The sequence below is a fragment of the Streptomyces sp. NPDC093600 genome (assembly GCF_044764755.1).
Taxonomy (GTDB): domain Bacteria; phylum Actinomycetota; class Actinomycetes; order Streptomycetales; family Streptomycetaceae; genus Streptomyces.
Map to the genome: position 1 here is coordinate 1 of NZ_JBIWIU010000017.1, position 55573 is coordinate 55573.

Annotated in this window: 63 protein-coding genes and 1 pseudogene (1 of these 64 cut by a window edge); 34 read left to right on the top strand and 30 right to left on the bottom strand. The window is 70.4% G+C overall.

Features of this window, described 5'->3' with window-relative positions:
- The 3 genes from ACIRB4_RS29295 to ACIRB4_RS29305 form a co-directional block, all read right to left on the bottom strand.
- Nucleotides 1–1249, bottom strand: a 1249-nt coding sequence (locus ACIRB4_RS29295) for an AAA family ATPase (protein WP_403295369.1), incomplete at its 3' end; no start/stop codon positions are given.
- Nucleotides 1246–2415: an exonuclease SbcCD subunit D gene (locus tag ACIRB4_RS29300; protein ID WP_403295370.1), complete on the bottom strand. Its 1170-nt coding sequence runs from the start codon at nt 2413–2415 to the stop codon at nt 1246–1248. The genes ACIRB4_RS29300 and ACIRB4_RS29295, both read right to left, overlap by 4 nt.
- A 297-nt stretch (nt 2416–2712) precedes the next feature.
- Nucleotides 2713–3339, bottom strand: a complete 627-nt coding sequence (locus ACIRB4_RS29305; RefSeq protein ID WP_403295372.1) for a YigZ family protein — start codon at nt 3337–3339, stop codon at nt 2713–2715.
- A gap of 122 nt (nt 3340–3461) precedes the next feature.
- Between ACIRB4_RS29305 and ACIRB4_RS29310 the strand changes: the two genes are divergently transcribed.
- Entirely contained in the window at nt 3462–3884 is a 423-nt protein-coding gene (locus ACIRB4_RS29310) for a CoA-binding protein (RefSeq protein WP_403295374.1), read from the top strand.
- Here ACIRB4_RS29310 and ACIRB4_RS29315 read toward each other — a convergent pair.
- Together ACIRB4_RS29315 and ACIRB4_RS29320 are read right to left on the bottom strand one after the other, a co-directional pair.
- Nucleotides 3877–4440: a YbaK/EbsC family protein gene (locus ACIRB4_RS29315; protein ID WP_403295375.1), complete on the bottom strand. Its 564-nt coding sequence runs from the start codon at nt 4438–4440 to the stop codon at nt 3877–3879. The two genes, ACIRB4_RS29310 and ACIRB4_RS29315, sit on opposite strands and share 8 nt — an antisense overlap.
- Before the next feature lie 44 nt (nt 4441–4484).
- Nucleotides 4485–5057: a helix-turn-helix domain-containing protein gene (locus tag ACIRB4_RS29320; protein ID WP_403295377.1), complete on the bottom strand. Its 573-nt coding sequence runs from the start codon at nt 5055–5057 to the stop codon at nt 4485–4487.
- Between the two features lie 117 nt (nt 5058–5174).
- Between ACIRB4_RS29320 and ACIRB4_RS29325 the strand changes: the two genes are divergently transcribed.
- Nucleotides 5175–6044 (top strand): EamA family transporter, encoded by an 870-nt coding sequence (locus ACIRB4_RS29325; protein WP_403295378.1) that lies wholly within the window; start codon nt 5175–5177, stop codon nt 6042–6044.
- A 78-nt stretch (nt 6045–6122) separates the two neighbouring features.
- On the opposite strand, the gene ACIRB4_RS29330 is transcribed toward ACIRB4_RS29325, so the two are convergent.
- A complete protein-coding gene (locus ACIRB4_RS29330) occupies nt 6123–6902 on the bottom strand; it encodes an acyltransferase (protein ID WP_403295380.1) in 780 nt (259 codons plus the stop codon).
- 189 nt (nt 6903–7091) lie between these two features.
- On the opposite strand from ACIRB4_RS29330, the gene ACIRB4_RS29335 reads away from it, so the two are divergent.
- Complete coding sequence (locus ACIRB4_RS29335; RefSeq protein WP_403295381.1) at nt 7092–7643, top strand: gamma carbonic anhydrase family protein; 552 nt, start codon at nt 7092–7094, stop codon at nt 7641–7643.
- Between the two features lie 142 nt (nt 7644–7785).
- On the opposite strand, the gene ACIRB4_RS29340 is transcribed toward ACIRB4_RS29335, so the two are convergent.
- Nucleotides 7786–8460, bottom strand: a complete 675-nt coding sequence (locus ACIRB4_RS29340; RefSeq protein ID WP_403295382.1) for a DedA family protein — start codon at nt 8458–8460, stop codon at nt 7786–7788.
- A gap of 169 nt (nt 8461–8629) precedes the next feature.
- Nucleotides 8630–9067, bottom strand: coding sequence for a DUF4442 domain-containing protein (locus ACIRB4_RS29345; RefSeq protein WP_403295534.1), 438 nt, complete (start codon nt 9065–9067; stop codon nt 8630–8632).
- Nucleotides 9068–9188: 121 nt separating this feature from the next.
- On the opposite strand from ACIRB4_RS29345, the gene ACIRB4_RS29350 reads away from it, so the two are divergent.
- Complete coding sequence (locus ACIRB4_RS29350) at nt 9189–10337, top strand: hypothetical protein (RefSeq protein WP_403295384.1); 1149 nt, start codon at nt 9189–9191, stop codon at nt 10335–10337.
- Between the two features lie 72 nt (nt 10338–10409).
- Entirely contained in the window at nt 10410–11774 is a 1365-nt protein-coding gene (locus ACIRB4_RS29355; RefSeq protein ID WP_403295385.1) for an MFS transporter, read from the top strand.
- 46 nt (nt 11775–11820) lie between these two features.
- On the opposite strand, the gene ACIRB4_RS29360 is transcribed toward ACIRB4_RS29355, so the two are convergent.
- The 3 genes from ACIRB4_RS29360 to ACIRB4_RS29370 form a co-directional block, all read right to left on the bottom strand.
- A complete protein-coding gene (locus tag ACIRB4_RS29360; RefSeq protein WP_403295386.1) occupies nt 11821–12666 on the bottom strand; it encodes a spermidine synthase in 846 nt (281 codons plus the stop codon).
- Between the two features lie 129 nt (nt 12667–12795).
- Nucleotides 12796–13965 (bottom strand): elongation factor Tu, encoded by a 1170-nt coding sequence (gene tuf / locus ACIRB4_RS29365; RefSeq protein ID WP_403295387.1) that lies wholly within the window; start codon nt 13963–13965, stop codon nt 12796–12798.
- A 318-nt stretch (nt 13966–14283) separates the two neighbouring features.
- Nucleotides 14284–14991, bottom strand: coding sequence for a DNA alkylation repair protein (locus ACIRB4_RS29370; RefSeq protein ID WP_403295388.1), 708 nt, complete (start codon nt 14989–14991; stop codon nt 14284–14286).
- A 68-nt stretch (nt 14992–15059) separates the two neighbouring features.
- Between ACIRB4_RS29370 and ACIRB4_RS29375 the strand changes: the two genes are divergently transcribed.
- The 5 genes from ACIRB4_RS29375 (at nt 15060) to lnt (ending at nt 19453) form a co-directional block, all read left to right on the top strand.
- Nucleotides 15060–15830, top strand: coding sequence for a TVP38/TMEM64 family protein (locus ACIRB4_RS29375; RefSeq protein WP_403295389.1), 771 nt, complete (start codon nt 15060–15062; stop codon nt 15828–15830).
- A 227-nt stretch (nt 15831–16057) separates the two neighbouring features.
- On the top strand, nt 16058–16930 hold the full coding sequence (locus ACIRB4_RS29380; RefSeq protein WP_403295390.1) for an undecaprenyl-diphosphate phosphatase: 873 nt from the start codon (nt 16058–16060) through the stop codon (nt 16928–16930).
- Nucleotides 16931–17023: 93 nt separating this feature from the next.
- Nucleotides 17024–17239, top strand: a complete 216-nt coding sequence (locus ACIRB4_RS29385) for a hypothetical protein (protein ID WP_403295392.1) — start codon at nt 17024–17026, stop codon at nt 17237–17239.
- A gap of 58 nt (nt 17240–17297) precedes the next feature.
- Entirely contained in the window at nt 17298–17735 is a 438-nt protein-coding gene (locus ACIRB4_RS29390; protein WP_403295394.1) for a nuclear transport factor 2 family protein, read from the top strand.
- 56 nt (nt 17736–17791) lie between these two features.
- Entirely contained in the window at nt 17792–19453 is a 1662-nt protein-coding gene (lnt, locus tag ACIRB4_RS29395) for an apolipoprotein N-acyltransferase (protein WP_403295396.1), read from the top strand.
- Here lnt and ACIRB4_RS29400 read toward each other — a convergent pair.
- Nucleotides 19377–20282, bottom strand: a complete 906-nt coding sequence (locus tag ACIRB4_RS29400) for a Gfo/Idh/MocA family protein (RefSeq protein ID WP_403295398.1) — start codon at nt 20280–20282, stop codon at nt 19377–19379. The genes lnt and ACIRB4_RS29400 overlap by 77 nt on opposite strands.
- Before the next feature lie 248 nt (nt 20283–20530).
- Here ACIRB4_RS29400 and ACIRB4_RS29405 point away from each other — a divergent pair, with 248 nt between their 5' ends.
- A complete protein-coding gene (locus tag ACIRB4_RS29405) occupies nt 20531–21022 on the top strand; it encodes a DinB family protein (RefSeq protein ID WP_403295536.1) in 492 nt (163 codons plus the stop codon).
- A 96-nt stretch (nt 21023–21118) separates the two neighbouring features.
- Complete coding sequence (locus ACIRB4_RS29410; protein ID WP_403295400.1) at nt 21119–21568, top strand: hypothetical protein; 450 nt, start codon at nt 21119–21121, stop codon at nt 21566–21568.
- A gap of 53 nt (nt 21569–21621) precedes the next feature.
- Here ACIRB4_RS29410 and ACIRB4_RS29415 read toward each other — a convergent pair whose 3' ends face one another.
- From ACIRB4_RS29415 to ACIRB4_RS29465, 11 genes and pseudogenes are all read right to left on the bottom strand, one after another.
- Complete coding sequence (locus tag ACIRB4_RS29415) at nt 21622–22095, bottom strand: hypothetical protein (protein ID WP_403295402.1); 474 nt, start codon at nt 22093–22095, stop codon at nt 21622–21624.
- A 105-nt stretch (nt 22096–22200) separates the two neighbouring features.
- The gene (ung, locus tag ACIRB4_RS29420; RefSeq protein ID WP_403295403.1) at nt 22201–22884 is read right to left on the bottom strand and encodes a uracil-DNA glycosylase; all 684 of its coding nucleotides are present in this window, start codon (nt 22882–22884) and stop codon (nt 22201–22203) included.
- 108 nt (nt 22885–22992) lie between these two features.
- A complete protein-coding gene (locus ACIRB4_RS29425) occupies nt 22993–24570 on the bottom strand; it encodes an ABC transporter substrate-binding protein (RefSeq protein WP_403295404.1) in 1578 nt (525 codons plus the stop codon).
- A 148-nt stretch (nt 24571–24718) separates the two neighbouring features.
- Nucleotides 24719–25486 (bottom strand): SDR family oxidoreductase, encoded by a 768-nt coding sequence (locus tag ACIRB4_RS29430; protein WP_403295406.1) that lies wholly within the window; start codon nt 25484–25486, stop codon nt 24719–24721.
- Nucleotides 25487–25527: 41 nt separating this feature from the next.
- Entirely contained in the window at nt 25528–26289 is a 762-nt protein-coding gene (gene fabG, locus ACIRB4_RS29435; RefSeq protein ID WP_403295408.1) for a 3-oxoacyl-ACP reductase FabG, read from the bottom strand.
- Between the two features lie 169 nt (nt 26290–26458).
- On the bottom strand, nt 26459–26842 hold the full coding sequence (locus tag ACIRB4_RS29440; protein ID WP_403295410.1) for a DUF3037 domain-containing protein: 384 nt from the start codon (nt 26840–26842) through the stop codon (nt 26459–26461).
- A complete protein-coding gene (locus tag ACIRB4_RS29445; protein ID WP_403295411.1) occupies nt 26839–27684 on the bottom strand; it encodes a HipA family kinase in 846 nt (281 codons plus the stop codon). The genes ACIRB4_RS29440 and ACIRB4_RS29445 overlap by 4 nt, the downstream gene beginning before the upstream one ends.
- Before the next feature lie 110 nt (nt 27685–27794).
- Complete coding sequence (locus ACIRB4_RS29450; RefSeq protein WP_403295412.1) at nt 27795–29030, bottom strand: tyrosine-type recombinase/integrase; 1236 nt, start codon at nt 29028–29030, stop codon at nt 27795–27797.
- 49 nt (nt 29031–29079) lie between these two features.
- Nucleotides 29080–29391 carry a helix-turn-helix transcriptional regulator gene (locus ACIRB4_RS29455; RefSeq protein ID WP_403295414.1) on the bottom strand — a complete coding sequence of 104 codons (312 nt, stop codon included), beginning with the start codon at nt 29389–29391 and terminating at the stop codon, nt 29080–29082.
- Nucleotides 29392–29834: 443 nt separating this feature from the next.
- Nucleotides 29835–30606: pseudogene (locus tag ACIRB4_RS29460) on the bottom strand (transposase).
- Nucleotides 30607–30657: 51 nt separating this feature from the next.
- Nucleotides 30658–31377: a hypothetical protein gene (locus ACIRB4_RS29465; protein WP_403295416.1), complete on the bottom strand. Its 720-nt coding sequence runs from the start codon at nt 31375–31377 to the stop codon at nt 30658–30660.
- Nucleotides 31378–31503: 126 nt separating this feature from the next.
- Here ACIRB4_RS29465 and ACIRB4_RS29470 point away from each other — a divergent pair.
- The 9 genes from ACIRB4_RS29470 to ACIRB4_RS29510 all read left to right on the top strand — a co-directional run bounded on the left by ACIRB4_RS29470 (nt 31504) and on the right by ACIRB4_RS29510 (nt 40542).
- A protein-coding gene (locus ACIRB4_RS29470; RefSeq protein WP_403295418.1) for an IS5 family transposase occupies nt 31504–32300 on the top strand; the annotation gives its coding sequence in 2 pieces (ribosomal slippage) (nt 31504–31837 and nt 31837–32300; 798 coding nt in all).
- 132 nt (nt 32301–32432) lie between these two features.
- Entirely contained in the window at nt 32433–33263 is an 831-nt protein-coding gene (locus ACIRB4_RS29475) for a nucleotidyltransferase domain-containing protein (RefSeq protein ID WP_403295420.1), read from the top strand.
- A gap of 407 nt (nt 33264–33670) precedes the next feature.
- Nucleotides 33671–35416 (top strand): ATP-binding cassette domain-containing protein, encoded by a 1746-nt coding sequence (locus tag ACIRB4_RS29480; protein ID WP_403295538.1) that lies wholly within the window; start codon nt 33671–33673, stop codon nt 35414–35416.
- Between the two features lie 142 nt (nt 35417–35558).
- On the top strand, nt 35559–36443 hold the full coding sequence (locus tag ACIRB4_RS29485) for a phosphotransferase enzyme family protein (RefSeq protein ID WP_403295421.1): 885 nt from the start codon (nt 35559–35561) through the stop codon (nt 36441–36443).
- On the top strand, nt 36440–36916 hold the full coding sequence (locus ACIRB4_RS29490) for an NUDIX domain-containing protein (protein ID WP_403295422.1): 477 nt from the start codon (nt 36440–36442) through the stop codon (nt 36914–36916). The genes ACIRB4_RS29485 and ACIRB4_RS29490 overlap by 4 nt, the downstream gene beginning before the upstream one ends.
- Nucleotides 36913–37584 carry an MFS transporter gene (locus ACIRB4_RS29495; protein WP_403295423.1) on the top strand — a complete coding sequence of 224 codons (672 nt, stop codon included), beginning with the start codon at nt 36913–36915 and terminating at the stop codon, nt 37582–37584. The genes ACIRB4_RS29490 and ACIRB4_RS29495 overlap by 4 nt, the downstream gene beginning before the upstream one ends.
- Nucleotides 37585–38360: 776 nt before the next feature.
- Complete coding sequence (locus ACIRB4_RS29500; protein WP_403295425.1) at nt 38361–38846, top strand: hypothetical protein; 486 nt, start codon at nt 38361–38363, stop codon at nt 38844–38846.
- Nucleotides 38843–39643, top strand: coding sequence for a hypothetical protein (locus tag ACIRB4_RS29505; protein WP_403295426.1), 801 nt, complete (start codon nt 38843–38845; stop codon nt 39641–39643). The genes ACIRB4_RS29500 and ACIRB4_RS29505 overlap by 4 nt, the downstream gene beginning before the upstream one ends.
- Complete coding sequence (locus tag ACIRB4_RS29510; RefSeq protein WP_403295428.1) at nt 39568–40542, top strand: hypothetical protein; 975 nt, start codon at nt 39568–39570, stop codon at nt 40540–40542. Before ACIRB4_RS29505 ends, ACIRB4_RS29510 begins: the two co-directional genes overlap by 76 nt.
- A 25-nt stretch (nt 40543–40567) precedes the next feature.
- Here the strand turns inward: ACIRB4_RS29510 and ACIRB4_RS29515 are convergent, their stop codons facing one another.
- Nucleotides 40568–41320 carry a hypothetical protein gene (locus ACIRB4_RS29515; protein WP_403295429.1) on the bottom strand — a complete coding sequence of 251 codons (753 nt, stop codon included), beginning with the start codon at nt 41318–41320 and terminating at the stop codon, nt 40568–40570.
- Between the two features lie 463 nt (nt 41321–41783).
- On the opposite strand from ACIRB4_RS29515, the gene ACIRB4_RS29520 reads away from it, so the two are divergent.
- Nucleotides 41784–42320 carry a hypothetical protein gene (locus ACIRB4_RS29520; protein WP_403295431.1) on the top strand — a complete coding sequence of 179 codons (537 nt, stop codon included), beginning with the start codon at nt 41784–41786 and terminating at the stop codon, nt 42318–42320.
- A gap of 1 nt (nt 42321) precedes the next feature.
- Nucleotides 42322–42819, top strand: coding sequence for a hypothetical protein (locus ACIRB4_RS29525; RefSeq protein ID WP_403295432.1), 498 nt, complete (start codon nt 42322–42324; stop codon nt 42817–42819).
- A gap of 33 nt (nt 42820–42852) precedes the next feature.
- Here the strand turns inward: ACIRB4_RS29525 and ACIRB4_RS29530 are convergent, their stop codons facing one another.
- The 3 genes from ACIRB4_RS29530 to ACIRB4_RS29540 are packed head-to-tail and all read right to left on the bottom strand — an operon-like array spanning nt 42853 to nt 44783.
- Nucleotides 42853–43119 carry a hypothetical protein gene (locus tag ACIRB4_RS29530; RefSeq protein WP_403295434.1) on the bottom strand — a complete coding sequence of 89 codons (267 nt, stop codon included), beginning with the start codon at nt 43117–43119 and terminating at the stop codon, nt 42853–42855.
- A gap of 42 nt (nt 43120–43161) precedes the next feature.
- A complete protein-coding gene (locus tag ACIRB4_RS29535; protein WP_403295436.1) occupies nt 43162–43815 on the bottom strand; it encodes a response regulator in 654 nt (217 codons plus the stop codon).
- Nucleotides 43812–44783: a histidine kinase gene (locus ACIRB4_RS29540; RefSeq protein WP_403295437.1), complete on the bottom strand. Its 972-nt coding sequence runs from the start codon at nt 44781–44783 to the stop codon at nt 43812–43814. Before ACIRB4_RS29540 ends, ACIRB4_RS29535 begins: the two co-directional genes overlap by 4 nt.
- A 277-nt stretch (nt 44784–45060) precedes the next feature.
- Here ACIRB4_RS29540 and ACIRB4_RS29545 point away from each other — a divergent pair, with 277 nt between their 5' ends.
- Genes ACIRB4_RS29545 through ACIRB4_RS29555 form a run of 3 tightly spaced genes read left to right on the top strand, consistent with a single transcriptional unit; the run spans nt 45061 to nt 47035 of the window.
- On the top strand, nt 45061–45531 hold the full coding sequence (locus ACIRB4_RS29545) for a cation:proton antiporter regulatory subunit (protein ID WP_387898273.1): 471 nt from the start codon (nt 45061–45063) through the stop codon (nt 45529–45531).
- A gap of 5 nt (nt 45532–45536) precedes the next feature.
- Nucleotides 45537–46781, top strand: coding sequence for a cation:proton antiporter (locus ACIRB4_RS29550; protein WP_403295438.1), 1245 nt, complete (start codon nt 45537–45539; stop codon nt 46779–46781).
- The gene (locus ACIRB4_RS29555; protein WP_403295439.1) at nt 46778–47035 is read left to right on the top strand and encodes a hypothetical protein; all 258 of its coding nucleotides are present in this window, start codon (nt 46778–46780) and stop codon (nt 47033–47035) included. The genes ACIRB4_RS29550 and ACIRB4_RS29555 overlap by 4 nt, the downstream gene beginning before the upstream one ends.
- Here the strand turns inward: ACIRB4_RS29555 and ACIRB4_RS29560 are convergent, their stop codons facing one another.
- From ACIRB4_RS29560 to ACIRB4_RS29570, 3 genes are read right to left on the bottom strand one after another with little or no spacing between them, the layout of a single operon-like run.
- Complete coding sequence (locus ACIRB4_RS29560; RefSeq protein WP_403295440.1) at nt 47036–48562, bottom strand: potassium/proton antiporter; 1527 nt, start codon at nt 48560–48562, stop codon at nt 47036–47038.
- A gap of 31 nt (nt 48563–48593) precedes the next feature.
- Nucleotides 48594–48875 carry a DUF3040 domain-containing protein gene (locus tag ACIRB4_RS29565; RefSeq protein WP_403295442.1) on the bottom strand — a complete coding sequence of 94 codons (282 nt, stop codon included), beginning with the start codon at nt 48873–48875 and terminating at the stop codon, nt 48594–48596.
- Between the two features lie 31 nt (nt 48876–48906).
- Nucleotides 48907–50205 carry an SLC13 family permease gene (locus ACIRB4_RS29570; RefSeq protein WP_403295444.1) on the bottom strand — a complete coding sequence of 433 codons (1299 nt, stop codon included), beginning with the start codon at nt 50203–50205 and terminating at the stop codon, nt 48907–48909.
- A 541-nt stretch (nt 50206–50746) separates the two neighbouring features.
- On the opposite strand from ACIRB4_RS29570, the gene ACIRB4_RS29575 reads away from it, so the two are divergent.
- From ACIRB4_RS29575 to ACIRB4_RS29610, 8 genes are all read left to right on the top strand, one after another.
- On the top strand, nt 50747–51298 hold the full coding sequence (locus tag ACIRB4_RS29575; protein ID WP_403295446.1) for a CBS domain-containing protein: 552 nt from the start codon (nt 50747–50749) through the stop codon (nt 51296–51298).
- A gap of 562 nt (nt 51299–51860) precedes the next feature.
- The gene (locus tag ACIRB4_RS29580) at nt 51861–52073 is read left to right on the top strand and encodes a hypothetical protein (protein WP_403295448.1); all 213 of its coding nucleotides are present in this window, start codon (nt 51861–51863) and stop codon (nt 52071–52073) included.
- On the top strand, nt 52073–52747 hold the full coding sequence (locus ACIRB4_RS29585; RefSeq protein WP_403295450.1) for a restriction endonuclease: 675 nt from the start codon (nt 52073–52075) through the stop codon (nt 52745–52747). The genes ACIRB4_RS29580 and ACIRB4_RS29585 overlap by 1 nt, the downstream gene beginning before the upstream one ends.
- Before the next feature lie 40 nt (nt 52748–52787).
- Nucleotides 52788–53510, top strand: a complete 723-nt coding sequence (locus tag ACIRB4_RS29590; RefSeq protein WP_403295452.1) for a restriction endonuclease — start codon at nt 52788–52790, stop codon at nt 53508–53510.
- 421 nt (nt 53511–53931) lie between these two features.
- The gene (locus tag ACIRB4_RS29595; protein ID WP_403295454.1) at nt 53932–54408 is read left to right on the top strand and encodes a hypothetical protein; all 477 of its coding nucleotides are present in this window, start codon (nt 53932–53934) and stop codon (nt 54406–54408) included.
- Nucleotides 54405–54992: a class I SAM-dependent methyltransferase gene (locus tag ACIRB4_RS29600; RefSeq protein WP_403295456.1), complete on the top strand. Its 588-nt coding sequence runs from the start codon at nt 54405–54407 to the stop codon at nt 54990–54992. The genes ACIRB4_RS29595 and ACIRB4_RS29600 overlap by 4 nt, the downstream gene beginning before the upstream one ends.
- A gap of 31 nt (nt 54993–55023) precedes the next feature.
- Nucleotides 55024–55374, top strand: a complete 351-nt coding sequence (locus ACIRB4_RS29605) for a class I SAM-dependent methyltransferase (RefSeq protein WP_403295458.1) — start codon at nt 55024–55026, stop codon at nt 55372–55374.
- Between the two features lie 17 nt (nt 55375–55391).
- Nucleotides 55392–55573: the beginning of an NUDIX hydrolase gene (locus ACIRB4_RS29610; RefSeq protein ID WP_403295459.1), read on the top strand. 610 nt of this gene lie beyond the right edge of the window; 182 of the gene's 792 nt are visible here — the first part of the coding sequence; it begins with the start codon at nt 55392–55394; the stop codon falls past the right edge of the window.

Genomic DNA, 55573 nt, shown 5'->3' on the forward strand with positions numbered 1-55573 from the left:
CCAGCCAGCCGGCCGCGTCCTGGAGGATCTCCTCGTCCGCGCGGGCCTGCCGTTCCAGTACGTCGCGTTCTCTGGCGATCTCGGCGGCGCGCCGCGCGGCGCGGCGCGCGGGTTCGAGGCCGCCGAGCTCTTCACGCAGCCGCCGCTCCAGCGCGGAGAGCTGTTCCGCGCCCGCGTCGGCCAGGTCGGCCGGGAGCAGACCGCGCGACCGCTCGCGTGCCGTGCTCGCCGAGCCGTGCTCGCGCTCGGCGTCGGCACGCAGGTTCAGAGCGGGCGCCACGAGGGCGGCCTTGCGCGCGCGTTCGAGCGTGGCCTCCCAGCGGTCCCGCTCGGGCCTGCTCGCCTCCAGCTCCTCGTGCCGGCGCCGGGCCTCGGCGTACCGCTCCTGACGGGTGGCGAGTTCCCGTGCGGCGTCGAGCGCTCGGCGGGCGGCGGCCTGCCGCTCCTCCGCCGCGGACACCGCCACGCGCGCGATGTCGAGATGTTCGCGCGCGTCCGAGCGCGCCTCGGCCGCCCGGGTCTGGACGGCTTCGGCGAGTCCCGGCTCACCGGGCCGCTCGTCGACGACGGTGCCGCCCGCCTCCTGCGCCATCCGGTGGGCGAGCGCGAGGAGCCGCTCGTCACCCTCCCGTACCTGCTGTTCGGCCGCGCGCCGCAGCTCGGCGAGCCGCTCCTCGACGGCGGCGAACCGCCGGGTGTCGAAGAGCCTTCCGAGGAGCTTCCCGCGTGACTCCGCGTCGGAGCGCAGAAAGCGCGCGAAGTCGCCCTGCGGCAGGAGCACGACCTGGCAGAACTGCTCCCGGCTCATGCCGACGAGCTGGGTGATCTCCTCGCCGATCTCCTGGTGGGAACGGCTGAGCCCGGCCCATTCACCGGTCGCGGGGTCGTACTCACGCAGCCAGGTCTGGGCCTTCTCGGTGGTGAAGCCGCCGCCGCGCTTCTTGGGGCGGGACTGGGCCGGGCGGCGGGTGATCTCCAGTCGTCGGTCGCCCACGGTCAGATCGAGGGTCACCTCGGTGAACGTGCCAGCCGGCGCGTGGTCGCTGCGCAGCGAGGCGCCGGGGGTCTGCCGGGCGCCGGGCACGGCGCCGTAGAGGGCGTAGCAGACGGCGTCGAGGACGGATGTCTTGCCGGCGCCGGTCGGACCGTGGAGGAGGAAGAGCCCGGCGGACGACAGGGCGTCGAAGTCGACCTCCTGGGTGGTGCCGAAGGGCCCGAAGGCGGTGATCGCGAGGCGGTGGAGTCTCACCGGCCCACCTCGCGGCGCTCCGCGTCGACGCGTACGTCGTCGAGGGCGCCGTACAGGACCGCTCGCTCGGAACCGTCCGGTCCGGCGCCGCCGCGCACGTGGGCCACGAAGTCCTCCGCGATCTGCTGGTCGCTGCGGTCCCGGAGCCGCTGGGCGTAGGAGGCGAGCGGGTCGCCCTCGGTGCGTTCCGGCTCGAAGACGAGGTTGAGGGTGTGCGGGAAGCGTTCGGTGAGCCGGGCCATCGGCTCGGCCGGCCGTACGGGGTCGGTGAGCGTCGCCTCGATCCAGGAGTCCTCGTGGTGTACGAGAGCGGGGTCGGCCAGCAGGTCGTCGAGGCGGCCCCTGATGCGGGCGAGCGCTCTGGGCACGGGGCAGTCGATCCGTTCGGCGGCCGCGATCTCGCCTCGCGGTCCGAGGTCGATCAGCCACATCGTCTTGCGGTGCTCGGCCTCGGAGAAGGAGTACGCGAGCGGGGAGCCGGAGTAGCGCACGCGCGGGGTGACGGTCTGGCTGCCGTGCAGATGGCCGAGGGCGACGTAGTCGACGCCGTCGAAGACTCCGGCGGGGACGGCCGCGACCCCGCCGACGGTGATGTCGCGTTCGCTGTCGCTGGGCTCGCCTCCCGCGACGAAGGCGTGTGCGAGGACCACGGAACGTGTTCCGGCGGGCCGTTCGGCGAGGTCGGCCCGGACGCGTTCCATGGCGGCACCGAGAACCGCCTCGTGTCCCGCCTTCGCGGCGCCGAACTGCTCCCGTACGAGGGCGGGTTCGAGGTAGGGCAGGCCGTAGAGGGCGACGTCTCCATGGGTGTCGGCGAGGACGACGGGGGTGCCGATCCCCGCCGGGTCGGTACGGAGGTGGATCCCGGCGCGTTCGATGAGCCCGGCGCCGACGCCGAGGCGGCGCGCCGAGTCGTGGTTGCCGGAGATCATCACGGTCGGCACCCCGGCGTCGGCGAGCCGGTGCAGGGCGGTGTCGAACAGTTCCACGGCGGGCAGCGGCGGGACGGCCCGGTCGTAGACGTCGCCGGCCACGAGGACCGCGTCCACCTCGTGCTCGCGCACCGTCCTCACCAGGTGGTCGAGGAAGGCGGCCTGGGCGTCGAGGAGGCCGACCCGGTGGAAGGAACGGCCCAGGTGCCAGTCCGACGTATGCAGAAGTCTCAACGTGCCGCCCCGCCCCACACGTCCCCGTCACCGCGCACGTCTCCGCGACCCCGCACGTCTCCGCCGCCCCGCACGTCTCCGTCACCCCGCATGTCGTGCCCGCCCCGCATGTCTCCGGCCCCTGCCTGTCCTGCCCCGCCTGTGTTTCCGTTCTTCCGCCCCGGCCGTCACGGCACCCGCACGCGCGGGCTCACGGGCAGCGGACAGCAGCGACCACGCTAGCGCCCCTGAGGACCTGTTCCCGCACGGACGCCCGATCCCGGCCGATCACGTGTCGCCGTATCACGTCTCGCCCTATCACATGTCGCCGTACGCCTCGCCGCCGAGCTCCAGGGTCGCCGCGCCGGCCGTCACATGGGCGAGCCATGCCCGGAACGCCTCCACGTCGGCGTCCGGCAGACCGATCTCGATGGCGACCGCCTCGCCGTACCGCACCTCGCGCACTCCGCGCCCGGTCGCCCGCAGATCGTTCTCCAGCCTGCCCGCCCGCTGGTGGTCCACGGTGACCGTGGCCAGACGGAAGCGCTGCCGGGTGAGGGTGCCGAGGGCGTCGAGGGCCTCCCCGACCACACCGCCGTACGCCCTGATCAGCCCGCCCGCGCCGAGCTTGACGCCGCCGTAGTAGCGAGTGACGACGGCCGCGACGTAGCGCATCTCGCGCCGCATCAGCATCTGGAGCATCGGGGTACCGGCGGTGCCGCCCGGCTCGCCGTCGTCGCTGGCCTTCTGGACGGAGGCGTCGGCGCCGATGACGTACGCGAAGCAGTTGTGCGTGGCGGTCGGGTGCTCCTTGCGGACGCGGGCGACGAAGTCCTGCGCCTCCTGCTCGGTCGCGACGGGCGCCAGCGCGCAGATGAAGCGCGAGCGGTTGATCTCGGTCTCGTGCACACCCTCCCGGGCGAGCGTGCGGTACTGCTCCTGCATCCCGCCACCCTATGCGTCCGCCGGACGGCGGGAATCCTCCGGGAGCCCAGCTCGTTCAGCGAGGGACCAGACAGGACCGGCCACAGACCAGCCAGGGACGAGCGAGCCATCGGAGGCGGCGCATGAGCGGCGAGACCACGACCACCGAAGCGGACACCGTACGGAAGATCCTCACCGACAGCGGCGACACCTGGGCCGTCGTGGGCCTGTCGTCGAACCAGGCGCGCGCGGCGTACGGCGTGGCGGCCGTGCTCCAGCGCCACGGGAAGCGGATCGTGCCCGTCCACCCGAAGGCGGAGACGGTGCACGGGGAGCGGGGCTACGCCACGCTCGCCGACATCCCGTTCCCGGTGGACGTGGTCGACGTCTTCGTCAACAGCGAGCACGCCGGGCAGATCGCGGACGAGGCGGTGGCCGTCGGTGCGAAGGCGGTCTGGTTCCAGCTCGGCGTGATCGACGAGGCGGCGTACGCCCGGACCCGCGGGGCGGGCCTCGACATGGTCATGGACCGCTGCCCCGCGATCGAGCTGCCGCGCCTCAGCTGACGGGGACGCCCAGCCCCTCCAGGACGACGGCGCCGGGCAGCTCGGCGAAGGCCTTGCCCGGGACGATGAGCTTGCCGCGGCGTCGGCCACTGCCGATCAGGACCCACGGGGTGTCGACGACGGTGGCGTCGACGAGGACCGGCCAGTCGGCCGGGAGGCCGACCGGGGTGACGCCGCCGTACTCCATGCCGGTCGCGCCGGTCGCCGTGTCCATCGGCGCGAACCGCACCTTGCGCGAGCCCAGATGCCTGCGGACGGCCCCGTTGACGTCCACGCGGGTCGCCGAGCGGACCACGCAGGCGGCGAGCGTCGTCGACTCGCCGCGCTTCCCGGCGACGATCACGCAGTTCGCCGACGTGTCGAGCAGCCGGGAGCCGTGGTGCGCCACGAAGACGGCCGTGTCGGCGATCTCCGGATCGGTGTCGACGTACAGCAGCTGGTCGGCCGGTACGGCCCCCTGCCAGCCGCGGACGGCCGCGGCGACCGGCTCGGTCAGCAGCTCCAGGCAGTCGGGGGCGGGCCGGGCGTCGTCGAAGTCTCCGATGGGGGCGCGCATGCCGGCCAGGCTAACAAGCCCGTCGGGGCCCGGGGTTGGGCGTCTCAGCGTACGGGCGGGATGGAGACGGCCATCGTCATCTCCACCCGCTCCTCGCCGTCGTTGCGGTAGGCATGCGGCACATTGCCCTCGAAGACGGCCGAGGTGCCGGCCGGGAGGGTGTGCTCCGTGCCCTCGACCACGAGGGTGAGCACGCCCCGGGTGACGTGCAGGAGCTCGGTCGTCCCCTCGGGGTGCGGGTCGGAGGCGCTGCCGTCACCGGGCATCAGCGTCCAGGACCAGAGCTCCAGCGGACCGCGGGCCTCGGTGCCGGCGAGGAGCGTGGTGTGGCTGCCGGTGGAGGTGGACCACATGCGCACCGCCTGGTCCGGCGGGACGAGGCGGACCTGGGGGCCCTGGTCGTAGTCGAGGAGGGTGGTGATCGAGACCCCGAGGGCGTCGGCGAGCTTCACCGTGGTGCCGACGCTGGGATTGGTACGGGCCTGCTCGATCTGGATGATCATGCCGCGGCTGACCCCGGCCCGAGCGGCCAGCGCGTCCAGCGTGAACCCGCGTTCGTGGCGCCACCGCTTCAGGTTCCGCGCGAGCGACTGCGTGAGCTGATCGAGGTCCGACACAATCCGTCCAATATTCTGGATGACAGAGTTCAACAGACTGAACTACGGTGTGGTCTACCGCGGTGTACTCAGCTGTCCACCGCACTGTACTGCCAGACCGCACCCTGCGAGGATCCCATGACCGCCCTGTTCGCCCTGGCCACCGCGCTGCTCTGGGGGCTGGCCGACTTCGGCGGCGGGCTGCTCACCCGGCGCATACCGGCCCTGACCGTCGTCGTCGCCTCGCAGGCGATCGCGGTCGTCGTCCTCGGCGCGATCGTGGTCGCCACCGGCGGCTGGAGCGAGACCGGCCCGGACCTCTGGTACGCGGTCGCGGCCGGCGTGGTCGGCCCGGTGGCGATGCTCTGCTTCTACAAGGCGCTCGCCCTCGGACCCATGGGCGTCGTCTCCCCGCTCGGCTCGCTCGGTGTCGTGGTCCCCGTCTCGGTGGGCCTGCTGATCGGCGACCGGCCCGGGCTGCTCCAGTTCGCCGGAATCGGCGTGGCCGTCGTCGGCATCGTCCTCGCGGGCGGGCCCGAGCTGCGCGGTGCGCCCGTCCAGCGCCAGGCGGTGCTGCTCACCCTCGTGGCGGCCTTCGGCTTCGGCTCGGTGATGGCGTTGATCGCGGAGGCGTCGTCGACGCTCACCGGACTCTTCCTGGCGCTGTTCGTCCAGCGCGTCACCAACGTGCTGGTCGGCGGCGGCGCGCTCTACGTCTCCGTCAAGCGGGGCGGGCGGGCGCTGCCCGAGGGCGGCGGCGGGATGCGGGTCGTCTGGGCCGCGGCCCCGGCCCTCGCCTTCGTCGGCCTGGCGGACGTCGCCGCCAACGGCACGTACTCGATCGCGGCGCAGAACGGACCCGTCACCGTCGCCGCCGTGCTCGCCAACCTCTACCCCGTCGTGACGGCGCTCGCCGCACGCGGAGTCCTCAAGGAACGCCTGCGCGCCGTCCAGGCGGCGGGCGCTGGCCTCGCCCTGGTCGGCACGGTCCTGCTCGCCACGGGCTGACCGCCCGCCCACCCCGGCGCGCGGGGGCGGGCGGATGTCGAGGCGCGGGCGGATGTCTCAGACGCGAAAGGCCGTCGGTCAGGCGCCCTTCAGGGCGTCGGTCACCTGCTCCTCGATCTCGTCGGCGAGTTCCAGTGCCGCGAGCGCGGCGAGCTGTTCGGGCGTCACGCTGTCCGGTATCGGCACCGGCGCCGGCGTCCGCAGCGGTGGCTGCCAGCCCTTCTCGGGGTCCCAGCGGCGCACGACGCGGGCCGGGGCTCCGGCCACCACCGAGTGGTCGGGCACCTCTCCCCGTACGATCGCGCCCGCCGCGACCACCACGTTGCGGCCGAGCCGCGCTCCCGGCAGGATCACCGCGCCCGTGCCCAGCCAGCAGCCGGGCCCGATGACCACGGGTTCCGAGCGCGGCCACTGCCGGCCGACGGGCTCGTGAGGATCGTCGTAACTGTGGTTGGTCGAGGTGATGTAGACGTACGGCCCGCAGTACGTGTCGGAGCCGATGGTCACCGTCGTGTCCGCGATGACGTGGCTGCCGCGTCCCAGGACCACGCCGTTGCCGAGCGTCAGGACCGTCTCCGCGCCGAGGTCGAGGCCGGGCATCATTCCGGCGGTGAGCGTGACCTGTTCGGCGATGATGCAGTGCTCGCCGATCTCGATCCAGGGCTCGCCGAAGACGGTGCCCTGCGGGAAGGCCAGCCGGGTGCCCGCCCCGAGACGGCGGAAACGCAGCCGCCCGGGGGAATCGGCGGTCACCGCACCGGCCTCCCGCACCCAGCGCCAGCCGGCCTGCACGGCGCGGCCGACGACACGGCGCCGCAAGCCGGCGAGAGACGAGAACGTGTTTCTGTTCCTGGGCACCCGCACACGGTAGTCGCCGGGGCCGCACCTGATCGGGGCGGTGCTCTGTGATGTCCGTTACGGGTGTTCGTCAGGGTGTTCGTCACGGGCGTCCCGGCGACGAACGCGGCGGTCGGCGGAGGCCGGGCAGGGGGCGTCTCGTAGGGTTCCCCCAGGCGCGACCGAAGAGCGAGCGAGCAGGAGCGGACGATGACCCAGCAGGCGTTGATCAAGGGCGTGGGCGGCAAGGAGCCGCGGGTCGACCCCACGGCCTTCACGGCCCCCACCTCCGTGGTGCTCGGCGACGTCACCCTCGGCGCCCGCGCCAGTGTCTGGTACCACGCCGTCCTCCGGGCGGACTGCGGTCCGATCTCGATCGGCGAGGACTCCAACATCCAGGACAACTGCACGGTGCACGTCGACCCGGGTTTCCCGGTGACGATCGGCGACCGGGTCACGGTCGGCCACAACGCGACGATCCACGGCTGCACGGTCGAGGACGACGTCCTGGTGGGGATGGGCGCGACGGTCCTCAACGGCGCGCGCGTCGGGGCCGGTTCGCTCGTCGCCGCGCAGGCGCTCGTGCCTCAGGGGATGGAGATCCCGCCGGGTTCGCTCGTCGCCGGCGTCCCGGCGAAGGTGCGCCGCGAGCTGACGGAGGAGGAGCGGGCGGGCATCCGCCTCAACGCGGAGATGTACCTGCACCTGGCGAAGGGCCACGCGGAGGTCTTCGAGGACGGCCCCGAGGACCGGACCGACTGAGCCGCCCGAACCGGCGCACCGCCTCAACGCGCCCGAACCCGGCACCCAACCGGCCCGCCGGCCGACTCGGCCGACCGGCCGGGAGCGAGCGAAGGGCGCGGCACCGTCACCGGCGCCGCGCCCTTCGTCGTACCACCCTCGCTCAGTCCCCGACCGCCACGGGCTCCTTCGCCGCCGGCACGGCGGACGCCGGAGCCTGGGACTCCGCCCTGGCCGCCGCCTTCTTGGCGCGGTTCTTCAGGACGAGCATCGAGGTGAGGCCGATCGCCACCGCGAGCACCAGCCCCAGCCAGGAGAAGCGCTTCAGCCACGCCTCGGCGACCACACCCACCGAGTAGACGACGGCGGTGGTCCCGCCGGCCCAGAGGATGCCGCCGAAGACGTTGGCGAGCAGGAACTTCCAGTACGGCATGCGCAGCACGCCGGCGAGCGGTCCGGCGAAGATCCGCAGCAGGGCGACGAAGCGGCCGAAGAAGACCGCCCACACGCCCCACTTCTCGAAGGACCGCTCGGCCAGGGCGATGTTGGCCTCGCTGAAGTGCTTGGGGAACTTCTTCCCCAGCCAGGCGAGCAGCGGCCGCCCGCCCTTGCGGCCGATCGCGTAGCCGATGGAGTCACCGATGATCGCGCCGGCCGTGGCGCAGGCGCCGAGGACGTACGGGTTGATGTCGCCGTGCTGCGAGGCCAGCAGGGCCGAGCTGACGAGGACGATCTCGCCGGGGAGGGGGATGCCCAGGCTCTCCAGCCCGATCACCACTCCCACCAGTGCGTAGATGGCGACCGCGGGGATCGTCTCCAGCCACTCCTGGACGTGCAACGCGAGTTCCTCCCGTATCGACCGTCGACGCCGGGCCCGCCTTGTCGGCCCGAGGTCGCGGCGTGCGCGGCGCCGCCCACGCCGGGGCAGCCTACCTGCTCAGGCGGTACGGACCTCGACAGCGACGGCGGGCCCCCTCACCGGAGCGGTGGGCCCTGAGACCGTGCGGTCAGGAGTTCGGGCGCAGGGTCCAGACGACGGTCATCTCGCCCGTCACGGCCCCGTCCTCACGGGTGATCGCGATGTGGACGGGGAACTCGGGGCGTTCGCCGGCGTCGAGTTCGGCGACGACCTCGGCGGCGGGGCGGCCCAGCGTGGCCGTGGCGGTGACGACGCCCATGGCGAGCTTCTTGTAGCCGATCTCCGCCTTGACGGCGAGCGGCACGGCGCGGTTCAGCTGGTCGCCGAAGGCGGCGAGGACGATCGCTCCGCTGGCGGACTCGGCCAGCGTGAACATGGCTCCGGCATGCGGTCCGCCGACGTGGTTGTGGTAGTCGGCCTGGTCCGGCATGCGGACGACGGCACGCTCGGAACTGGTCTCCAGGAACTCCAGGTTGAGGGTCCTGGCCATGGGAACCGTGGCGGCGAGCATCTCGCCGACGGACATCTGGTCTGCGCTCATGCGCCGAGGTTACCCGCGAGTAGCAGAGATGGCCATCCCCGTCGCGCCCCGTCGGCGCGGGGGCGGGCGTAGCCGGGGTCCCGCCGCACCTCTATGGTTACTGGCCATGTGGCCAGGACAGCAGCCGCCCGGGGGCGAGCAGAACCCGCAGGACCAGAACCAGAACCCGTACCAGCAGCCGGATTACCAGCAGCCGAACCCGTACCAGCAGCCGCCGACGCAGCCGCAGGGACAGGGGCAGGGGCAGCCTCCGCTGCCGCCGACGCAGCCGATGGGACAGCCCGGGTATCCGCAGCAGCCTCAGGGGCAGCCTCCGCTGCCGCCCACGCAGCCGCAGGGCTATCCCCAGCAGCCGGCCCCGCCCGGCTACCCGCAGCCCAACCCGTATCAGCAGCCGACGGTGCCCCAGTACGGGATCCCCGGCCCCGCCCAGCCCGGTGACGGCTCCGGCGGCGGCGGGAACAAGCAGACGACGCTCATCGCGATCATCGCCGCGACCGCCGTGGTCGTCGCCGCGGGCGTCACCGGCTACCTCGTGCTCGACAAGGACGACGACAAGAACACCACCGCCGCCGACCCCAAGCAGTCGACGTCGGCCGCCCCGTCCACCCAGCGGTCCGCGCCGCCGCTCGACAACCCGCGCGACGACGCCGCGCAGCAGCCGACGATCCCGGGCTGGAAGGTCGTGCACAACCCGAAGTACGGGACGCTGTTCGACGTACCGCCCGATTGGGAGCTGCTCAAGCCCGGCTCGGTCACGTTCTTCGAGGACGAGAAGAAGAACGACGGCACCCCCGTCGTCACGATGTCCGCGCCCGCCCGCTACAAGAGCAAGTGGTGCACCTTCGACACCGACAAGAACGGCACCGAGGAGTCCTGGGGCCTCAGCAGCGTGGGCACCAAGGGCGGCCAGGGCGCCAAGAACACCGAGGAAGCGGCGTACAACGAGGCCGGCAACTGGGTGTGGGCGGGCTATGCCCAGCACATGCCCAAGGGCACCATCAAGATCACCAAGGCCGTGCCGTACAAAACGAAGTCCGGACTCGTGGGAAGTCTCTCGACGGCGACCGCCCCCGGCATCAAGAAGCGGAACAAGTGCGAGTCGGACGGCAAGTCCATCGCGTTCTCCTTCAAGAACGCCCAGGGCGACTTCTCCTCCTGGGTGCTCTACGGGGCAGCCGGGGTGAAGGAGGAGCTGTCGGACGCCACGATCCGGCAGATCCTCTCCACCGTGCGCCTGGCACCGACCTCCTGACCGGAGAAGCAGCCCAGGCCGCTTCCGGATATCGGTTTGGCAGGAGGCGGCGGCGCCAGGGATAGTCCCGGAGTGAGAACTCCCGCCGCCTCCGCCCGTACGCCGCTGCGCTCCCGCCGCCCCGAGTGGGCGGGCCGCAACTACGTCCTGCTGACCGCCGCCGCGATCATCACCAACCTCGGTACGCACGGGGCCCTGATCGCGGCGGCGTTCGCCGTTCTCCAGGCCGGCGGGGACGGCGGCGACGTGGGCCTGGTGGCGGCGGCCCGCACTCTCCCGCTCGTCCTCTTCCTGCTCATCGGCGGCGCTGTGGCCGACCGCATACCCCGGCACCGCGTGATGGTCGCCGCCAACGCCCTCAACTGCGTCTCGCAGGGCGCATTCGCCCTCCTCGTCCTGGCGGGCGAGCCGCAGCTGTGGCAGATGATGGTCCTGACCGCGCTGTGCGGCACGGGCCAGGCCTTCTTCAGCCCGGCCGCCGAGGGCATGCTGCTGTCCAGCGTCAGCGGCGAGCAGGCCAGCCGGGCCTTCGCCCTCTTCCGGATGGCCATGCACGGCGCGGGGATCGGCGGTGCCGCCCTGGGCGGGGCGATGATCGCCGCCGTCGGCCCCGGCTGGGTCCTCGCCATCGACGCAGCCGCCTTCGCCCTCGCGGGCGCGCTGCGCGCGTTCCTCGACGTCAGTCATATCGCCGAACGTGAGGCGGGCGGCGGCCTCCTCTCCGATCTGCGGGAGGGCTGGCAGGAGTTCATCGGCCGCCCGTGGCTGTGGTCGATCGTGGCCCAGTTCTCCATCGTGGTGGCGCTGGTCGGCGCGGCCGAGTCGGTGTACGGACCGCTGGTCGCCCGGGACCATCTGGGCGGGGCCCGGCCGTGGGGGCTCGCCCTGGCCGCGTTCGGTGTCGGCACGCTCGCGGGGGCGTTCCTGATGATGCGCTGGAAGCCGCGGCGGATGCTGCTGGTCGGCACGTTGGGCGTCTTTCCGATCGCACTGCCGTCGGCGGCGCTCGCGGTGCCGCTGGACGTGGTGGGCCTGTCGGCGGCGATGTTCGTCAGCGGTGTGGCGATCGAGGTGTTCGGCGTGGCCTGGATGACGACGCTGCACCAGGAGATCCCGGAGGACAAGCTGTCGCGGGTCTCGGCCTACGACTGGTTCGGCTCGACGGCCATGCTGCCGCTGTCCACGGCGCTCGCGGGGCCGGCGGAGAGCCTGTTCGGCCGCCGGGAGGCGTTGTGGGGCTCGGCGGCGCTGATCGTGCTCGTGACGGCGCTGGTGCTGCTGGTGCCGGACGTACGGAATCTCACGCGCCGTACGAAGCGGGTGGCCGGCCCCGTCGACGGCGCCGCCGCCCTTCCGAACACGGCCCTTCCGGACACCGCCCTCGTGGCACGCCCGGCCACGGTCACCGACGGCCCGCCGGACCGCTCCGGCACCTGACGAGGACCGCTGCCGCCGGGTCTCAGCCGATGCCTCAGCCGATGCCTCAGCCGATGCTGAACGCGCCGTCCGGTGGTACGGGCGAGGGCACCGCGTCCTCGTCGTGCACCGGCCGGGCGTCGCCGGTGAAGCGGGCGAGCGAGGCGCCGTACTCCACCCGGGCCGGAAACGCGTCCGCGGCCGTGCGGCGGGCCAGGCGGGCGGTGTCGATCTCCGCGTCGGAGGCGACGAGGACGGCGTTGCCGAAGCGGCGGCCGCGCAGCACGGCCGGTTCGGCGATCAGGGCCAGTTCCCCGAAGAAGGCGGCGAAGGTGGCCAGTTGGGAGCGGAGGAAGGCGAAGGGCGCGCCGTCGGCCAGGTTGGCGACGTAGGTCCCGCCCGGCCTCAGCACCCGTCGGGCCGCACGCGCGTACTCCGCCGAGGTCAGATGCGCGGGAACCCGGGAGCCGCCGAAGACGTCGGCGATCAGCACGTCGGCCGAGGCTGCCGGGGCGGCCTCCAGCCAGGCACGGGCGTCCGCCCCGTGCACGGTGACGCCCGAGCCGGCCGGCAGCGGAAGGTGCTCGGTGACCAGGGCGAGCAGTCCCCGGTCCGCCTCGACCACGTCCTGGCGGGAGCCGGGACGGGTCGCGGCGACGTAGCGGGGCAGGGTGAGCGCCCCGCCGCCGAGGTGCAGGACGTCGAGGGGCGCCCCCTCGTCGGCGGCGCTGTCGAGCACATGGGCGAGCCGGCGCGCGTACTCGAACTCGAGATGCGTCGGCTCGTCCAGGTCGATGTACGACTGGGGCGCGTCGTCGACGGTGAGCAGCCAGGCCCGCTCCCGGTCGACATCGGGCATGAGCCGGGCGGTGCCCTGGTCGACGTCCCGGATGACGGGGATCTGCTCGTTCACGCTCTCATTGTGCCCACAGGGCTCCGGCCGCTTCCGCGCGGGCGGCGGCCGGAGCCCGCCGGGCGCGGCCGGTGAGGCCCGTGTCCCGCCGGGAACGGGACACGGCCTCCGGTCTTCGGCGGGGCCGGCTCAGCCGACGGACGTGACCGTGCCGGCGCCGACCGTGCGGCCGCCCTCGCGGATCGCGAAGCCGAGACCCGGCTCCAGCGGTACGTCACGGCCGAGTTCGACGGTCATGGTGACCGTCTCGCCGGGACGCGCCACCGCGCTCTCGCCGAGGTCGACGTCGCCGACGACGTCCGCGGTCCGGATGTAGAACTGCGGCCGGTAGCCGGTGGAGACCGGGGTGGTACGACCGCCCTCCTTGCCCGACAGGACGTACACCTGGGCGGTGAACCGCCGGTTCGGCACGACGCTGCCCGGCGCCGCCACCACATGGCCTCGGCGGACGGCGTCCCGTGGGACTCCGCGCAGCAGCAGCGCCACGTTGTCCCCCGCCTCCGCCGACTCCATCGGCTTGCCGAAGGTCTCGACGCCGGTGACGACCGTCTCGGTGGCCGCGCCGAGGACCTCCACGCGGTCGCCCACGCGCACCGTGCCCCGCTCGATCGCGCCCGTGACGACGGTGCCGCGCCCGGTGATGGTGAGCACGTTCTCGACGGACATGAGGAAGGGCGCCTCCACATAACGCACCGGCATCGGCACGTACGTGTCCACGGCGTCGAGGAGCGCCTCGATCGCCCCGGTCCACCGCGCGTCCCCCTCCAGGGCCTTGAGCCCGGAGACGCGTACGACGGGGACGGAGTCGCCGCCGTAGCCGTGCGCGGTCAGCAGCTCGCGTACCTCCAGCTCGACCAGGTCGGTCAGCTCCTCGTCCCCGGCGTCGGCCTTGTTGAGGGCGACGACGATGTGGTCGACGCCGACCTGACGGGCCAGCAGGACGTGCTCGGCGGTCTGCGGCATGACCCCGTCGAGCGCGGAGACGACGAGGATCGCCCCGTCGAGCTGGGCCGCGCCCGTGACCATGTTCTTGACGTAGTCGGCGTGGCCGGGCATGTCGACATGGGCGTAGTGCCGCGTGTCGGTCTCGTACTCGACGTGCGCGATGTTGATGGTGATGCCGCGCTGGGCCTCCTCGGGCGCGCGGTCGATGCGGTCGAACGGCACGAAGGTGCCGGTCCCGCGCTCGCTGAGGACCTTGGTGATGGCGGCGGTCAGGGTGGTCTTGCCGTGGTCGACATGGCCCATGGTGCCGATGTTCAGGTGCGGCTTGGTGCGCACGTATGCCGTCTTGGGCATGGTTCGCTCGTTCCTTGAGCTCGAAGCGTGAGGGGACCCCGGGGCCGGACCGACCCTCCCCCTACGGGGTCCGCCGGACGATCCGGGGAGGGTCAGCTTCGGGCGCCGTCAAGGGTGGCGAAGGAAGCGGCGACAGGAGCCGCTCCGGAGTCGGCGGCAGCCTTCGGCGCGGCCGCGTCTGCGGGCCGTGCTGCGAGGAAGGCGTACCGGAACATGCCCACGATCATGTCGTGGCGGACCGCCGCCGTCGAACGATTTTCGGGCTGCGGGAGCCTGCGGGTGCGGACGTCCGGCGTCGCACGGTTTTCGCTCCGGCCCTCAGGAAGGGGGCAGGTTCTTGAGCGCCTCGCGCGCGGAGAGGGGCGAGAGGCGGTGCCGGTTCTCCTCGACGAAGGCGCGTACCCCGTCGGGGTCGGTCTTGGCGTACTCGCGCAGGGACCAGCCGATCGCCTTGCGGATGAAGAAGTCGGGGTGGCCGGCCCGGCGCAGGCAGTGGGCGAAGAGCCGCTCGGTGTCGGTCGCGTCCTTGAACCGGAGTTGGTGCAGGAGTGCGGTGCGCGCCACCCACAGGTCGTCGTCGTCGATCCACGCGTCCATGCGGGCCGCGAGCGCCCGGTCGGCGGCGACGAGTCCGCCGACGACGTGTGCGGCGAGGTGGTCGACCGTGTCCCACCAGGAGCTGGTGGTCACGAGCCGCCGGGCGACGGGCAGGAAGCCGGAGGAGCAGCGCTTCACGTGCCGCCGCAGATAGTCGACGGCGAAGTAGTGGTACTCGCGCTCGGGGAGGGCGAAGCAGCGCAGCGCGACGGCCGCGCAGTCGTCCTCGCCGGGGCGCGGGGTGCCGGCCAGGACCGTACGGGACAGAGCGCGCCGTTCCGGGGTGGGGATGCCGAGGAACGGAGCGACGCCCTTCATGTACGCGCTCGCCTGCCGCGCCCGGACGGGATCGCCGGCGGCGGCGTACGTCTCCGTGAGGCGGGCCAGCAGGGTGTCGGCGAGAGCGCTGTCGGGGACGGCGGACGTCATACGTCTCACAGTACGGCGGATGACGCGCGTTACGGCGATCACATGTGCTTGTCGGTTAGTCTCCCCGGATGCTCGACCCCGTCACCCGGCCGCCGGGCTCTCTCGCTCTCCGCTGCTCCCGGGCCCTGCTCTCGCCCTGGTCGCGGCTGTCCCTGCTCGCCGTGCTGCTGCTGAGCGCGGCGACGACGGTGGTGCTGTACGAGCCGCAGCGCCTGCTCGCCGCGGGCTGGCCGCCGCAGGTGAGCGGCGCGGGGGCGGTGGTGCTGTTCGGCCTCGCGTACGGGCTGTGCACGGCGGCGTTCGTGCCCCGGCCGATCCTGAACCTGGCGGCGGGCGCGCTCTTCGGCACGCAGGCGGGGCTGGTGGCGGCGGTGGCGGGGACCGTCCTGGGGGCGGGGATCTCGTTCACGCTCGGGCGGCTGCTGGGGCAGGACGCGCTGCGGCCGTTGCTGCGGGGGCGCTGGCTGAAGGTGGTGGACGGGCAGTTGAGCCGGCACGGGTTCCGCTCGATGCTGGCGATCCGGCTCTTCCCCGGGATTCCGTTCGCCGCCGCCAACTACTGCGCGGCGGTCTCCCGTATGGGTTACGCGCCGTTCCTCCTCGCCACGGGGCTCGGATCGATCCCGAACACGGCGGCGTACGTGGTGGCGGGCAGCCAGGCCGGCTCCCCGACCTCGCCCGCCTTCCTGATATCGATGGGGTTCATCGTCGTGTCCGGCCTGGTCGCGGCGGTCGTCGCCTGGCGCAAGCGCCACGGCCTGCGCAGGACGGGCGACGCCGCCTCCGTTCCCGCGCCGGAGCGCGCTCTCGCGGGGGCGGGCGCGGCGGAACACCGGTGATCGCCCGGCAGCTCGCGGAAGTCCCCACCGGGCGTGCCTCCGCGGGCACTGCCCGGACAGTGCCTGGGAGACCTGAGATCGGCCCCGTCACCTGAGGGCGGTACGCTGCGCAGCGACCGGTGGTGGATCTCCGATCCGACCGCCGCGGGCTCGTGGCGTCACCCGTGTGGCGGCCTCGTCCCGATCTCTTCTGACCGCACGAGCACATTCGGGACGGCCCTAGCCCCATGAGTTGGTTCGAATCATTCATCCTCGGACTCGTCCAGGGGCTGACGGAGTTCCTTCCCATCTCCTCCAGCGCGCACCTCCGCCTCACCGCGGCGTTCGCGGGCTGGCACGACCCGGGCGCGGCCTTCACCGCGATCACCCAGATCGGCACGGAGACGGCCGTCCTGATCTACTTCCGCAAGGACATCGCGCGGATCGTCTCGGCCTGGTTCCGCTCGCTGCGCGACAAGTCGATGCGGCGCGACCACGACGCCCAGATGGGCTGGCTGGTCATCGTCGGCTCCATTCCCATCGGCGTTCTGGGCGTCACCTTCAAGGACCAGATCGAGGGCCCGTTCCGTGATCTGCGGCTGATCGCGACGACCCTCATCGTGATGGGCATCGTCCTCGGCGTGGCGGACCGGCTGGCGGCCCGCGACGAGATCGGCGGACGCCACCGCGCGATCCGCGAGCGCAAGACGCTCCAGGATCTCGGCGTGCGCGACGGCCTGATCTTCGGCTTCTGCCAGGCGATGGCGCTGATCCCGGGTGTCTCCCGCTCCGGCGCGACGATCTCGGGCGGTCTGCTCATGGGCTACACCCGCGAGGCGGCGGCCCGGTACTCGTTCCTGCTCGCCATCCCCGCCGTGCTGGCCTCCGGCGTCTTCGAACTGAAGGACGCGGGCGAGGGGCACGTCTCCTGGGGCCCGACGATCTTCGCGACGGTCATCGCGTTCGTGGTCGGATACGCCGTCATCGCCTGGTTCATGAAGTTCATCACGACCAAGAGTTTCATGCCGTTCGTGATCTACCGGATCCTCCTCGGCATCCTGCTCTTCGTCCTCGTGGGCACGGACGTGCTCAGCCCCCACGCGGGCGAGTCGGCGGGCTGATTGCGCCCCTTCGGCCGTGCCGTTCACACCCCGTGCGTCCGGGACGCGCCCCGCCACCAGGCGATCTTCGGGAGCGCGTCGCACCCTGGAACCATGGCCTGGCAACCGCCCATCGTCGTGCACCGCCCCTCCCCCGGCGGGGGCCGGCGCGTCACCGTGCGCGGGGAGATCCTGGGCCTCGCGCACAACGACACCGACCTGGTCGAGTTCCTGCGCCGCGCGGGGCTCGAGGACGCCGACATGATCCTGGACGACCCCCAGCTGGTGGAGTGGCGCGGCGGTCGCCCGCACCGCTGGGAGGCCGCCTGAAGCCGGGACCGCCGCACGGCCCCTGGCCCTGGGGCGCTTCCTGCCCGAGACTGAGCCGATGACGCAGCGCGTGGATCTCGCGACCGTGATGGACCGGCTGGCCATCGACGACCTGATCACCGGGTACGCGGTGGCCGTGGACGACTCCGACTGGGCGGGCTACCGGGCGCTGTTCGCCCGCGACGGCCGAGCCGACTACCGCGGGTCGGGCGGCGTCGAGGGCCCCGCCGCCGAGGTCGCCGACTGGCTGGCCGAGACGATGCGGCTCTTTCCCGTACGGCAGCACCTCATCGTGAACCGGCGCGTCCGCATCCAGGACCTCGGCGGGTATCCGGGCGACAGCGCGGACGTGCGCGCCGACTATGTGAACCCGATGCGGTTCGAGTCCGGCGAGGACTTCGTGTGCGGCGGGCGGTACGCCTTCGACCTGCTGCGTACGGACGCGGGCTGGCGACTCCGTTCGGTGGTCGTACGCGAGAAATGGCGCCGCGCGTAGCGCCGCACGCGCACACTGGAGGCAACAGCCGAAGGCGCGGGACCTGGAGGCGTGGGATGCGGATTCCGTTCGGCCGGCGCCGCCCCGGAGGGTCCGGGGCAGCGGAGCTCCAGGCGCCGGGGGCCACCTCCGGTGCCGCGCCGCGTCCCCCGTGGGTGTCGCGCCGTTCCGCCGCACGCTCCGCGCTCGCCGTCGCCTTCGGGGCGGTGCCCGCGCTCGCCTTCCCCGCGCCCTCCCTCTGGTGGCTCGCCTACGTCGCGCTCGTCCCGTGGCTGCTGCTGCTCCGTACGGCTCCGACCGCGCGCCGGGCCGCCCTGGAGGGCTGGCTGGGCGGCGTCGGTTTCGTACTGGCCGTGCACCACTGGCTGACGCCGAGCCTGCACGTCTTCATTCTCGTCCTGGCCGCTCTGCTCGGGCTGTTGTGGGTGCCCTGGGGGTGGCTGGCGCGGGCGATGCTCGGGGACGGGCCTCCGGGTCCGCGCGCCGCCGCGCTCCTCGTCCTGCCCTCCGGCTGGCTGCTGATCGAACTCGTCCGGTCCTGGGAGGGGTTGGGCGGCCCCTGGGGGCTGCTCGGCGCCAGCCAGTGGCAGGTGGCGCCCGCCCTGCGGCTCGCCTCCGTCGGCGGTGTCTGGCTGGTGACCCTGCTGGTGGTGGCGGTGAACACCGCGGTGGTCCTCCTGGTGTCGGCCGCGTCCACACGTCTCACCGCCCTCGTCGGACTCGTGGTGTGTGCCCTCACCCTGGGCGTGGTGTGGTGGGGGGTCGGCCCCCCACAGGAACAGGGGACGGTACGGGTCGCCGTCGTCCAGCCCGGGGTGTTCGACGGCTCCGGTGGCGCCGAGCGGAGGTTCGCCCGCGGCGAGGAGCTCACACGGGGCCTCGCGGGCCGGGGTCTCGACCTGGTCGTCTGGGGCGAGAGCAGCGTCGGCGCCGATCTGACCGCCCGGCCCGACCTCGCCGCGCGGCTGACCGCGCTCTCCCGGGCGGTGGACGCGCCGCTCCTGGTCAATGTGGACGCCCGCCGCTCGGACCGGCCCGGCATCTTCAAGAGCAGTGTCCTGATCGGCGAGAACGGTCCGACCGGGGACCGGTACGACAAGATGCGGCTCGTGCCGTTCGGTGAGTACATCCCGGCCCGGACAGTGCTCGGCTGGGTGACGTCGGTCGGCAAGGCGGCGGCGGAGGACCGCCGGCGGGGCAGCGCGCCGGTGGTGATGGCCCTGTCGGCCGAGGACGGCCGTCCGGCGCTGCGGATCGGCCCCCTCGTCTGCTTCGAGTCGGCGTTCCCCGACATGAGCCGTCGGCTGACCCGCGAAGGGTCCGAGCTGCTGATCGTCCAGTCGGCGACGTCGACCTTCCAGGACAGCTGGGCGCCCGCGCAGCACGCGTCGCTGGCGGCACTGCGCGCGGCGGAGACCGGCCGTCCGGTGGTGCACGCGACACTGACCGGCGTCAGCGCGGTCTACGCCCCCGACGGCCGGCGCGTCGGCGTGCCCCTGTCGACCGACACGAGCGCGGCCGTCGTGCACGAGCTGCCGCTGTCCGGGACCACCACCGGATACGTGCGCCACGGCGACTGGCCGCTCTGGGGCGCGCTCGTCGTCCTCGCCGTGCTCTGCGCCGCCGAGGGCATGGGCTCGCTCAGGAGGCCTGCGTCAGGGACTCGCGTACCACGCGCTCGCACAGCGCGTGGGTCAGCAGCGCGTCCCGTGCGCTGAGCCGCCTGCCCGCCCGTACGGCGTCGAGGAAGGCGATCACGGCCTGTTCGATCCCGCGCTGGCGGGCGACCGGGACCCAGTCCCCGCGGCGGCGGATCGTCGGCTGCCCCTTGTGGTCCACGACGTCGGCGATGTTGAGGACCTGGCGCTTGGTGTCCTGCCCGGAGACTTCCAGGATCTCCTCGGTGGAACCGTTCATCCGGTTCATGATGCCGATGGCGGTGAAGCCGTCGCCGGAGAGCTGGAGCACGACGTGGTGCATCAGCCCGTCGCGGACGCGAGCCCGTACGTCCGTGTGCTCGACCTCGCCGGGCAGCAGGAAGCGCAGCGTGTCGACGACGTGAATGAAGTCGTCGAGGACGAGGGTGCGCGGGTCCTCGGGCAGCCCGATCCGGTTCTTCTGCAGGAGGATCAGGTCCCGCGGGTGCTCCAGGCACTGCGCGTACGCCGGTGCCAGGCGGCGGTTGAAGCCGACGGCGAGGCTGACCCCGTGCTTCTCGGCCAGTTCGACGATCGCTTCGGAGTCGGCGTACTCGTAGGCCAGCGGCTTGTCGACGTAGGTGGCCACGCCGGCTTCGAGGAGCCGGGTGGCGATCTCGGCGTGGACGGCGGTCGGGGCGTGGACGAAGGCGGCGTCGAGGCCGGCCGCGAGCAGCGAGTCGAGGTCGCCGTGGCGGCGGGCGGCCGGCACATGATGGGCGTCGGCGACCCGCGCCAGGGTGGCGGACGTACGCGTCTGGAGATGGAGCTCGACGCCGGGGAGGGTGGCGAGGACGGGGAGATAGGCCTTCTGCGCGATGTCGCCGAGTCCGATGCAGCCGACCTTCACGGGGTCTCCTAGCGCTGGTCGAGGCGCGGTCCGACGGGCCCGGTGTTCCGTTGACCGTGGTCGTCGTGCCGCTGCCGGTGAGGGGTGTGCCGTTCGCGCGGGTCAGCATACGGGGGGCAACTCCCTGGCACCGCGCGCGATCGTCGGCGACGATGCAACGCATGACCACTGCGGACCGTACCGGAAGCACCGGAAGCACCGAAGGCGCCGAGAGCGACGACAGCGCCGGGACCACCGTCGAACGCACCATGCCGTCGATCACCGCGGGCGAGCGGGAGATGCTGGAGGGCTGGCTGGAGTACCACCGCGCGACGCTCGCCGTGAAGTGCGAGGGACTCGACGACACCCGGCTGCGCACGGCCTCGGCACCGCCCTCGGACCTCAGTCTGCTCGGTCTCGTCCGGCATATGGCCGAGGTCGAACGCGGCTGGTTCCGCCGGACCCTGGCCGGAGAGGAGACAACCCGGATCTACAGCACGAAGGAGGACCCCGACGGTGACATCCACGTCACCGAGTCCGACACCTGGCAGGACGCGTACGCCACCTGGCAGGAGGAGATCGAGCGCGCCCGCGCGATCGCGGCGGCCCACGGCCTCGACGATCTGAGCGCCCGCAAGTCCCGTCGCGGCGAGCGGTTCAACCTGCGCTGGATCTACACCCACATGATCGAGGAGTACGCCCGCCACAACGGCCACGCCGATCTGCTGCGCGAGCGGATCGACGGAGCGACCGGCGACTGAGCCCGGCAGGACGACCGGCCGTGGCCGTCACCCGTGCGGGGCATTCCTGGCGAGTAGGGGCGCGAAGATCACCGCCCGGCCAGCAGAGTTGCGCGGGTGCATGGAACGAGAACCACAGCGAAGGTCCTGGTCGGGATGGCGGTCGCCGCCCTCTCCGGCTGCGTCTCGGTGGAGACGCCGCCACCGGCCCCCGAACAGCCCCGGGAGATCAGCCGCCCCACCCAGGACGTGGCGCCGCAGATCGTCCAGGGACCGGCCCGTGAGGCCCTCGAAGCGGCGCTCCCCGCCCCGGAACCGCCGGCGCCGCGCGCCGGTTCCGGGGAGCGGAAGCGGAGCGCCGGGTCCGACGCGCGCAAGGGCGGCGAACCGCGCTCGTCCGTACCGAAGCAGAAGAGGGACAAGCCCGGTGTGAAGCCGCCCAAGCCGCCCAAGTGGCCGGAGCCGCCCCACTCCCGCGGTGACGTCTGCGACCTGGGCGAGCGGTACGGCGGCTGGCGACCCGGCAGCCAGGAGGCGAAGATCTGCCGGGGTGCGCACGGTCACTGACCCCGCGACGCGCTATGACGCAGGGCATGACGCAGCCGAGGAGGACGCCGCTCTCATCCGGAGCCGAGCCGTGCCTCCAGGCGCGCGATCGCGGCGCGCACCCCGTTGCCGTAACCGTCGTCGTCGAGGACGGCCGATGCCGCGCGGGCCCGGTCCAGATGGACCCGCGCCGCGTCGGGCCGCCGCAGCTTCACATAGTCGGCGGCGAGATTGAGATGCAGCGAGGGGTACAGGGCCCGCAGCGCGGCCGTCGCGTCATGCCGCGCCGGCCGTTCCTCCCCCAGCCCCTCGGCCACGAGCAGGGCGCGCAGATCCCAGGCCAGCTCGGCGTCGGGGTCGTCCTGCGCGTCGGCCATGTAGTGCGCGAGGGTGCAGCGGTGCACCGGGTCGCCGTCCAGGCCGATCTGCTCCCACAGCTGCCCGAAGCGGTTGCGCGCCTCCTCGCGGTCGCCGGCGTGGAGCAGCATCATCGTCTGCCCGATCCTGGTCAGGACGCCGTCGTCCGACACCTGCTGCTGCTCCGTCACTGCGGCCTCCGCGCGCTCTGGGTCCCGAGAACCCGACGCTAACCGCAGCCGTCACGGATCCGGCACAGGCTCGGGCGGGACCCCGAGCCTGTCAGCCGGGCGGGCTCAGCCGAGGTCCGGGATCCGCCAGTCGATCGGCTCGTGGCCCTGGGCCGCGATCGCCGCGTCGATCTGGGTGAAGGGGCGGGAGCCGAAGAACTTCTTCGCCGACAGCGGCGAGGGATGCGCGCCCTTCACCACCACATGGCGCTCCTCGTCGATCAGCGGAAGCTTCTTCTGCGCGTAATTCCCCCACAGGACGAAGACCGCCGGGTCCTTCCGCGAGGCCACCGCGCTGATCACCGCGTCCGTGAACTTCTCCCAGCCCTGGCCCTTGTGCGAGTTGGCCTCGCCGGCCCGGACGGTGAGCACGGCGTTGAGCAGCAGGACGCCCTGCTCGGCCCACGGCATCAGATAGCCGTTGTCCGGCACGGGGTGCCCCAGCTCCTCCTTCATCTCCTTGTAGATGTTGCGCAGGGAGGGCGGGGTCTTCACGCCCGGCCGCACGGAGAAGCAGAGGCCGTGCCCCTGGCCCTCGCCGTGGTACGGGTCCTGTCCGAGGATCAGGACCTTGACCTTGTCGTACGGCGTCGCCGCCAGGGCGGCGAAGACCTCCTCGCGCGGCGGATAGACCGGCCCCTTGGCCCGCTCGTCCTCGACGAACTCGGTGAGCTGCTTGAAGTACGGCTTCTGCAGCTCCTCACCGAGGACGTCGCGCCAGGACTCGGGCAGCATGTCGGTGTCGGTCACGTTCAACAACCTCCGGTAGGCCGGTATCTCTATGATCACAGAACCTACCGGGGGCCACTGACAACGCCTCCGCGCGGGCGACCCGCCGGTTCCCGGCGGGCCGGCCTCCTACCAGCTGGCCCTGCGGCTGAGCTCCCACATCTGCATGACGGTCTGCGGGTCGAGCGCGCGCTCGGCGCCGCCGATGTCCTCGCTGGCCGCGATGTAGAGCTTGCCCTGCCACAGGGGCAGCAGCCGGACGTCCTCCACCATGAGCTTCTGGGCCTTCTTGAACTCGTCCGTGGCCGCCCCGCGGTCGCTCTCGCGCCGGGACTTCGGGAGCAGCTGGTCGGTGATCTCGGGACGCAGGTACGGCGTTCCGAGCACGTTCTGCTTGCCCACGAACGGGGCGACGAAGTTGTCCGGGTCCGGGAAGTCGGGGAACCAGCCGCGGCCGAAGACCGGGTACTGGCCCTTCTGGTAGCCCGTCTGGAACTCCTTCCAGGGCTTGCTGTGGAGCGTGACCTGGAACAGGCCGGACGCCTCCAGCTGCCGCTTGAGCTCGGCGAACTCCGGCGCGGTGGAGGAGCCGTACCGGTCGGTGGTGAACCAGAAGTCGAGGGCCACCGGCTCGGTGATCCCGGCGCTCTTCAGGATGGCGCGGGCCTTGCTCACGCTGGGCTCGCCGAAGCGGTCGAAGAACTCGGTGGTGTGTCCCGCGATGCCCTTGGGGACCATGGAGTACAGCGGCTCGGCCGTCCCCTGGTACACCTTCGCGACGAGTTCGTCGCGGTCCACGAGCTGGGCGATCGCCTTGCGGACGGGCGCCTTGGCGACCGAGGGGTCCTGGCCGTTGAAGACGAGGTAGCGGATGTCGGCGCCGGTCGACTCGATCAGCTGGAGACCCTTGTTCTCGTCCTTGTTGGACTGCAGGTCGACGACCTCCTCGGCGGTCAGACCGCGGTAGGTGGCGTCGATCTCCTTCGCCTTCAGCGCGGCGACCATCGGCTCGGACTCCTTGAAGTACCGGATGGTCACGCCGCCGTTCTTGGAGTCGGCGAAGCCCTTGTAGGTGGGGTTCTTCGTCAGCTCCGCCTTCTCCCCCTCCTCGTACTCGTCGAGGACGTAGGGGCCGGAGCCCACCAGCTTGCCGTCCTCGCGGAGCTTGTCGGCGGGGTACTCGGCCGGGTCGACGAGCGACATGGCGGGGGTGGCGAGGACGAAGGGGAAGGTCGCGTCGGGCTTGTTCAGCCGGAAGACCACCGTGCGGTCGTCCGCGACCTCGATCTTGTCGAGGGAGCCGAGCATGCCGCTGGGGCCGCCGTCGACGTCGATCTTCCGGATGCGTTCGATGGAGTGCTGGACGGCCTTGGCGTCCAGTTTGTGCCCGTTGGAGAAGGCGAGGCCCTCGACGAGCTTGCACTCGAAGATGCGGCTGGCCGTGTCCTTGAATTCGCAGTTGGCGGCGTCGGGCTGCGGAGTCGTGCTGCCGGTCGGGAAGCTCACCAGCGTCTGGAAGACATTCCGGAACAATTCCCAGGAGTTGTCCCAGGCCGCGGCCGGATCAAGCGTGGTGGGAGAACTCGTCGTCCCGACGACGATTCTCTGCTCCCCGGCGGATTCACCGTCCGAAAACAGGCTGCATCCGGATACCAGGGATATGGACGCAAGGGCTGCAGCGGCCTGCAGACTGGTCCGGTTGAACACGTGCACGCTCCTCGTTCAGCCATGGGTCGGCCGACCATACCGCAGCACCCCGCCAGGTCAACGTTCGACCCGGGCGGGGCACTTGAGGCATTCGACGCGCAATCGGGGCCAATCCGGGCAGTTATTCCGGAAAGTGTCCGGATATCGGTCACCCGACTCCGGCGTTCAGGAAAATACCGCCGTCGACCACGAGAGTCTGGCCGGTGATCCAGTCCGACTGGCTGGAGGTGAGGAAGGCGGCCGCCCCACCGATGTCCTCGGGGACGCCGAGCCGGCCGAGCGGGTACGCCGCCGCCGCCTCCGCCTCCCTGCCTTCGTAGAGGGCCTGGGCGAACTTGGTCTTCACGACGGCCGGGGCGATCGCGTTGACCCGCACGGCGGGCGCGAATTCGTGCGCCAGCTGAAGGGTCAGATTGACCATGGCCGCCTTGCTCATTCCGTACGCGCCGATGAAGGGCGAGGCGGAGATCGCCGCGACGGAGGCGATGTTCACGATCGCCCCGCCGTGCTCCTTCTGCCAGGCGCGCCAGGTCTGTTGGGCGAACCCGAGTGCGGAGATCACATTGGTCTCGTAGACCTTGCGGGCCACATTCAGATCGAGTTCGGCGATCGGCCCGAAGACCGGATTCGTGCCGGCGTTGTTGACCAGGAAGTCGACCCGGCCGAAGGCGTCCATCGCCGCCTCGACCGCGGCGGCCTGGTGGGCCTCGTCATGGGCCTTGCCCGGCACGCCGACCACCCGGTCGGCGCCGAGGCGCTCCACGGCCTCCTTGAGGGCCTCCTCGCCGCGGCCGGTGATCACGACCCGGTCGCCTCGGGCGACCAGCGCCTCGGCCACGCCGTAGCCGATGCCCCGGCTGGCTCCGGTCACCAGCGCGACCTTGCCGGACAGTTCGGGAAGTTCCTTGGTGCTCATGTACGTCTCCTTCTCCGCTCGCGCGTCGGTGCGTCAGTGCGTCAGTTGAGCGGGCCGCCGGCCACGTACAGGACCTGGCCGGAGACGAAGCCGGCGTCGTCGCCCGTGAAGAAGGCGATCGCGTTGGCGATGTCCTCCGGCTTGCCGACCCGCTGGACCGGGATGGCGGAGGCGGCGGCGGCCTGGAACTCCTCGAAGCCCATGCCGACGCGCTCGGCGGTCTGCGCGGTCATCTCGGTGACGATGAAGCCGGGAGCGACGGCGTTGGCGGTGATGCCGAACTTGCCGAGCTCCTTGGCCAGGGTCTTGGTGAAGCCCTGCAGTCCGGCCTTGACGGCGGAGTAGTTGGCCTGGCCGCGGTTGCCGAGCGCCGAGGAGGAGGACAGCGAGACGATCCGGCCGAAGCCCGCGTCCACCATGTGCTTCTGGCAGGCCTTGGCCATCAGGAACGCGCCCTTGAGGTGCACGTTCATGACGGTGTCCCAGTCGGACTCGGACATCTTGAAGAGCAGGTTGTCGCGGAGCACGCCGGCGTTGTTGACGAGGATCGTCGGCGCGCCGAGCTCGGTGGCGACCCGCGCGACGGCCGCCTCCACCTGGGCGCTGTCGGAGACGTCGCAGCCGACGGCGAGGGCGGTGCCGCCCGCGGCGGTGATCTTCTCTACGGTGTCCTTGCAGGCAGCCTCGTCGAGGTCGAGTACGGCGACGGCGCGGCCTTCGGCGGCCAGCCGTACCGCGGTCGCGGCGCCAATGCCCCGCGCCGCGCCGGTGACGACGGCTACGCGCTGCTCGGTGGTGGACATGCTGATTCTCCTCGCCCTTGGATCATCCCTGGTGTGCGGCCCACACGCCGCGGCCGACCACATGAGCGACCGCTTAGTACCTTCCGCAGACGAGACGCTAGAAGCACTGGCACCCGGTGTCAACGGCCCACCGGGTGCACCCGCTCACTCCACCGTTCCACGCCGTCGCTCAGCGCACGAGGAGATCGAGCAGCCTTTCGACCTCGGCTTCGGGATCGGCGGTCAGGCCGGTGTGCACGGGGCCGGGCTGTACCACCGTCGAGCGCGGCGCGATCAGCCAGCGGAAGCGGCGCCCGGCGTCGTCGCGCGCCGCCTGACCCGCGTCGTCGCCGCCCAGGCACACCCCTTCGACCCCGTGCAGCGCCGCCCGCACACCGACGACGTCGGCATCCGGGTCGAGCGCGAGCAGCTTGTTCTCGTCGAGGTGCGTACGCGCGGCGACGAACGACTTGGCACGGCAGTAGACCACCACGCCCGCGTTGAGGAACTCGCCACGCTCGACACGGGGCACCACGCGCAGCACGGCGTACTCGAAGACATCGCGGTCGGTCACGTGGTGCGGTCCTTCTGGGTGGGGTGCGGCCGAGGGGGGAGGCGGTCGGCGAGCCAGCCGGGCGCCTGCGAGGGCTTGCGCCGGGTGGGCGGCCCGAGGGTGATCCGCTCGTGGATGGTCGCGGCGCGCGCGAGCAGCGCCTCCGCGTAGGCGCGGCGCACCGCGTCGGTCGTGTCGAAGCCGGGCTCGTCGACCAGCCACTCGTCGGGCACGTCGGCGGCGACCTCGTCGAGGAGCTCACGGGTGACCAGCGGCGCGAGTTCGGCGGCGGCGGAGACGACATCGGGGCCGTACGGCGCGAGCACGTGGTCGGACGCGTCGTACGGCTTGGCGGCGGACGCCTCGGCGCCGGGCCAGTTGTGGTGCCAGATCATGGTCGCACCGTGGTCGATCAGCCATACGTCGCCGTGCCAGACGAGCATGTTGGGGTTCCGCCAGGACCGGTCGACGTTGTTGATCACGGCGTCGAACCAGACGGCCTTCCCCGCCTCCCTCGGGTCCACCTCGTACGCCAGCGGGTCGAAGCCGAGGGAGCCGGGGAGGTAGTCCATCCCGAGATTGAGGCCACCGCTCGCCTTGAGCAGCTCCTGGACCTCCTGGTCGGGCTCGGAGAGGCCGATGACGGGGTCGAGCTGGATGGTGACGAGCTCGGGCACCCGCAGCCCGAGCCGACGGGCCAGCTGCCCGCAGATGACCTCGGCCACGAGGGTCTTGCGTCCCTGCCCGGCGCCGGTGAACTTCATGACGTACGTACCGAGATCGTCGGCCTCGACGATCCCGGGGAGCGAGCCGCCCTCACGCAAGGGCGTGACATAGCGGGTCGCTACGACCTCTTCCAACACTTTCCCAGGCCACCTAACTCTTCAACCTTGCAATCCATGGAAGGCTTCTCCGGAGCGTAGAGGCCGGGAACACGAGTCAACAGCGATGGGGAGAATCTGGGGAGTTTCGGCTAGCAAGCTGATCCCCCGCGCTCCCCAAGCAGACCGTCGATGGTGCCGCGCCCCTTGCTGCCGGCCTCCGGCATGAAGTGAGCATAGTAACCGAGAGTGATCGCAGGCGAGGAGTGTCCGAGCCACCGAGCCAGGGTCACGACGGACTCTCCGGCTTCCAACATGATCGAGGCGTAGGTGTGCCGAAGCACATGGAAGCCGTCCCTCGGGGCCGCCGCCCACTGCCAGGCTTTCGCCCCCTCGGCCCGCGGCGGGATGACGCCCGCCTTGGCCAAGGCAGGCTTCCAGGTGTAGGTGTTCCATGTGTTCACCGCGACAGCGTTGCCGAAGCGCGTGGTGAGCAGCAGGGAGAACTTCTTCCTCTCCCCCTCCGGCTTCCCCCACGGCAGCTCCACTTCTACCGGCGGGAACGCTTCGATGTGACGCTTGAGTTCCTCGGCTACCGAAGGGGGCAGATCCACCGTGCGGATCTTCTTCCCCTTCGGCAAGGCGAAGTACAACCTTCCGTGAATCGCCTGTACTTGGCGCCGAACGTGCAGCAGGCCGCGCCCATAGTCGATGTCCTCGGGACTGAGCCCGAAGACCTCCCCCTGGCGGAGTCCGCACCCCAGGCCGACTACGACGGCGATCCTGTTCCGCTCGCTGATGGCATCGCGGACTCGCAGTGCCGTGTCCATCGGCCACGCGTCGCGCCGCTCCCGTGGCGACTTGGGCCACCGCACGGATTTCGCGTGCATAGGGTTACGCGCGAGGCGCTTGTCGTCGACGGCCGCTTCCAGGATGGAGGAAAGCTCGGACAGGATGCCGCGCTGGTAGTCGACGGACGAAACTGTAGACTCCAGTTTGGTTACGAACGCGCGCAGATCCGTTGCGGCGATGCTCCTGAGCGGAAGCTGGCCCAGGTGCGGGACGATATGGAGACGCCACCTACGCTCCTGACTATCCTGGGTTTTCGGAGCACCGCCTCGCCCTGGTGCCCAGTGCGTCGCGATGTAGTCGGCCAGCGTGATGGACCCGTCGCGCGGGTCAACGAAATCGCCTCGCTCCTCGTCCGTGGCCGCCCGACGAAGCCACGCCTTGGCATCCTCCAGCACATCAAAGGATCGGTCTCGCACTCCAGGTATGCCGGCGACCTTATACCGCTTTCCCTTGCCGTAGCGAGCAGTCTTCTCCCTCCTCCCGGTGATCGGATCCTTCTTCTTCTTGAGCCAACGATCCTCGATATATCCGGCCAATCCAGCCCCTTTCAGAAGGATATAAGCAGCATTCAACGGCTCCGAGGCATCATGCGCTGGAGCCCACCCGTCTCTGCGGATGAGCGTTCAACGGGTTCAAGGCAGGGTTGGAGCGGGAGTCCGCGCGTTCCTGCTCATGGATCCAGGCGTCAAGGGCTGTCCACCGGTACATGACGCGCCCGCGAGGGCCCATACGGAAGCTCGGCGGCCCCTGCCGTCGGTGCCGCCAGACATAAAGCGTGTGCGGTGAAACTCCAAGGTATGCGGCGGCATCTTTGACGTTGAGGAACGGTGCATGCACTTCGCTCGTGGGGGCGGATTCCGCCCGAGGAGCGAGTGGCGATCGCGTAGGCAAGGACATGGCGTGCTCTCCGTGGGGACTAAGGAAGATGAGGCGCGTGCAGCTTCATTCGCGATGACTCCACCGCCAAGCGCAGTCGCGTACGAACATCTCAATGGTCCCCAGGATCGCCGTTTAGGCTAACCGGCGATCATCGGCTATGTTGCGCTCGACCCATCACCCCCCTCGTATACGCCACCCGTTGACATCGTCACGGCACGTTGAAGATTGACATGCATTCATCGGAGGTTCCAGTCGTAACCCGAACTCTCGTGTCTGCTATGGGCGAATGCATCTCCGCGCAGCCGAGAATGATTACGTCGACGAGAGTTCGTAGAGTCCCGGGGGTCGCCATCTGGCCCGGAAAGCCGGCAGTTACTCCATCACGCAGGCGCCTAAGGGCTGTCCCGTAAATGATCTCCTCGTTACCTCAGGCATGGTGGGCCACTGTGCGACCTGCTTGCCTATCCGGCGAGGGCGAGGTTGTGCATCCGGGCGATGCCGAGCATGGCGTGGTGGACGCCGTCGCCTTTGAGGCGGCAGTCGCGGAGGATCTTCCAGGTCTTCATGCGGGCGAAGACGTGCTCGACGCGGGCGCGGACCTGCTTGTGGGACTTGTTGTGTTCCTCCTTCCAGTCTGGCAGTTCGCTCTGGCCCCGCTCGCGGCGGTGCGGGATGACGAGTCCGGTGCCCGGGTAGCCGCCGTCGGCGATCGTGAGGGTATTGCCGACGGCGGCCTTGGCGCCGGACTCCTCCCACGCCTTGCAGTCGTTGCGGTTCCCGGCGAGGGGCCGGCCGACCACGACGACCAGGCGGGTGTCGGCGTCGATGACGACCTGGTGGTTGGTGGAGTACCGGTAGCTTTTCGACCGCTCGGCGATGGTGTGGTCCCGGGTGGGGACCAGGGTGCCATCCACGATGAGCACGGTGTTCTTGGCGAAGCGTTTGCGGGGCTGGAGCGCGAGCATCGGGCCCGAGGTGGTCGATGATGCGGTCCGCTGCGGATTTCGAGACGCCGAACAGCAGGGCGAGCTGGCGCATCGTGAGGTTCGTGCGCCAGTACGCCGTGACCAGCAGGACCCGGTCCTCCAGCGGCAGACTCCACGGTCGGCTCCTGCGAACTGCGTCCGCCCCATCACGCCGCAGCAGCGACACCAACTTGCTGAAACAACGTGGGCTCAGCCCGGTGAACGGATTTATCCACGCCGGCTGCGTAACCGTGATCACAGCAGTCACGGCTGGATGGTTCCAAACTCCGCCCTGCGCCGTTGGAAATTGGTGTGTGCGTCAAGGCGCCAGCGCGGTGGCCACCCGAGCCAGGCGATCGGCGGGCAGGGCGAAGAGGTTGGTGGGGTTGCGGTAGGAGTACTCGCCATCGTTCACAGAGAAACCGTGCACGGCTATCGTCCAGCGCGCGGGACCGGGGGCCCCTTGGTCCTCCAGGAGAGCAGAGGCGAGCGCCGCGGGGTCTTCCACGCTCGTGCGGGCGCGTAGCGCACCCGCCAGGCGGCCAACAGCATCGTCGGGCACTACATCGTCGCCGAACGCAGGCAGCAGGAGCAACAGGCGGGAGTGGGGATCGGTGGTGCTGCCGCCGGGCAGCGCGTTGTCCGCCGCTGCCACGAGTTCGGGCCAGGACAGGCCCGGACCCATGAAGTGCCCGTCATCCTGGGCGAGGACTTCGGCCTGGTCCCAGTCGGGGTGGTGGAGGAGGTAGTCGGTTCCGGTGTCGTCCGCGACAGTGCGGTAGACCACGTGGAGACGGTGATCAGCAGCGAGCGGAACCGTGAATGCTGGCCAATCGGCCCGTTCCCACAGTCGCCGCTGGAAGTCGCCGGCCGCGTCATAGTCCGCGCCGAACAGCAGATCCTCGGCTTCCTCGCTCTGGATACACGCGTAGAGGTGCCCCAGCCAGAAGAGCGGCTCGTCCAGAAGCCCGGCGTGGTACGTGAGGGGGCCACCGTCGTAACCCGGCATCCGGGCAGGCTGCAGGTCTGCACTGTTCATCACAGGGGACATCATGCCGCCCCGGCTCCGCGCCCTTGAGGCCGGGCGCACCAGCCGATCTTTGCGGGACAGCCCTTAGAGGTCGTCTCAACTGGCGTGATCGTTAGGTTGGGTGCCGTGATGGCGATGGTGGAACGTCTGGTGCCGGACGCGTTGTGGGAGTTGTTCCAGCAGGTGGTGCCGGCCGCTCCGGTGAGGCCGCAGGGCGGGGGCCGACGTCGGTATGGGGACCGGCAGGTGCTGGCGGCCATAGTGTTCGTGGCCACGACAGGCTGCACATGGCGGCAGCTGCCGCCGGGCTTCGGCCCGTCCGGGCCGACCGCGCACCGCCGCTTTACCGAGTGGAGCCGGGCCCGTGTGTGGGGCAAACTCCACCGCCTGGTCCTGGACGAGCTCGGCGCCAGAGGCGAGCTGGACTGGTCGCGGTGCGCCATCGACTCGGTGAACATGCGCGCGATGAAAGGGGGGACTTGACGGGTCCGAATCCCGTAGATCGCGGTAAGAAGGGTTCAAAGATCCACTTGATCACCGAGCGGACCGGTCTGCCGCTCTCGATCGGTATCTCCGCGGCGAACACGCACGACAGCCAGGGACTTGAACCCCTGGTACGGGGCATACCTCCCATCCGTTCCCGGCGCGGGCCCCGCCGACGGCGGCCCGCCAAGCTCCATGGAGACAAGGGCTACGACTACGACCACCTGCGGAAATGGCTCCGCTCGCGAAACATCACCCCACGCCTCGCCCGCAGAAACATCGAGTCCTCCCAGAAGCTGGGCCGCCACCGGTGGACCGTGGAGCGAACGGTGGCGTGGCTGTCTGGGTACCGCCGCCTGCACCGCCGCTACGAGCGCAAGGCCGAGCATTTCCTGGCCTTCGCCGGTATCGCGGCCACCCTGATCTGCTGCCGCCGACTCGGCGGCTGAGCCATTCCCCTATGATCTCGATCATGGGCAATTTCTCCTGAGCGGGCCGCGACGGTCCACAGGCATCCGCCCGGCAGGTGCCGGGCCCCGTCAGCGTGCCCGCACGCTCACCTCAGGAGACACGACCACACCATGTCCGTTCACTCTGCCCGTTCCACCCTGGACGACCGCATCGCACGCCTGCGACAGCTCGCCCACGCCGACACCCGGCTGGAGGGCGTACTGCTCTACGGCTCGTGGACCATGGGCGAGGCCGACGCACATTCCGACATCGAGGCATACCTCTACATCCAGGAAGACCACCTCGCCGACTTCGACGGCCCCGGCTTCCTGGCACAGCTCGCACCGCTCCAGCTCTCCTACACCAACATGTACGGCATCCTCGCCGTCGTCTTCGACGACCTGATGCGCGGCGAGTTCCACCTCACCCCGGCCGGTCCCGGCATCGACGAAGTCCCCACCTGGCAAGGGATGGTGCACCTGCCCCGCCCCGACGACGCCGTCCTGCTCGACCGCACCGGCAGGCTCACCCAGGCGGCCCGGCAGCTGGCCACCTTCCAGCCGCCCGAGCCTGTGACCACCGCCCAGCAGCTCACCGACGAGCTGACCAACTGGACGCTCATGCTCGCCCACGTCCTGGCCCGCGGCGAGATCGCCCGCGCCCACGCCCTGCTGCACACCGTCATCGCGCCCCAGCAACTCCAGCTCTGCCGCCTGTTGCGCAACAGCACAGCCCACTGGCTCACCCCCAGCCGCGCGCTCGAACAGGACCTGCCGGACACTGACCGCCATCGCTACGCATCCACAACGGCTACCGCTCGCGACCAGGACGTGCGCACGGCGGCACACAACAGCTGGCGCTGGAGCCGTGACCTGGCCGCCGAGGCCGCCGACCGCTGGTCCATCCACCTGCCGCACGAACTCCACGAACAGATCAGCAGCCGCCTGAACGACCCTCGCTGACCACATCCGGCTGGGGCCACCGGACTCATCCAGTGGGCCCAGCCTGGCGGCCACGGCCGCCGCACAACGCCAATTGAGATCATCTCTAAAGGGTGTCGCCCTCGGCGATTCGGCCAACCTCCTTGTCCGTCAGCGCCGTTGGAAGACCCGGGTCGATGCATCCGCCATGCTCCGACACGCGCCGAATCTCGGGGATCCCGCTGAGACCGAAAGACACCAGTTCGATATCCCGGCGCGGTCGTTGAGCTACCCGACCGCCCAACGCGACCGTCCAGGAGGAACCGCCGTTGACCTCGACTCCCGTGAACGATCAGCACAAGACCACACCGCCTCCTCCGCCGCCGGCGGAGATCACCTACACCGGGCAGTACTCCATCAACCCCCTCGCCGAGGTGTCCTTCCGGCGGATGTGCGCGCAGGTCCCCGCCGTCCTGGGCCGGATCGCGCGGCTGTCCTGGCGAATCGACCGGGGGGCCGTGCAGCTGCTTCTCGGCTGCCAGCTGGTCACTGGCGTCTCGGCCGCCGTGCTGCTGACGGCCACCGCCCGCGCCATGGAACCCGTGCTCGGAGCCGGGTCCGCCGGAGACCGCCTGCGGGGTGCCCTGCCGGCGCTGCTCGTGGTGACGGTCGCCGCCGCCGTGGCTCGGACAGCGAGAGCGGTGGCTTCGTACGCGGGGCGGCGGATCACGCCGCGGTTGACGACGGAGATGGATTCGGCGCTGGTCGAGGCGGTGTGCCGAGTGGAGGCGGCTGCGTACGCGGAGGACGGTTTCTCCGACCGGCGTGAGGCGGCCGAGATGGGGGTGATGCGCACCCACGTGATGGTGGCCGACGCGCAGCAGTTCGTGTCGGCGGTGATCCGCATGGTCACCGCCGGTGGCGTGCTGTCCGTGCTGAACCCTCTGATGCTGCCGCTGCTGCTGCTCGCCGTGCTGCCGGCCGGTGTCGGGGCCGTGCTGAGCGCGCGGGTGGACTACGAGATCCACTACGGCAACATCGCAGATCGCAACGTACGCGGGATGATGCGCTGGTGGGCCACCGAGTCCAAGTACAGCGACGAGGTCCGCGCGAACTCCATGGTCAACTATCTCGTCTACTGGTACCGGGCTCTGTCGGACCGGTGCGATCGGCGCACCCTGGCCGCCGCGCCACGAACCCTGCGGATCGCTCTGTTGTCCGCGCTCGCCGGCGGCATCTGCCTGGCGGCGACGTGGGGTGCACTGGCGTGGCTGGCGGTCGCCGCGACGGCCGTGATCGCGGTGCAGACCATGCTCGCCGCCTTGACCCAGGTCGTCACCGGCGGCGCCGCGGTCTTCCACACCAGCCTGTACCTCGGCGACATGCAGAGCTTCCTCGACGAGGCCGCCGACCGCGCGCCCCAGCGGGGTCCTTGCCGTCTGGCCGCGCCGGTAGACGAGATCCGTCTGGAAGAGGTGGTCTACCAGTACCCGGGCAAGGACAAGCCCGCCGTCGACGGCGTCTCGCTGACCCTGCGGCGCGGCCAGATCCTCGCGATCGTCGGGGCGAACGGTTCCGGGAAGAGCACCCTGACCCGGCTGCTGACCGGCATCTACCTGGCGGACAAGGGCACGGTCTCGTGGGTCGGCACCGACCTCGCCGACGCCGACCCGGCCTCGGTCTGGCGCCTGACCGGCCTGGTGCCGCAGATCTTCGGGCAGTGGCCGCTGCGCCTGCGCGAGAACGTGACCCTCGGCCAGCCGCGTACCCACGACGACGCCCCGGTGTGGGAGGCCATCGACGCGGTCGGGCTGCGCGACGCCGTCGAAGACCTCCCCGCCGGTCTCGACACCCTCCTCGCCCGGGACCTGTGGGGCGGCACGGAACTCTCCGGCGGTCAGTGGCAGCGCATCGCGTGTTCCAGGGCCCTGTACCGCCGGCCCGAACTGCTCATCCTCGACGAGCCCACCTCCCAGATGGACCCCCGGGGCGAACACCAGATCTTCGAACAGATCAAGGCCATCGCCGCCGACCGCATCACCATCGTGGTCACCCATCGCCTGGAGAACACCAAGATCGCCGACCACATCATCGTGATGGAGCACGGTCGGATCACCGAACAGGGCCGGTACGACGACCTCACCCACGGCGGCGGAACCTTCGCCGAACTCCTGGAACTCTCCCAGGACCGCTGACCGACCTCACCGGCCCCCCTGTCGCGCCCCGCCAGGCGGACAGGCCACATCAAGGAGGACCCATGCCCCCGTCCCCCGCCACCAGCGCCACCTGTGACTTGCGCTCCTCGTACGCGTCGCACCCGAGCGCGAGGTGCACGGCGTGAGGCAGACGAAATCCCTGCCCATCGCCGTGCAGCGCTGGGCGGAGCAGTTCGCCGGGCCGGTCGTGACCGTGCGCGACGCCTCGCACGACTGGCACCGCTCCCGAGTGTGGGAGCTCACCGGCGAGAGCGGGGCCCGCTGGTACGTGAAGGTCGCGCCCTCGGGGAAGTTCTTCGCCCGTGAGACCCGGGCCTATCGAGGAGTCGTTCCGGCGCTCGGGCACAGCCGGGCGCCCCGTCTCCTCGCCAGCCGCGCGGACGACTTGGCGTTGCTGCTCACCGTGGCGCCCGGCGGCCCGGCACCTGGGCTGGGACTGACCGCCGCCGAGTGGCGGGCCGTGCACGCGCAGGCCGGCATGCTGTGCGCCCGGCTCCACGACACCGGTGCGCTCGACCCCCGTGACCACACGGAAGCCGAGGCGTCGCTGGCGGCCGCGGCCGATGGCGCGGAGAAGTACCTGGGCCGCGCTGGGGACCGGCTTACCCCGGACGAGCAGCAGCTGGTCCGCGACTACGCGGCTCAGCTCCGCCGCGTCGGACCGGTGCCGCTCGGCTACATCCACGGCGACAACCAGCCGAGGAACTGGCTGTGGTCCGAGGCGGGGCTCGCGCTCGTCGACTTCGAGCGCACCCGCCCGGCCGCCCGCGTGCAGGACCTCGTCATCCTCGCCGTCACCGAGTGGCTCGACCACCCGGACCGCGAGAGAGCATTCCTCCAGGCGTACGGGCGCGACCTCACCGGCGCTGAACGGCACGCACTGCGCTGCCTGACCGCGCTGGACGCGGTCAACTGCCTGGCCTGGGGCCCGGACAACGGCCATCCCGAGGTCACCGCTAGAGGCCGGCGGACCCTGGAGCGGCTCATGAAGGAGGACCGGCCGTGAGCCACGTCCATCGCAGCATCACGCACGTCATGGTCCTGCTGCGCCACCCAGCCGACGGCCGGGTTCTCACCGTCCGGCACCAGCCGCGGTCGTGGCACTCCCCCGGGCTGCTCACCGTCGTCGGCGGCCGGCTCGAAGCCGACGAGTTCTTCGACGAGGGCGCCGCACGCGAGCTCGCTGAGGAGACTGGCATCCTCATCACCCCGGGCCGTCTCGAATTCTGCCAGCTGGTCCACCTTCACGCCGCGGACGGGGAACGGGTGACCGGCGTCGTCTTCCTGGCCAAGGAGTGGGAGGGCGAGCCGTACAACAGGGAGCCGGACACCCACAGCGAGCTCGTCTGGGTCGATCCCGCCAGCCCGCCCGACGACTGCCACCCTTTCACCCGCGAGATCCTCCGCTTCTTCGCCGCCGGGCACCGGTACGCCAACGTGATCGCCCCCGAGCTGGCCGTCGGGGATGAACCCCGATGACGGTCACCGCCGGGACCCGTAAGACGACCGCCTGGGCGATCCCGGCCTACCGATACCTGCTCGGCAGCGAGGCCGTGGCCCTGGCCGGGTCGGGGGTGAGCGCCGTCGCCCTGCCCGCGCTCGCGGTCCTGGAACTGCGCGCCACCGTCGGCCAGGTGGCGACACTCGCATTCCTCGGCCAGCTTCCCAGCACGCTCGCGCTGTGGGCCGGGGCCTTGTCGGACCGGCACGCCAAGCGTTTCCAGCTCCTCGTCTCGGACCTGGTGGCCGCCGCGGCGCTCACCACGATCCCGGCCGCCGCTCTGGCCGGGGTACTCACCATCGGCCAGCTGTACGGGGTGACGCTCGCGGTCGGCACGGCGAAGGTGGTCCGTGACGCCGCGGCGATCAGTCTCCTGTCGGCAGTCGTCGCCCCGCAGCTGCTGCACGACGCCAACTCCCGTCTGGGTGCGGCTTCCTCGGTGGCCGACAGCGCGGGCAGCAACGTCGGAGCCGCGTTCGTGGGCGCCGTCGGCGCCGCCCGGTCACTCCTCGTCGACGCCGCCTCCTTCCTCGCCTCCGCCTGTCTGGTCTGGCGCATCCGCGCGCCCGAGCCTCACGCCCCCGCGTCGGAGCCGAGAAGCAGCGCGGCCTCATCCGGGACATCGCCGCCGGCGTGCGCTACGTGATCGGGCAGCCGACGATCCGCACGGTGATCCGGCCCTGGCCGTGCTGTCCTTCGGCCTCGCGCTGATGAACACCTTATGGGCGTACTACCTGCTTGTTCCGGCTTAACGACAGTGTTGCTATCGACTCAGCGATACCCGTGACCTGCTTCTTTGCGCTTTGCAGTGAGCCGGGTTGCGTTGATAGGCATCGGCCATGCATCAAGCGATCTACTCCTCGGCGGAGTGGGAATCCTGGGGTCTCGAGTTCAAGCCGCCGATCCCCGAGGGCATGCCCTTGCTGTTCGACGACGACTTGCTCTTCGAGGACGGTAACGGCGGCCGCCCAGTCGTCGTGATCAACCGTTGGGTCTGTGAGCTGCCGATCAACGGGGTTCCGGCCGCGAAGTCGTGGCCGTACTACGTCCGTACGGTGCGGGAGTGGCTGGAGTTCATATCGGAGTACGGCGTGTCCTTGTTCGACACCCGCGCGCGCCTGAAGGCGGCGCTCGGGAGCTACTCCGTGTACCGAGCGCGAGGCCCGGCCAAGCACCGCTTCGCGGCGTCTACGTGGAACCAGAACATCGGCATCCTGTCAGGGTTCTACAAGTGGGCTGGCTGGTGGTGCGGCTCGTCGGCAACGTCGAAAAGCACCTGGACGGCGCCCAGGTCCGTGACATTGTCTGCACGGTGGTACGTGCACGAGCCGGTCGCCGCAGCCTCGCCCAGGCACTGCACGACGACCCGTCACTGTTGCGGACCGGGCGGCACCGGCGCCCTACTGCGTCGCGAAATTGCTGATGGCCCTGCACGAGGCCGGTGCCCAGAACGTCGCACTGCCCCGCTGCGGCGAATGCGGCCGTGCATGCCGCTACGTCGGCAGCAGCACCGGAGGACGGTGGGGATGTTCTCCCTGCTTCGACAAGCCAGCCGTCTGCGCGGGATGCCATGAAGAGCGACGCGTCGTCAGCCGGGACCGTCACGGCGAGCCCCGCTGCGCGAACTGCCCGGACACCGAGGGCGATCCGCTGCAGGAACTCACCGAACTCGTCACGAGCCTCGATCCCGCCCTCAACGACGACGTGGTCCTGGCCGCGCTCGGGCGAGCCACCGTCCGGCCCACCGGCCAGCGCCGCCTGGCTTGGGCCGTCGTCGCCCGTCTCGCGCTGCTGACCAGCGCCGGTTACGAAGCACCCACCCCGGCCGTCCTGCGTTCATCGACGAACTCGTCAAGGCCGGGGCGACCAAGGTCGTCCGACCGGCCTGCCCACGCTGCCAGGGAGTGAAGGCGCTGTCCAAGCTGCTGGACGGCAAGAGGATCTGCCGGGCCTGCTTCGCGCACCACGCGGCCGTCCCCTGCTTCGGCTGCGGCGCCGTGCGTGAGCCCGCCGCTCGCGACGCCGAGGGTCGGCCGCTGTGTCCGAACTGCATGATCCGACAGCCCGCGAACCTGGGGGAGTGCGTCGGCTGCGGCCGTCGCAAGCCCGTCGCGAACCGGCTGCCTGATGGCCCGCGCTGCCAGAACTGCCGACCGAGGATCACCGCGGAGTGCGGCATCTGCGGGCGGACGGCGCTCTGCGACATGTCCCGGGCCACCGGCCAGCCCTGGCGCGACCGCTGCCAGCAGCGATGGGTGGCCTGTAGCGGCTGCGGCACCGTCGCCCAGGCCCGCAGCGGCACCTGGGAGGCGCCGTTGTGCGCGAAGTGCACCAACCCCGACCCAAACTTCTGGGGCCGCTGTCCGGTCTGCACCATTACCTGGCAGCTCAGCACCCGCCCCTGCCAGCGATGCGTGCTCGACCAGCAAGTACGCGACCTCCTCGGCGACGCCACGGGGGCCATCCGCCCCGAACTCACCCCGTTCCACGAGGCATTGACCAGTGCCGAGCGACCGGACGTCGCCACGGCCTGGATCGCCCGCTCGAAAGCCCGAGAACTCCTGGAGCGTATAGGCCGCGACGAGCGGCCCGTCACGCACGCGGTCCTCGACGAGCTGCCCCGGGCAAGGTGCTGGCCCACCTGCGCAGTGTCCTGGTCGCGACCGGCGCCCTGCCACCGCGCGATGAGCGGCTCGTCACCCTAGAGAAATGGATCACCGCGACCGTCCAGGCCCGCACCGACCTCGCAGAGCGCCGGATCCTGCACGGCTACGCGGTCTGGCACCACATGCGCCGGCTCCGACGCCGCCTCGGCGATGACCACACCACCCGGCTCCAAGACCTGAACGTGCGCTGCCACGTCACCGCAGCGGACAACTTCCTCAACTGGCTCGGCGGCGAAGGGCTCACACTGGGGACCTGCACCCAGGCAGACCTGGAACGCTGGATGGCCGACCCCACGGTCAGCTACCGCGACGAGACAGGCCACTTCGTCCGCTGGTCGGTACAGCACCGGCATGCCCATGACCTGACCTACGGCACCGTCCGCTGGACCGGCCCGCTCAGCACCATCGATAGCGAGAAACGTTGGGCCGACGCCCGCCGCCTCCTCAACGACGACAGCCTGCCGACTCCGGACCGCGTCGCGGGACTGCTGTTGATCCTCTACGCACAGAAGATCGCCACCATCAGCCAACTCACCGTCGACGACGTCCACTTCGACGGCGACACCGTCTCCATCACGTTCGGCACCTCGCCGGTCGTCCTCCCCGCGCCGCTGGCCGCCCTGGTCCGCGAGCTCGTCGGGACCCGCCGCGGCAAGGCCAAGATCGGCACCTCGGAGGACGCTCCCTGGCTTTTCCCCGGAGGCCAGCCAGGACGCCCCCTCGGCGACGACCGGATCGGCCAGCGCCTCCACAAGATCGGGATCCGGCCCAAGCAGGACCGCTCCACCGCACTGTTCACCCTCGCCACCGAAGTCCCCGCAGCGATCCTCGCCCGCATGCTCGGCGTCCACATCAAAGTCGCCGTCCAGTGGCAGCAAGCATCAGCCGGAGACTGGGCCGCCTATGCCGCCGACGTCAGCCAGAGGACACAACCGTGACCTTAGGCATTGAGAGAATATAGATTTAGCGTCGTGTCGGGTCAACGGAAGTAAGCATCTTCCACAAGAGGCCGTCCCTCCCCTGAACGACTTCAACGCAGGAGCGGTATTCGGCATGGGAAAGCAACGCCGTATGCGCTGCTGGGTTTCTGTAATTTTTGGTCAGCGTCCGCACTTTGGCTACAAAGCCGTCCGCTTCGAACAGCCAATCGGATCGGGGCCACTGAAGAGCGAGAGACCGAAGCGCGGATGCAAGCGGACTGGTCCTAGTATTCTGCGACCTAGTCGTGGCTTCCATGAAGTGGGCGAGGGTTCCAAGTTCAATTGGCTTCCCTCTCTTGCAGAACTGTGCCATCCGGCGAAAGTCCCTGTCAGCAAGGTCGGTCGCCAGGTCCAGGTCGGACACTGCATGGCGCAGAGGATCGCAGATCAGGCGGAGAGCCTCCAACTCGACGGCCTTGCACAGGCCGATGATCGCAGCTGACCAGTCGAGCTCGGTGGCCATTTTCACTGCGAACCCATCCGCGACAGCCTCCGCCGTTGCCAGCATTGTGAGTGCGGGCGCCGAAAGCAGGGTGGATCGAGAATCGCGAGCAAGAAGAACAGTACGTGCCTGCTCAACATCTGCCTCGCCAGACAACCCAACCAGTAGGCGAATCAACTCGGCGTGGCGATCTGAATCTTCAAGATCCCCGGCCTTAATTTCCCAGATCGAGAGCAACCGCCCATAGCAGCCGTTACACAAGAGGAGGCCCCATTCGTCGTGAATGGAGACCACGAGTTTAGATCTCTTATCTCTCCCGCATCGGGAGCAAGTGAATGTCGTTGCTGCAGCGAGCCGGTACTGATGCAAAGGCCCTCGTGGAGGGTACTTCTTGATTACCTCGAAACGAAACGGAGCCGATCCGCGATCGCCGATTCCCATAGATCCCCCCGTGACACGGCAATTGATTGGGATCCTACCTTCTGCGCCTCATCGCCCGCTGCTCTATTGGCCACGATCGACTGAGCCCGGGTGGGGGTGACTCCACGGAACGGCACTCCGCCATCCCTCAACTAGCCTTTTCAGCGGGTATCTGCGACGAAACGGGCGATTCATGACAATGCGCACATCTGATGTCTCGACCGTCGGGTGGCTCACGCGCTCCCAGGCTGCCTACCAATGTGGAGCTGCTGCCGGGGCATTCAGACAGTTCCAATACCCGACTCCACCATTAAATAGGCCCGGCGGAGCCCAGTCCGTGCTGCTGGCCGAGTTCGGACGTGAAGAGCGGGAGCACAAGATGCGCGCCATTCTGGATGCCTACCGGGACTACCAGGACGGCCTACGGCCCGCCGGGCCCGGCGCCAAGGAGCTCATCGACTTCTTCGACTTCGTCGACGGCAACCTTGGCCAGCCCGGGGCGCCGAACGTCAAGCGCAGTGACAGGGAGGTGAGCAACCTGCTCGCCAGGCGGGCGGGCGTGCTGCATCTGGGGCAGGCGAACCACTGCTGGTTCCTCGACCCGTCCAAGGCTCTCTGCCTCAAGCTCGCCGGGCGTAGCGCCCGCGACGCCACCGCGCCCCTGATCGGCATGTGTGACTCGGCCCGCTGTCCGCAGGCCACGCATCACGTCGGCCACCGCCCGGTGTGGGCAGCGAGCGCGGAGAACAAGAAGGTCTTCATCGCCTCCATCGGCCGAGCGCAGAAGACCGAGAAGGCGCGCCTCGCCGCAGACCTCGCCCGCGACGAACGGGTGCTGTCCGAGATCGATGCCGCCGTCGGATCGGGGGCATGACATGGCCCGCATCACTGATGAGGCCCGCCACAGCAACGAGGCGGCGATCCGCGCCGTCATGGACCGGCTTCTCGCCGGCGACGTACCCGAAGGCGGCAAGTGCGACATCAAAACCCTCGCCGCGTTGGTCGAGGTCGCACGCACCGGCTTCTACCCGAAGAAGAACCGGGACGGCTCCCCGTGGCCCGGCCCGTACCAGCACCTGGCCGAGGAGTTCGAGCGCCGGCTGGCCGCACTGCGCAATGCCGGCGCCACGCCCGACCCACGAGCCGCCCAGGTCGAACGCCTCAAGAATCAGGTAGCCGGATTGAAGGACCGGCTCGACGAGCGGCAGGAGCAACTCACCGAGCTCAGCGAGTTCAAGCAGCGAGCGCTTTCCCGAATCGCCGCACAGCAGCTGGAGATCCAACGGCTCCGGGAGGCCCTGGCCGCCCAGTCCAATATCCGGGCACTTCCCCGCGTCCAGAAAGCGACCGCGCCGTACGGATCATGCAGCTGATCTCAGAGACGCAGGCGCCCCCACCGACAGCTCTCAGCCCGCTGCGGCTGTGCGAGCACGGTGGGCAGCGAGTTCACGCCAGGCCAGGGCGATGGCGGCGATGTTGAGTGGAAAGGCGATCAGGTTGGCCGGTTGAGGTATGTCGATGGCCCTCAGCATGCTGGCTGCGGTCGCGGTCAGCAGGAGGGCCAAGGGCAGGAACCTGCGCCAGGGCGGGATGTCGGGCAGGCGGGCAGCCTTGATCGTGTATCGCAGGGCGAGAAGCAAGAGGGCGGCGAACAGGACGAAAGGCAGCAGCACGTGCGGCTCTCCGGGACAGGGGTTGGGACGGTGGAAGGCTGGTTACGGTTCGATGAGGCCGACGCGGATGGCGTAGCGGGTGAGTTCCAGGCGGTCGCGTAGGCCGAGTTTCTGGAGCAGGTTCGCGCGGTGGCGCTCGACGGTTTTGGCGCTGATGACGAGGAGGTCGCCGATCTCTTTGGAGGTGTGGCCTTCGGCGACGAGTTTGAGGATCTCCTCCTCGCGTTCGGTGATGGGGCGGGCGGGCAGGGCCTCGCCTCTGCGGGCGCGGTCGAGGTAGGTGCGGATGAGGGTGGTCTCGGCGCCTGGGTAGATGAAGGGTTCGTCACGCAGGGCAGCGCGGCAGGCTTCAACGAGGTCGCGGTCGGCGACGGACTTCAGGACGTAGCCGGAGGCCCCAGCGCGGAGCGCTTCGAAGAAGTACTGCTCGTTGTCGTACATGGTCAGCATCAGGGTGCGCAGGCCCGGGCGGAGGCGGGCGAGTTCGCGGGCGGCTTGGAGTCCGGTCTGGCGGGGCATGGCGATGTCGAGGATGGCCAGGTCGATGTGTTGGTCGCGGGCCTGGGCGACGGCTTCGGCTCCGTCGGCCGCCTCGGCGACGACGGTCAGGTCCGGTTCGGCGTCGAGGATGAGGCGTACGCCGCGGCGGACCAGGGCGTGATCGTCGGCGAGCAGGATGCGGGCCGGTGCGGTCATCGGGCGCTCTCCCGGGGGTGGTCTTCGGCGGTGTGGACTGTGACGTTCAGACGTACTTGGGTTCCGCCGCTCGGTCCGGCGCCGATCAGGAGCTCCGCGCCGATAAGCAGGGCGCGTTCGCGCATGCCGCGGATACCGGCTCCTTCAGGCGCCGATCCGAGTCCCCGACCGTTGTCGCGGACCAGCAGACCCACACCACCGCCGGGCAGCGGGCGCAGGTGGAGTTCGACCGTGCGGGCGCCGGAGTGGCGGGCGGTGTTGGTCAGCGCCTCCTGGGCGACGCGGTAGAAGACGAGTTCGGTTGCCGGGTCGAGCTGTGGCAGGCCGGGCGTGATGTGGGTGGTCACGCTCAGGCGGGAGGTGGTGAACTCGGCGGCCAAGGCGCGCAGGGCGCTGTGCAGGCCGAGTTCCTCCAGCACTCCGGGGCGCAGGCGGCGGGCAATGCGGCGGATCTCGTCCAGGCTGGCGCGGGTGGTCTCCTGGGCCTGGTGAAGGTCCTCGCGTACCGGCGCGGGGGCGTGGTCGGCTGCGTGTTTGAGCTGGAGAAGTACGGCGGTGAGGGTCTGGCCGACCTCGTCGTGGAGTTCCTGGGCGATGCGCCGGCGTTCGCCTTCCTGTGCGGACAGGACCCGGCCCGAGCTGGCGGCGCGTTCGGCTTCGAGGCGGCCGAGCATCGCGTTGAACGTTTTCGTGAGTTCGGCGATCTCGCCGGTGCCGGTGACCGTGGTGCGGTGGCCGGGCTGGAGGAGGTCAGCTGTGGCCATGGCCCGGGTCAGGCGCTGCAGTGGGGCGAGGCCGATCCGCAGCAGTACAGCGTTGGCGATCAGCATGGCCACCAGCCCGGCGAGCAGGACCAGGGCTTCGCCGAGCAGCACGGGGGTGGAGACGGTCACGGGGCCGAGAAGCAGCAGGACGGCCGCGACAAGGACGGCGGCGTTGAGGAGGAAGATCCGCCAGTACAGCGACATGGTCCCGTGCCTTTCTCGGTGGGCCCCCACCTTCACTGTCGCCGCCTCGCGTGCGGGCGTCATCCGGGCACTGACCTGCGGTTGCACCTACTGCCCCGCCCCACCCTGCCGGGGGACGGCACCGCTTGTCCATCCGTGGCGACACCCATATCCCGGCCCTGTTCGCACCTGGCAACATGACCCCTTGCCGCGCCGGATCACCTGCCCGATCCCGCCGCGCTTCGCACCACCATCGCAAAGATCGAACAGAGGGGGATGGGCTGTGCCTGCTCCACGGATGCGCACGACGCCACTGCCCGGCATCGGGGTCCAATACGACCTCACCACACGCGAACACCGGCACCTGTCGGTGATCGCCCACCGGGACGGAACCCGGACGGTGAACGTCTACCGCGCCGACGACCCGGACGCCTGCGCGCAGTCCCTGCACCTCACGGGCGCGGAGACCGCGTCCCTGATCGACGCGCTGATGCCCGCCCACCACAGCCCGAACCTGCTCCACACCACCGACCTCGGCCTGGTCGCCGAGCGGATCGAACTGTCCGCCCACTCGTACTGGAATGGCCGCGTGCTGGGCGAGACCCGGATGCGCACCGAGACTGGGGTGTCGGTGGTCGCGGTCCTGCGCCGGGCCGAGGCCCGGCCCTCCCCTGCACCGGATTTCCGCCTCGCCGGCGGGGACACCCTCATCGTGATCGGCACCCGTGAGGGCGTCGACGCGGCCGCCGCGATACTCGGTCGGGAGTGACGCCTGTGCACTCCGCTGTGTTTCTGATCGAGTTCGGTGCGATCATCCTCGGTCTCGGCCTGCTGGGCCGGGTCGCGGGCCGGCTCAAGTTCTCGCCGATCCCGCTGTACCTGCTGGCCGGTCTCGCCTTCGGCGAGGGCGGCTTGCTTCCGCTGCCCGCCAGCGAGGAGTTCGTCGCGATCGGCGCCGAGATCGGCGTCATCCTGCTCCTGCTGATGCTGGGGCTGGAGTACACCGCCAGTGACCTGGTCTCCAACCTCAAGACGCAGTACCCGGCGGGCCTGGTCGACTTCACCTTGAACGCCGTGCCCGGTGCGGTGGCCGCGCTGCTGATGGGCTGGGGGCCGGTCGCCGCGGTGGTGCTCGCCGGGGTGACCTGGATCTCGTCCTCCAGGGTCATCGCCAAGGTGATGGGCGACCTGGGCCGCCTCGGCAACCGCGAGACCCCGGTCATTCTCAGCATCCTGGTCCTCGAGGACCTCGCCATGGCCGTCTACCTGCCGATCATCACCGCCCTGCTGGCAGGGGTGAGCCTGGCGGCCGGCAGCGCCACCCTGGCGATCGCCCTCGGCGTCGCCGGTGCAGTGCTGTTCGTCGCCGTCCGCTATGGACGGCTGATCTCCCGGTTCGTCTCCAGCGACGACCCCGAGAAGCTCCTTCTCGTGGTCCTCGGCCTGACCCTGCTGGTGGCCGGCATCGCGCAGCAGCTCCAGGTCTCCGCCGCCGTCGGTGCGTTCCTGGTCGGCATCGCCCTGTCCGGCGAGGTCGCCGAGGGCACCCACACGCTGCTGAGCCCGCTGCGGGACCTGTTCGCCGCGGTGTTCTTCGTCTTCTTCGGCCTGCACACCGACCCGGCCAGCATCCCGCCCGTGCTGCTGCCCGCGCTCGCGCTGGCCGTCGTCACCGCCCTCACGAAAATCGCCACCGGGTACTGGGCAGCGAAGCGCGCCGGGGTCGGCGTCAAGGGCCGCTGGCGTGCCGGCGGCACCCTGGTCGCCCGCGGTGAGTTCTCCATCGTGATTGCCGGTCTCGCCGTCACCGCCGGCATCGAACCGGCGCTGGGGCCGCTGGCGACCGCGTACGTTCTGATCCTGGTCGTGATCGGGCCTCTGACCGCCCGCTACACCGAGCCCGTGGCCGCCTGGATCAGCAAGCGCCGCACCCCTGACGGGCCGCGCCCGGCCACGATGCCGTCCCCGGCGAAGCAGCCGGAGGCCGTACCTGACCAGGGCCCGGCCGGCCGCGCGTGAGCGAGGACGACTGGGCGGCGCTCACCAACACGGACACCGTGCTGCTGCTCGCTGCCCTGGCCGTCTACCTCGGCGGCGCCATCAGCTTCGCCCGCCACCTCCCACGCATCATGATGCGTAGCCCCAACTGGCAGGCCGACACGGAACGGCACCCCGTCTCCAGCGCGGCCACTCTGACCGTTCTGATCGTGCTGTGGCCGGTGAGCATCGTGTATCTGACCTGCCGTATCGCTGCCCGCCGCCGCAGGCGCTGATCACTCACCCTCCGCCACTCGGGGCGGTGGTTCGAGGTGTCCGTGCTCGCCGAGCCAGCGGGCGAGTTTGCCCCGCCGACCGATGGCACGCAGGCGCTGTTCCGCGGCTCCCCGCACGCTGGGTGTGGTGACCAGGAGCAGCTCATCACCGGTTTGCAGGACAGTCTCCGGACGGGGAACGAGGGTGATGCCGTCGCGGACGATGAGGGTGATCACCGTGGGTGGTGGCAGGCGGAGCTCGGCGACGGTGACGCCGTGGAGCCGTGAGCCGGGCGGGATGGCGACGGTGAGGAGGTCGGCGTCCAGGATGTCCAGGGGCGCGGCTTCGACCTGGATCTCGCGCAGCGCGCCGGGGCGGGTCAGCCCCAGTCTGCGGGCCACGGTGGGCAGGGCGGGGCCCTGGATCAGAGTGAAGACCACCACGAGGACGAAGACGATGTTGAGCAGGTGCCGGGCGCCGTCGACGGCCGCGACGATGGGGAAGGTCGCGAGCACGATGGGGACGGCGCCTCGCAGACCGGCCCAGGAGATAAACGCCTGCTCCCGCCATGGGGTGCGGAAAAAGGCAAGGCAGGCGGCGACCGACACCGGCCGTGCGACGAGCAGGAGGACGAGGCCGGCGCCGAGGGCGGGCAGGACGGCTGAGGGGAGTTCGCTGGGGTCGACGAGCAGGCCGAGCATGACGAACAGGCCGATCTGGGCGAGCCAGCCGGTGCCCTCGGCGAACGAGCGGGTCGCGGCCCGGTGCGGGAGGCTGGAGTTCCCCAGGACCAGCCCGGCCAGGTAGGCGGCGATGATGCCGCTGGCGTTCACGGCGCCGCCCGCGGCGAAGGCGATGATGCCGAAACCGACGGTGGCCAGTGGATAGAGGCCGGTGGCGGGCAGGGCGATGTGCCGCAGCGCCGCAACCCCGATCCGGCCGACCACCAGCCCCAGCACACCGCCGACCACCAGCTGGTAGATCACGTTCCCGGCGATGTAGGCGGGCTCGGGCAGGTCGGCCGCCGCGGTGGAGAACACCAGCACCAGGATGATGGTCGGGGCGTCGTTGAATCCGGATTCCGCCTCCAGCAGCCCGGTGACCTTCTGGGGCAGCGGCAGAGAGCGCAGCACGGCGAAGACGGCGGCGGCATCGGTGGAGGAGACGATCGCGCCGAGCAGAAGGGCCAGGTGCCAGTCCATGCCGAGAAGGAAGTGCGCTCCGGCACCGGTGACGGCGACCGAGACGGCGACACCGGCGGTAGCCAGGACTCCGGCCGGTGCCAGCAGGCGCCGAACGTCGGCCCACTGGGTGGTCAGGCCGCCTTCGACGAGAATGACCGCCAGGCCGGCGGTCCCGAGGGACTGCGCGAACTGCGCGTCGTCGAACTCGATGCCGATGACGTCCTCACCGGCGAGGACTCCGACCGCAAGGAAGAACAGCAGGCTGGGCAGACCGATCCGGTGCGCGGCGCGCGCGGCGACGATGCTGGCCATGAGCACCGTGCCGCCGACCAGCAGGACCAGGTACAGCTGCTGCAGCGTCACCGTTACTCCTGACGTACGGCCCCGAACCGGCTCATGACCCGGGCGGCCGAATACGGCGCCCGCGGGCGGACTCGAAGAGGTTCACCGCCATCGCGGTCATGACCAGGCCCGCCGCGAGCAGCAGTCCCTGCGGCAAGACGACACCGGTAACCACAGCGGCGAGCGCGATCGCCAAAGCGAGCCAGGCACGACCCCGCCGGTACTCCCGGGGCCGCCGGGGGCGGCCCTTGCCCAAACCGCGGGCGAACCGTGGATCGTCGTGCCAGAGGACGGCTTCCAGATCGGCGATCTTCTCGTCGTCGGATTCGGGCATGGTCCCCACCTCCTCAGCGTGGGCTCGGGGTTCAGGCGAGCGCAAAGTAGCGCAGCCACACATACAGGCCGGCGATAGCAGTGGTGACAGCGGTGACGACCAGCCCGTACCGGCTGAACTGCCAGAACGAGATGTGATGGCCCGCGCGGTCGGCGATGCCGACGGTCACGACGTTGGCGGAGGACGCGATGATCGTGGCGTTACCGGCCAGGTCGGCCCCCAGCGCGAAGGACCACCACAGCACCGCGGCGTGTTCCAGGCCGCCGGAGGCTGTGACTATCTCGGAGACGACCGGGCTGACGGAGGCGACGAAGGGGATGTTGTCGATCACGGCCGAGGGCACCACCGAGCCGAACAGCAGTGCCATCGACGCCCCGAACAACTGCCCCTCGGTCGCCCGGGCGGCGGCCTGCCCGAGGTCGGTGATCACCCCGATCTGCACCATCGCGCCGACCATGACGAACAGGCCGGTGAAGAACGCTAGCGTCTCCCACTCCACATCGCGCGCGACGTCCCTGGCGTTGAGCCGGGAGAGGGCCAGGAGCACCAAGCCGCCGCTGATGGCCACCACGGAAGGCTCCAGGTGCAGCGTGGTGTGGAGCACGAAGCAGACCATCACGATCACGATGACCGCGCCGCTGACAGCCAGCAGCCGCCTGTCCTTAATCGCGTCCCGCTCGCGCATCTCCATTACCTGCGCCGCCCGTTTGGCGTCGTACACAAAGGCGGAGCGGAACATCCACCGGGCCATCACCGCGAACACGACGACCAGCAGCGTGGCGATCGGTGCCATGTGGAGCAGGAAGTCGTTGAAGGACAGCCCGGCCCGCGAGCCGATCATGATGTTGGGCGGGTCACCGATCAGGGTGGCGGCGCCGCCGATGTTGCATGCCATCACCTCGGCGATCAGGTACGGCACAGTCGGCAGGCCCAGCCGCCTGCACACCACGATCGTCACCGGCGCGAGCAACAGGACGGTGGTGACGTTGTCCAGCCACGCGGACAGGAACGCGGTCGCCAGGATCAGCAGGACCATCAGCCGATACGGCCGCCCGCGGGCACGTTTCGCCGCCCAGATCGCCACGTACTCGAAAATGCCGGTCCGTTTGAGGACGGCGACAATCAGCATCATGCCGAGCAGCAGGAAGATGACGTCCCAGTCGATCCCCGCACGCTTGGAGAAGAACGCGTGCTCGGCGCTGGTCACCCCGAGGACCAGCATGACCACCGCACCCCCGAGCGCAGCAGCCACCCGGTGAACCCGCTCGGTCGCGATCAGCACATAGACGATGCCGAAGACCGCCAAGGCCAACCACATCGTCACGCTCACGGCGGCACCACACCGACGTCACGGCGGAACAGGACGAGCCGGTCACCACGGAAGAGGGGACGCGGGAAAGTAGTCATCGGCGCGGACTCCGTTCGTGCCGTGGCCACGAACACGCAGGCTGCCAACCCGGCGCCGCGCTACGAGCCGACGCCGAGAGGCATCAGGAGTGCTCCTCCACCTCACCATCACCCGCCCCGCCAATCGCGTGCATCGGGGCGGACACCCATCTTCGGCCGCCCCTCAGCCGGGGCGGCCGGCAGCGGGCGTGCAGAACCGACCCAGGCTGTGAACAGGGGTGCCGACCTGCCTCTCAGAGCACGACAGGCCATGGCCATGTCGCCCCTCCGCATGCACTGGTCGGCGGCGATTCACAGGGCGTAGATGCCGCCATCGGCCGCCGGGCGCTTGCCCGGTGCCCTGACCCGTCGCGGACGCGTGCCGAGGGCCTGAACTCGTATGGTGGAGAGGTAAAGGTCCGCCCGCGAACCGGGCAGCGGGTGAAAGGCACGCGACGTACCCGGCCTGCGGCGTCGAAGCCCCGGTGATCAAGGGCGAGTCGTGGTGGGACGTCGTCCCGGCCGAGTGCGGCTATCACTCTGGTTGCCGTCACGCCTGGACCTCAAAGGGCGAGGAGGCGGTTGTGCGCGCCCGTAATCTGGCCGAGCCGTACCCCTTCGTCACGACCGACGACGACGCGGTGGCTGCGGCGCGGATGCTTGCGGAGAAGTCGCTGCCTGCTCTGCTCGTGCTCGACGCGGACGGCGGGCCATACGCGATCGTGCCCGGCTCCCAGGTACTGCGCCAGGCACTTCCCGAATACGTGGTGGACGACCCCCTGCTGGCCCCTGCCATCGGCGGCCGCGCTGATGCGGAGATCGCGGAACGGCTCGAAGGGCTCACCGTCGCAGAGTGGCTGCCACGCCAGCTGTTCCCGCCCCCGTACGTTGGCCCGGACGCACTGCCCATGGAGGTGGCCGCTCTCATGGCCCGCACGCCCAGCCCGCTGATCGCGGTGATCGAGCGCGATGCCGACCACGTGCAGCTGGTAGGCACCGTGACCGCGGCCCGGCTGATGGGCTGCTTCCCTTTCTGAGCCAGAAGCCGCCGCCTGACAGCCGCCCTCACACGCTGAATAAGGCCCAGGGCGCACCGGAGGCGGCCGAGGATTGCCGCCGTACGGTCCCCGCCCTGGCGGCTCACCGACTGCCGGAGGGGGCCGGCCCGGACGGGCACCATACCTGGAGCCCCGGCGCCGACCGTCCGATCCCCCTTCCGCAGACCAGAAGGTGCCCAAGGGGGCGGCTCCGGCGCACCACAGCAACTACGCGCCCCGCCGTATTTCGCCATTCCTCAACAGTCCACAAGCCGGGCACGGCCCGGACGGTTTCCGCAGGTGGAGCACACTCAGCACGCCACCCAGACGAAGCCCAGCAGGGGCCTTGAGGAGGCCGTACCAGGACGGGGAAGCACGTTATCCAAGGTCAGCCGCTTCAGGCGGCCGGTCTCAGATGCGGCCCGCCCGGATGCGGTACGTGGCCAGATGGCGCCCTGGCCGAGCTCCAGGCCGTGATGATCCATCAGTTTCTGTCAGTGCCCGCTGCTACACCGATTTCTTGAGCGGGCGCACATGGCGGCCGACGGCGGGAGGGGAAGGCATGTCGAAGGTACCGGACGGGTTCCACTACGTTCGCGGACACATCCGTCGCAATCCAAAGCCCAGGAGCGCGAAGCGGATGAGCGGCTGGATGATCGCCGGCCTGTTGGCAGGTGTCTGGCTGTGGGGACAGTTATTCGGCTTCGGGGAGGCGGCAACCAAGACGCCGCCGGCGAACCCGCAGTCGGCCACCAGCGCGCCGGCCGTCCGCTGATGGGACGGTTGCGCCTACGGCGCCCGCGCGGTCCGGCCGAGATGTTCTCCGCAGGCATCGTGGCCCTGGCCGTGCTGGTCCTGGTTGCGCGGATGGTCAACGCCGCGACTGACACCCTCGAGGAAGCCTGGCCGGCACTGCTGGGCCTTGTTCTGCTCGCGGGGGCCGTCGCTGCCTGGCGAGTCAGGCAGGCGGCCGCAACGCGGCGCCTGGACAGGGCGCGGCTTGCCACCCTGCGCATCACCCTCGCAGATGTCGACGCGATGGACGACCGGCGCTTCGAGCACGCGCTGCGGGATCTGCTGATCCGAGACGGCTGGCCGGCCCGGAGGGTCGGTGGCGGCGGGGACCAGGCCGCCGACGTCATCGGTGACCATCCGCAGCGCGGCCGGATCGTCGTGCAGGCCAAGCACACCCGCGTTGGTGGAAAGGTCGGGTCGTCGGTGATGTACGCGGTGAAGGGGACAGCCGGGCCCGCTCACAAAGCCCATCACGCTGTCGTCGTCACCAACGGCACCTTCACCCGGGACGCCATGGCGTGGGGTGACCGGCACGGCGTCCACTGGGTCGACCGCGAGAAGTTGAGGCGTTGGGCTGAGAACGGAGCGGCCCTGCACGAGCTCCTCGGTCTGTCCGCGCGCTCCCGCACCAGCAGGTTCAAGCGCGCAGCTTGACCGGCAGGCTCGCTGATCATCATCCGACATGTCTGGGGGTGTGGTGTTCGACGAAGACGGGTCACTCGATCCGACGCTGAAGTTCCTGCTGTACACAGTTCTTGCGCTGGCCGTCGGCAAGATGCTGTGGGAGTGGCTCACCGAGGACGTCAGCCGGTGGATCACCGTGGACCTGTGGGGCCTGATCACCGATCATCCCTGGTGGAGCGGGCTCATCGTGGTCGGGGGCGTGGTCTTGCTCGTCCTGCTTTGCAAGCTCCTGCTGTTCGTGTTCGGCCCCCACACCTATACCTATGCCGGCCCGGACGACACGTTCGTGGCGCCGCTTGACGATGCGCCCGACCCGGACGTGCTGACTTTCAAGATGAAGCAGCTTGCCGCGATGAGCGCCACAGGCTTCGAGCAGGCGTGCGCTGATCTCCTGGCCCGGGACGGCTTCCGAGGTGCGCGCCGGGTCGGCGGCGCTGGGGACCTCGGCGTTGACGTCACCGCCCGTGACGACGAAGACCGTCTCCTGATCCTGCAGTGCAAGCAGTACCAGAACACGGTCGGCTCAGGACACGTCCAGAAGTTCAACGGGACAGCCCGCTTGCACCACGGAGCAGACGTCCCGATCATGATCGCCCTCAACGGCTTCACCCAGCCGGCGATCGACTTCGCTCAGCACCATCAGCTCATCCTCATGGGCCGACCCGAACTGAAGAAGTGGGCGCACGGCCAGCACCTGTACGACGTCCTCGGCATCCAGAGCGCAACGCAGTGACCCCAGCTCAGCACCCATCGCGCTACCGGGCCAGTGCGCACACCGCATCAGCAGCCATGCTGCCGACCTTGTCCCGCCGATTCTCGGACATCTTCGTCCGTCTATTTCCGCGCGCAGTCGATGCGCGATGGCCCTGCGGCGCCGGTCCGCCGTGCAACGGGAACATTTCCCGGGATCGTTCGGTGCCCATCCAACATGCCGTGCGACACGGCCACTTACATCGTCAGTTGTGTGCCCTTCCTCACAAGGCCGGACGAGGACGGCAACACGATGCGCTACCGCAACGCGACACGACCCACGGCAGCAGCCGTCCTGTAAAGCGACACGACCTGCGGGGGACACGGGCTCTGCAGAAACAAACCTGCTCACCGCGCTCGGTGTCTCCCCGACCGCGTTCGGGGTGATCATGGGTGCCGGAGGTATGGGCAGTCTGGCCGGTGCGCTGCTCACCTCACGGATGACGGACCGGTTCGGCGTCGGCCCGGTGATCATCACCGGGTTCGCGGTCAGCCCCCTCGCCCAGGTGCCGCTCCTGCTGGCCGGGCCCGGCCGCGGCTGGCGGATCGTCCTGGCCGCGACGCTCACCGTCCAGTTGTTCTGGGCGACAGCGGCAGGAGTCAGCCAGCGCACCCTGCGCCAGATCCTGTGCGACCCGACCTTTCAGGGCCGGATGCAGGCGGTCAGCACCACCGTGACCGCCGGAAGCCGCCCCCTGGCCACCGCGACCGCCGGCACACTCGCGCTCGTCCTGGACGTGCCGGCCGTCCTCGCCGTCGGCGCTCTCCTCCAGGTCGTGCCGGTCCTCCTGCTGCTGGCCTCCCCCGTACGCGCTCTGCGAGCCATGCCCGTCCTGCCCGCCCCGGCGGCCGTGCCGCCCGCCCGAAAGGGAACCTCGTGACCGCCATCGCATCCACCGCGAGCCCGGCCTTCTGGGAGCCACTCTGGGCCGAGGGCGGCCGGCGCTACCGGCCGCTGTGCCAGGCCGAGAAGCAGCTGATGGCCGAGCACCTCGGCCCCGGCGAGGGCCGCCCCGCCCTCGACATCGGCAGCGGCGACGGCGGCCTCGCCCGCCACCTCCACCACGAGCTCGGCTACCGCACGACCGGCATCGACTGCTCCCCCAGCGCCATCGCCCTCGCCGCCTCCCAGGACACCACGCCCGGACCGACGTGGCAGTGCGCGGACATCGCCACCGGCGACCTCACGACGCTCCCGGACGCGGCCTACGCCGTCATCACCTGCCGCTTGGTCTACCGGTGGATGGACGACAAGCCCGGCTTCCTCAGCCGGGTCCGCCGCCTCCTCGCGCCCGGCGGAATCTTCTGGGTCGTCACCGAGTTCGCCGGCCAACGCACGACCACCAACCCGACCCTCCTCGGACTCGGCATCTCGCCCTCGGACGCCGAACTGCTCACGGCCGGCTGGTCCGTCGCGCGGACCGCCGACCTCGACGTCCTGCGCTGCTACGCCCTGCGCCCCTGATCATCCGCCCGCGAACGAATGGAAGTACCTCGTGCCGGACGTCGAGAAAACCATCGGCGAGATCTGGACCCTCTACGGCCGCCATCAGCTCAGCCGGACCTTCGACCTGCCGGAACTGGACGAATGGGCCTGGGACATGTCGCAGGCCGGGCCCGGAATCAGCGTGCTCGGCGAGGTCGCCGGCCTGCGCGTCCTGGACCTGGGATCCGGAGTTGGCCGATACGCAGCTCACCTGGCCGCCCTCGGCGCCGACGTCACCGCCGTCGACGCCTCCCCCACCCAGCACCAGCGCGCCCTCACCCGCTACCCCGACACCCCCGGCCTGCGTCTGGTGTGCGCCGACGCCGTCGACCACTGCGGGAAGCCGAGCCCTACGATCTGATCTACTCCGTCAGCGGCGTGCCCTTCGTGGATCCGCACCGCCTTCTGCCCGCCCTGGCCAACAGCCTCAGGCCCGGTGGCTGGCTTCTGTTCAGCGCGCTGCACACCAACTCGAACGGCGACGGTCCCTCCGTCTCCGTCACGGCCCGCCCCGAAATCCTGCGGCTCCCTGGCACGGACATTGAGCACCAGATGCACAT

Coding starts and splice junctions, on each gene's coding strand:
- ACIRB4_RS29480 (WP_403295538.1), top strand. CDS start 33,671: ATGTGCGCGCAGGTCCCCGCCGTCCTGGGCCGGATCGCGCGGCTGTCC.
- ACIRB4_RS29390 (WP_403295394.1), top strand. CDS start 17,298: ATGACGCAGCGCGTGGATCTCGCGACCGTGATGGACCGGCTGGCCATC.
- ACIRB4_RS29380 (WP_403295390.1), top strand. CDS start 16,058: ATGAGTTGGTTCGAATCATTCATCCTCGGACTCGTCCAGGGGCTGACG.
- ACIRB4_RS29525 (WP_403295432.1), top strand. CDS start 42,322: ATGGCCCGCATCACTGATGAGGCCCGCCACAGCAACGAGGCGGCGATC.
- ACIRB4_RS29540 (WP_403295437.1), bottom strand. CDS start 44,783: ATGTCGCTGTACTGGCGGATCTTCCTCCTCAACGCCGCCGTCCTTGTC.
- ACIRB4_RS29545 (WP_387898273.1), top strand. CDS start 45,061: ATGCGCACGACGCCACTGCCCGGCATCGGGGTCCAATACGACCTCACC.
- tuf (WP_403295387.1), bottom strand. CDS start 13,965: ATGCCCAAGACGGCATACGTGCGCACCAAGCCGCACCTGAACATCGGC.
- ACIRB4_RS29315 (WP_403295375.1), bottom strand. CDS start 4,440: ATGCGCGCCCCCATCGGAGACTTCGACGACGCCCGGCCCGCCCCCGAC.
- ACIRB4_RS29475 (WP_403295420.1), top strand. CDS start 32,433: ATGTCCGTTCACTCTGCCCGTTCCACCCTGGACGACCGCATCGCACGC.
- ACIRB4_RS29535 (WP_403295436.1), bottom strand. CDS start 43,815: ATGACCGCACCGGCCCGCATCCTGCTCGCCGACGATCACGCCCTGGTC.
- ACIRB4_RS29335 (WP_403295381.1), top strand. CDS start 7,092: ATGACCCAGCAGGCGTTGATCAAGGGCGTGGGCGGCAAGGAGCCGCGG.
- ACIRB4_RS29495 (WP_403295423.1), top strand. CDS start 36,913: ATGACGGTCACCGCCGGGACCCGTAAGACGACCGCCTGGGCGATCCCG.
- ACIRB4_RS29500 (WP_403295425.1), top strand. CDS start 38,361: ATGGCCCTGCACGAGGCCGGTGCCCAGAACGTCGCACTGCCCCGCTGC.
- ACIRB4_RS29585 (WP_403295450.1), top strand. CDS start 52,073: ATGGGACGGTTGCGCCTACGGCGCCCGCGCGGTCCGGCCGAGATGTTC.
- fabG (WP_403295408.1), bottom strand. CDS start 26,289: ATGTCCACCACCGAGCAGCGCGTAGCCGTCGTCACCGGCGCGGCGCGG.
- ACIRB4_RS29375 (WP_403295389.1), top strand. CDS start 15,060: ATGCTCGACCCCGTCACCCGGCCGCCGGGCTCTCTCGCTCTCCGCTGC.
- ACIRB4_RS29455 (WP_403295414.1), bottom strand. CDS start 29,391: ATGTCCTTGCCTACGCGATCGCCACTCGCTCCTCGGGCGGAATCCGCC.
- ACIRB4_RS29350 (WP_403295384.1), top strand. CDS start 9,189: ATGTGGCCAGGACAGCAGCCGCCCGGGGGCGAGCAGAACCCGCAGGAC.
- ACIRB4_RS29370 (WP_403295388.1), bottom strand. CDS start 14,991: ATGACGTCCGCCGTCCCCGACAGCGCTCTCGCCGACACCCTGCTGGCC.
- ACIRB4_RS29595 (WP_403295454.1), top strand. CDS start 53,932: ATGGGCAGTCTGGCCGGTGCGCTGCTCACCTCACGGATGACGGACCGG.
- ACIRB4_RS29305 (WP_403295372.1), bottom strand. CDS start 3,339: ATGCAGGAGCAGTACCGCACGCTCGCCCGGGAGGGTGTGCACGAGACC.
- ACIRB4_RS29345 (WP_403295534.1), bottom strand. CDS start 9,067: ATGTCCGTCGGCGAGATGCTCGCCGCCACGGTTCCCATGGCCAGGACC.
- ACIRB4_RS29325 (WP_403295378.1), top strand. CDS start 5,175: ATGACCGCCCTGTTCGCCCTGGCCACCGCGCTGCTCTGGGGGCTGGCC.
- ACIRB4_RS29430 (WP_403295406.1), bottom strand. CDS start 25,486: ATGAGCACCAAGGAACTTCCCGAACTGTCCGGCAAGGTCGCGCTGGTG.
- ACIRB4_RS29565 (WP_403295442.1), bottom strand. CDS start 48,875: ATGCCCGAATCCGACGACGAGAAGATCGCCGATCTGGAAGCCGTCCTC.
- ACIRB4_RS29465 (WP_403295416.1), bottom strand. CDS start 31,377: ATGAACAGTGCAGACCTGCAGCCTGCCCGGATGCCGGGTTACGACGGT.
- ACIRB4_RS29385 (WP_403295392.1), top strand. CDS start 17,024: ATGGCCTGGCAACCGCCCATCGTCGTGCACCGCCCCTCCCCCGGCGGG.
- ACIRB4_RS29310 (WP_403295374.1), top strand. CDS start 3,462: ATGAGCGGCGAGACCACGACCACCGAAGCGGACACCGTACGGAAGATC.
- lnt (WP_403295396.1), top strand. CDS start 17,792: ATGCGGATTCCGTTCGGCCGGCGCCGCCCCGGAGGGTCCGGGGCAGCG.
- ACIRB4_RS29580 (WP_403295448.1), top strand. CDS start 51,861: ATGTCGAAGGTACCGGACGGGTTCCACTACGTTCGCGGACACATCCGT.
- ACIRB4_RS29405 (WP_403295536.1), top strand. CDS start 20,531: ATGCCGTCGATCACCGCGGGCGAGCGGGAGATGCTGGAGGGCTGGCTG.